Raw genomic sequence first — 56,904 nt, 5'->3', positions numbered from 1 at the left:
TGTCGAGCGCGCGCCGGAGGTCGCGGCGGTCCATGCCGACCGCACCGGTCTGCGCGGGTTCGATGCGCGCATCCCCTCGCGCCAAGCGCTGCGGCTTCCGCTGCAGCGCCCACACCAGCGTGGCCAGCCACAGCAGCGCGAAGCCGGCCGTCGCCCAGGCCCAGATCCGTGCATCGCCCTGCACGCTTGGCACGCGTGCCTCGCCGCCGTCCTGCAAGGCGTCGCTGCTGGCGATGCCAGGCGCTGCGGCAGGCGCGACGGTGCCCGGCGCGCCCGCTGCGACCTGCCACTGCAGGTCGGGCAGCGACGCCGTACGTGCAGTTGCCGCGCGCACGTCCCACCAGGCGATGCGCGGGCCGGGAATGCGCAGTGGTCCGGCGTGCGCGGGCACGATCGAGAACTTGCGCGTCACCGTGATTTTCGGCCGGCCGTCCTCGAAGGTTTCGTCGGTCTGCGCGGGCTCGGCGAACACCTGGGCGCCATCGATCGCAGGCAGCTCGATCTCCGGGAATTGCGCCGCCGTGGCGCCGTCGGCACGCGCCTCGATCGTCACCGTGGCCGCTTCACCGGCGCGCACGCGCTGCGGCGTGGCTACGTAGCGCAAACCCAGCCCGCGCAGCGGCAGCCAGGGCTGGGGCGCATTCGCGGGCACCGGACGCACGGTGACGAAACGCGGCGCACCGTTGGCGCTGAGCTCGCGCGAACCATCGCCGAACATGTCGTCGAAGAACCCGCCCGCGCCGCGTCCGATGAAGCGCGCGCCGGGGATCGTCAGCGGCCCGCTGCGCTCGGGGACCAGCAGGAAGCGGCGCTCCACGACCGTGTAGCGCTTGCCGCCCACCTCGCGCGTGTACTGCAGGTCGCTGCCGACGCGCTGCAGCGACGCGCCGTCGGGCGTGGCCTGGTCGAGCTGCCCGGAGACCAGCGGCGTGGCGTAGTACAGGCGCAGCGCGTAGCCCACCGATTGCTGCACGTACGGACTGTCATCGTCGATCTGGGCCTCGATGAAGGCCGCGCTGCCGGCGCGCGCGGGCGGCGCGGCTTCGGTCACGGTCAGCGGCAACGGCTGCGTCCGGTGCTTGCCGACGCGCAGCGCGGGCACCGTCAGTAGTCCTTCGCGCCGTGGCTGCAGGGCGACCGCGAACAGCATCCGGGTGCTCGCGTGGCCATCAATGATTTCGACCTGGCGGCTGCTGCTGTTGCCGCTGACCACGAAATCCTTGTCCAGCGGCGACCAGTCCGGCGCGCCGGCACTGGCGTCGTCGGTTTCGACGTTGAGGGTGAGGGTTTCGCCGAGCGCGACCTGGTCGCGGTCGATCCAGGCGCGCGTCTGCGCATGCGCGGCAAGGCTCGCGAACAGCAGCAGCAGGCAGGCCAGCGAGGTGTACCAGCGTGGCATCAGGGTTCTCCGGTCTTCTGGCGGCGCTCGTGTTCGAGCCGGAACTTGGCGCGCAGCAGGCCGCCCGGGTCGTCGGGCACGCGCCGCAGCCAGGCTTCGTTGGCGCGCTGCTTCTCGCGATCGGCCGGACTCGATGCCTTCGTGGGCGCGCCGGCTTGGGGCTTTCCGTCGTCGACGCGTCCGCCCTTCTCCGGCTCGCCCTGCAGGGCCTCCTGCATGCGTGCGCGCTGCTCCGCATCGGCCCTGCGCTGGGCCTCGGCATCGCCGGCCTTCGGCGGCGACTGCGTCGGCGACGGCTCCTGCTGGCCTTCGCCGCCGTCGCGCGGCTTTCCGTCATCGGACTTGTCCTGCGCGTCTCGCGGCCCCTCGCCCGAGTCCGGTGGCTGCTGGCCGGAATCCTCCTCCGGATTGGACTTGCCGTCGTTCGGCTTGCCGCTGTTTGGCGTCTTGTCCTGATCGCCGCGCCCCCCGGGCTGCTTCGAGGGCGGCGGCTTGCGTTGCATCGCAGCCTCGACCATCGCGCGATTGGCCTTGGCGTCGGCCATGCCCGGCTGCTGCCGCAGCGCTTCGTCGTAGGCCGCGATGGCATCCTCGTAGCGGCCGGCCTTCGCCAGGGCGTTGCCGCGGTTGTAGTCGGCGTCGGCTCCGGGCAGCGCGCGCCACGCATCGGCCGCGGCCTTGTAGTCGTCGCCGCGATAGGCCTCGGCCCCGGCCTGCATGCGCTCGTACCGGACCTGGTCGGCGCGGCGCCACAGCGTCCCCTCGTCCGCCGCCATCGCCACACGCCACGGCAGGCAGGCGCACAGCAGCAGCACCGCCACGCCCCCGCCGCGCCGGAACGCAAACAGCGCCAGCAGCATCAGCGGCAACAGCAGCCAGTAACCGTCATCGCGCCACGTCGCGGCCTTGCCGCCGAGCGCATCGCGCTCCGACGCCTGCACGTCGAGCACGCCGAGCGCATCCAGGTCTGCGGCGCCCGCCGTCAGCGTTTCGTAGCGGCCGCCGCCCGCGCTCGCCAATGCGCGCAGTGACGCGGCATCCAGTCGCGTGCGCGCGATCGCGCCCTGCGCGGTGCGATAGGCGGTGCCGGCCGACGAGCCGAGGCCGAGTGCCGACACGCGATAGCCGGCCCGCTTGGCATCCGCAGCGGCCGCGCGCGCGGCCGCGTCGGCATGGCTGCCGATCAGCAGGATCTCGCCGCCGGTAAAACCGGCCTGCCTGAGCAGCCGCATGGACTGCTCGATGCCGCGCGCGGCGTTGTCGCCATCCACCGGCATCACGTCCGGCGCCAGTGAATCGAGGAACAGCGCCACGTTGCCGGCGTCGCGGGTGAGCGGTGCCACGGTGTAGGCGTCGCCGGCGAACACCACCAGCCCCACCTGCCCGCCGCTGCGCTGGCTTAGCAGCGTCGCGAGCTTGGCACGCGCCTGCAGCAGCCGCGACGGCGGCAGGTCGCTGGCGAGCATGGCGCTGGACAGGTCGAGCGCGACCACCAGCGGCGCCTCGCCCTGCAGCAGTGGCTGGTCACCGTGACGCCAGCTCGGGCCGGCCAGCGCCAGCACGCCCAGGCCGAAACCGGAGAGCAGCATGCAAAGCGCGGCGATGCCGCGCCGGCTTTCGCCGCGGTCGAGCAGGTGCGGCAACAGGTGCGCATCCACCGCGCCGCGCCAGGCACTGTCACGCAGCCGGTGCCGGTGCCATGCCCAGGCGAGCAGCGGCAACGCCAGCAGCGCCCACAGCCACTGCGGACGCAGGAAGTGCAGCGCGTCGAACGCCTGTGCGATCGCCTGCGGGTTCATGCCGCGCCTCCCGGCTTCAGCCGCAGCCGCATGCCGCGTGGCAGGACGTAGCCAAGCAGCGCGCACATCAGCGCAGCGCCCAGCGGCCACGGATAACGTTCCAGGCGCGGTTGCACGCGTTCGCCGGGACGCTGCACGGGCTCGAGACGATTGATCTCGGCGTAGATGCCTGCCAGCTCGGCGGTGTCGCGGGCGCGGAATGCGCGGCCGCCGGTGATGTCGGCGATACGCTTGAGCGTGGCCTCGTCCATGCTGTCGTCACCGCCTGGCACCGGCAGGCGGAAGCCGAACACCGAGACGTCGCCGCCTTCGCCGCCGAAGGCGATGGTGTGCACGCGCACGCCGTTGTCGCGTGCCAGTTCGGCGGCCTTGACCGGTTCGAGCTGGCCGGCGTTGCTGACGCCGTCGGTCAGAAGGATCAGCACGCGTTGCCCGGCCGGCTGCGCGCGCAGGCGCTTGACCGCCAGTCCGATCGCGTCGCCGATCGCGGTCTCGCGCCCGGCCAGGCCGACCACGCTGTCGCGCAACTGCTGGCGCACGCTTTCGCGATCCAGTGTCAGCGGTGCCAGCGCGTACGCCTGCTGGCCGAAGACCAGCAGGCCGACGCGATCGCCCTGGCGGCGGTCGAGGAAGTCCGCGATCACCGCCTTCGCCGCGGTGAGGCGGTCGACGACGGTGTTGCCGAGCGTCATGTCTTCTTCGCCCATGCTGCCGGAGAGGTCGACGGCCAGCATCAGGTCGCGCCCGCTTTGCGGCGGCTGCACCGCTTCGCCCAGCTGCTGCGGCCGCGCCGCGGCCAGGCACAGCAGCAGCCACGCCAGCCACAGCCACCACGCCGCATGTCCGCCGCGCGCCAAGCCGCCGCGGCCCGCGATGGCATCGAGGCGCGCGCCGTAAGGCACCCTGAGCGCGGCGGACGCGCTGCGCGCGGCCGGCAGCAGGCGCCGCGCCAGCCACGGCAGCGGCAGGGCCAGCAGCAGCCAGGGCCAGGCGAAGCCCGCCAGCCAGTCGCCACCCAGGGCTGACCACCAGGCGCTCATCGCCGCAGCGCCATCAGTTCGAGATAGCGCCGGCGCGCGAGCGGCAGCAGCGCCGCCGCCGCGTCGTCGTCGATCTCGCGGCGAAATCCACCGTCGAGCAGTACGTGCCCGGCGCCAGCGGAAAACGGTGCCTTTGCGCTCGCGGCTTGCATGTCGCCGTCGAGGAACGCGAGCCACGCATCGCCCTGCAGGCGATCAGCCGCCGGGTCGCGCCGGCGCGCCGCGCGACGCAGCAGCTCGGACATCGCCGCGACGCGTTCGACCGGTGTCGCCGCCGCGTCCACGCGTTCGTCGAACAGGCGCACGATCGCAGCGCGCCGCCGCCGCGCGCGTAGCCACCACCACGCGGCGAACGCGAGCAGCACCAGCAGCACCGTCGCCAGCCACCACCAGCCCGGGGCCGGCGGCCACCAGGGCGGCGGCGGCGGCTGGTGGATGTCGCGCAGCGGCAGGTCCTGCATCGCCATCAGGCGGCCTGGGGACTGGCAGGCGACGACAGCCAGGATTCGCTGGGCGCGTCGCTGGACAGGAGCTGCACGCGAATGCCGCGCGCCGGCAGCGACGCCAGCGCGGCATCGATGGGCGCGACGAACTCATCGCGCCAGCGCTGTCGCGTCGCGGCGCTGCCGAGGTCGAGTTCCACCCTGTGCGCGGGCGTGGCGAATGGCAGCGGTGCGCGCGGCGGATCGCGCTCCAGCGGGTCGCCCAGCAGCAGCACGACAACCTCGCTGTGCATCGACAGCGCCGGCCAGCGCGAAGCCGGCACGTCGGCGATGCTGGCAGGGTCGGCCAGGACCACCATGCGTGAGCCCGGCCGCAGCAGTCGCGCGGCATGGTCGAGCGCGAGCGCCAGGCCGCCGTCTTCCCCGGGCGGCCCCGAATACCACCGTGCAAGCGCGTCGAGCACGCGCAGCGCGCCGCGCGGGCCCGCAGCAGGTGCCACCGGCGGTTCGGCCACGCTGCCGCGCAGCGCCGCGATCCGGTCGCCATCGCGCACCGCTGCCCATGCGGCCACCGCGCCGGCGCGCGCGGCCTGCACCGACTTGAAGCGCACCCGGGTGCCGAAATAGAGGGTCGGCGCGGTGTCGGCCACGATCAGCGTCAGCCGTTCGCGCTCGGCCTGGAACAGTTTGGTGTGCGGCTTGCCGCTGCGCGCGGTGAGCCGCCAGTCGATGTGGCGCGCGTCGTCCCCGATCGCGTATTCGCGCGATTCGGCGTACTCCATGCCGCGCCCGCGCAGCGGCGACGGCGCCTGCCCGCTCACTCCATGGCGGCCGCGCCGCGGCGGACGTCGACCCTGCGCGGCGGCGCGCAGCGCGACGAGCTCCGCGAGCGTGGGAACGATGCCGTCACTCATCGTGTGAACCGCGGTTCGCACGCGCCGGCAAACGTTCGAGTGACCACCAGCGTTTTGGCCAGGCATCGGCGGATGCCGCTACAGCCAGGAACCGCGATCGGTGCCAAGCAACAGTTCCCGGCCCGGACAGCAGCGAACGCAGCCGTTTCACGCTCGATTGGAGCCCATCGCGAGATCGCGCATGGCGCACGGCCCTCCGCGAAGCATCGCGGCCAGGACCGTTGCCACGGGACGTCCGGCGACCGGCCCCTGCGCTCACGGCAGCGGCACCTTGTCCAGCAGTCCGGCGACCAGCCGCTCGCCGTCCCAGCCTTCCGCCGTCGCCTCGTAGCTGGGCAGCACGCGATGGCGCAGCACGTCGGGTGCGATGGCGCGGATGTCGTCAGGGGTCACGAAATCGCGGCCCGCCAGCCAGGCGCGCGCACGTGCGCAGCGTTCGAGCGCGATCGAGCCGCGCGGACTTGCGCCCCAGCTGATGCGCCGCGCCAGTTCCGGGTCGTAGCGCGCGGCGTCGCGCGACGCGAGCACCAGTTCGATCAGGTAGCGCTCCAGCGGGGGAGCCACGTGCAGGTCGAGCACCGCGGCGCGCGCGGCGAACACGTCGGCCTGCGAAATCCGTTCGCACGCCACCGCTTCGACCTGCAGTCCCTGCCGGGCGCGCTCACGCGCCAGGCGCAGGATCTCGCCTTCGGCTTCGGCTTCCGGGTAGCCGATGCGCACGTACATCAGGAACCTGTCGAGCTGCGCCTCCGGCAGCGGGAACGTGCCTTCCTGCTCGATCGGATTCTGCGTCGCCATCACCAGGAACAGCGGCGGCAACGCGTAGGTCTGGCGGCCGACGGTCACCTGGCGCTCGCCCATCGCCTCGAGCAGCGCCGATTGCACCTTGGCCGGCGCGCGGTTGATCTCGTCGGCGAGCAGCACCGAATGGAAGATCGGGCCGGGCTGGAATTCGAACCGCCCGTCATGCGGCCGCCAGACCTCGGTGCCGGTCAGGTCGGCCGGCAGCAGGTCGGGCGTGAACTGGACGCGGGCGAAGTCGGCCTCCACGCGCGCGGCCAGCGACCGGATCGCGGTGGTCTTGGCCAGCCCGGGGGCGCCTTCAACCAGCAGGTGCCCGTCCGCAAGCAGCGCGATCAGCAGCCGCTCGACCAGTGCGGACTGGCCGACGATCTGCTTCGAAAGGTCATCGCGCAGGGCCGTGAACAGGCCATGCAGGCGCGGGATGTCTTGGCTGGATGTCTCCATGGATCGACCGTGCGGCGGCGCCCGGCTGGCGTCGGGCCCAGTTTGACCGAAGTGCGGCGCCATGGTTCCGGGCGGCGTTCAGCCAGGTGACAACTACACTGCCGGCTCGACGAATGGACAGACGATGCAAACCAGATCTGTCACCGCGTCGGGCGGAGCCAGCCGCCAGTTGCACGGGAGGTCGCACGAGCGCGAAGCTGCCGGCCGGAAATGCAAACGGGGCCCGAAGGCCCCGTCTGGTCCGCGTTGCGGCGCGCCTCAGTTGCGCTGCGCCACCCGCAGGATCTTCGGCGTGACGAACACCAGCAGTTCGGCCTTTTCCTTGCTGCGCGTCTTGCGCTTGAACAGGTTGCCCAGGAACGGGATATCGCCGAGGAACGGGATCTTGGACACGTCGTTCTGGTCCTTGAACTCGTACACGCCGCCAATCACCACCGTCTGGCCGTCGTCGACCAGCACCGCGGTGTTGACCTCACGGCGGGCGATGGTCGGCACGTAGCCGAAGTCGCCCAGGTCGATGCGGCCGTCCTGCTCGTTCTTGGTCACGAACATGTTCAGGAACACGCGGCCGTCGTTGGTGATGGTGGGCGTGACCTTGAGCTGCAGCAGCGCTTCCTTGAACTGCACGGTCGGCACGTTGTTGCTCTGGCCGCCGGTCACGGTGATGTAGCCGATCTCGCGGCCCTGGGTGATCACCGCTTCCTTCTGGTTGCTGGTGACCACGCGCGGGTTGGAGATGACCTCGCCGCGGCCTTCGGTCTGCAGTGCCGACAGTTCGACGTCGAGCAGGTAGCCGGCGTTGAGGATCGACAGCGCGAACGAACCGGCGCCGGCTAGCGTGGAGGGCAGGTTCACGCTCATGCCGCGCACGGCTTCAAAGGTGCTGTCGCCATTCATTACGGCGTCGCCACGCTCGACTGCGTTTTTGCCGGACACATCGGCGTTGCCACCAAAGCCAAGCGAACTGCGGTCGCCCGGCTTGCCGGTCGCGCCGTTGAAGCCGAACTTTGCTCCCAACTCACGGGCGAACGATTCGGTCGCGATGACGATGCGCGCTTCGATCACCACCTGGTCGACCGGGCGGTCGAGCTCGCTGACCAGGCTCTTGATGTTGCTGACGCGCTCCGGGATGTCGATCACCAGCAGCGTATTCGTGCGGCGGTCGAAGCTGATGCTGCCGCGCGAGGACAGGAAGCCGCGGCTCTGGTTGCCGTTGTTGCCACCCGAGCCGCCGCTGCCACCGCCGCCGGTCATGCTGTTCTTGCTCTCTTCGGTCAGCAGCTTGGCGATGTCCTCGGCACTGCCGTAGTTGACCGGGATGTACTCGGTCACCATCTCGGCGCGCTCCTCGATCGCGATGCGCGCGTCGGCCTTGTCCTGCTCGTACTTGGCGATTTCGACCTGCGGCGCCACCCAGATCACGTTGCCGCTGCGGCGCTTGTCCAGGCCCTTGGCCTGCAGGACGATGTCCAGCGCCTGGTCCCACGGCACGTTGTCCAGGCGCAGGGTCACGTCGCCCTGCACCGAGTCGGAGGCCACGATGTTCAGGTGCGACTCGTCGGCGATCAGCTTCAGCACCGTGCGCACGGCGATGTTCTGGAAGTCGAACGTCACCGGCTTGCCGGTGTACTTGCGCTCCAGCGGATCGGCGGCGCTGCTGCTGCGGGCGGCGGACTGCGGCGCGCCGACCGCACGTGCCGGCGCGCTGGCGCGCGGCACGATCTCGACGATGTAGTCGCGACCGGTCTGGTAGGCCATCGATTCGAACGGGCCGTTGGTGCTGAGCACGATCTGCGAACCGCTGCCCGCCTGGCTGGCGTCGATGCGCTGTACCGGGGTGGCGAAATCGGTGACGTTGAGCGGCCGCTGCAGCGCAGGCGACAGGCTCGCGTTGCCGACGTTGATGACCACGTCCGAACCCTGCTTGCGCAGGTCGGGCATCGCGCCATCGCCGCTGAACCGCATGATCAGCTTGCCCGAGCCGCCGTCGCCGCGCTTGAAGTCGATGCTGGAGACGGCGAGCCCACCAGCGACCTGCTTGGCCGGGTCGGCTGCCGCGGGAGCGGCGGCCTGCGCGACCGCGAGGTAGGACGCGCTCGTGGCGGGTTGCTCGGCGTGCACGGCGCCGAAGGCCGAGACCAGCCCCGCGACGAGACCGACCACGCTGGCTCGCAAGGGCATGGCGCGTCGGCTCTTCTGCAGGTGTTGCGCTTGGGTAACGGTCATCTGGCTTCCCCTATCAATTATCTTCGAGCGCAACCGACGCCGGCCTTTCCAGCCAGCCGCCCGCGCCATCCGGCACAAGTTCGACGAGTTCAATGCGATCTTCGCGAACGTCGGTCACGCGACCGTCGTTCTGCCCCATGTAGACGCCGGGCTGCACCCGGTACACGACCTTGTCGGGCGCAACCACCAGCCCGACCAGGCCGTTGCCGCGACCGATCGTACCGACCATGTCGAGGCTGTCGAGCGGGAACTGCTCGAGCGTCTGCTTGCGCCGGTGCGAATCCGGGCGCGGGCCGCTGCCACTGCCACTGTCCTGCGACGTGAACGCATCGCTGAACGGATCGCGCATGCCCTGCGCGGCGTATTCGAAGGTCTCGAACTGCTGCATCACCGGCAACGGGTCCAGCGGTGGGGCCGGCTTGGCCTTCACGTTGGCGACCCATTCCTCGAGGTTGGTCGCAGGTTCCGGACCGCTGGTGACGCTGCGGCCGCAGCCGCCAAGGACGAGTGCAAGCCCCAGGGCGAGCGCGCCGCGGATAACCACGTTCGACGTGCCCATGTCAGTGTCCTCCCTTCGCGCCCGCCGCAGCCGCATCGGCGGCTGCCGCGCTGGCCTGCTCGGCAGCCTCGTCTTCGTCGAGGTAGCGATAGGTCTTCACCGTGCCCGCGAGTTCGAGGCCGGAGTTGGGCCTGATCGAAGCCGCCGGATCCTTGTCGGCGTTCACCGGGCGCAGCGAGATATCGTGCATCGTCATGATCACCACGCGCGGCAGCGAGGCCACGCCGCTGACGAAGGCACCGAACTGGTGGTAGGTGCCCACCATCTTCAGCGCGATCGGCTTCTCGGCGTAGAACTCCTTCGGCGTTTCCGGGCCGGGCTGGAACAGCTCGTTCTGGATGCCGGTGGCCAGCGCGGTCTGGGAAATGTCGACGATCAGATCCGGCATCTCGGTCTTGCTCGGCAGCTGGCGCAGCATCTGCTGCAGCTGCTGCTCCATCTGCGCGAGCTGCTGCTTGAGCGGCTCCAGGTTGGCCGCGCGGCCCTGCTTGGTTTCGAACTCGACGCGCAATTCGGTCTCGCGCTGGTCGAGCTTCTCCAGCTGGTCGCCCTTGTCGCGGGTTACCACCCACCACAGCAGGCCGAAGATCAGCAGGCCGAGCAGCACGCAGAAGATGATCTTGTATTGCCGGGGCCAGCTGCCGGGGTTGTTGAGATCGAGCTCACTGATCTTCACTTTTCTCTGGCTCACGAGGCGGCTCCTTCTTGGGCAGGGGCAGCCGGCGTCACGCCCTCGGCCGGCGTCTCACCCACGGGTGGAACCGCATCGGGGACGCCATCGCCGTTCTCGTCCTTGGCCGCATTGGGGTTGGCCAGGGTGACGGTCAGCGTGAACGCATACGGGAGCCCCTTCACCATGCCCTTGGCCTCGATGATCGAGAGCTCGGGCTTGGTCATCCAGCCGGACCCTTCCAGGTTGCGCATGTAGGTGCTGACGCGCGCATTGGACTGCGAGCGACCTTCGAGCGTGAGCTTCTCGCCCTCCTGCTTGATGGAGGTCAGGACCACGCCGTCGGGGATGGTGCGCACCAGCGAATCGAACAGGTGCACCATCTGCGAGCGGTTGGCCTGCAGCTGCTCGATGACTTCCTTGCGCGCCAGCAGGCGGGCCTTCTGCTTGTCGAGCTCCTCGATTTCCTTGATCTTGCCGTTGACCTGCGTGATCTGTTCCTGCAGGTAGGCGTTACGGCCTTCCTGGCCCGAAATCTGGTTGTTGTAATAGGTGTTGACCAGGAACCACAGCACCAGGCCGGCCAGCGCGGCCAGGGCCAGCATCATGCCGAATTCCTTCTGGCGCACCTTGCGGCGTTCGGCACGCCACGGCAGCAGATTGATCCGGGCCATCAGTCGAAGCTCCTCAAGGCCAGGCCGCAGGCAATCATCAGCGCCGGGGCGTCCTGGGCCAGCGCATGCGCCTGTACGCGCGGGCCGAGGGTCATCTGCGCCAGCGGGTTGGCCACTACCGTCTGCACGCCCAGCTGCTCCTCGACCATCTCGGCCACGCCCGGGATCGAGGCGCAGCCGCCGGCCAGGACCACCTGGTCGACGCGGTTGAACTCGCTGCCGGCATAGAAGAACTGCAGCAGGCGGCTGATCTGCTGGACCAGCGCTTCCTTGAACGGCTCGAGCACTTCGATCTCGTAGCTTTCGGGCAGGCCGCCCTGTCGCTTGGCGAGGCCTGCCTCCTCGTAGCTCAGCCCGTAGCGGCGCATCACCTCGTCGGTGAGCTGCTTGCCGCCGAACACCTGTTCGCGCGAATACAGGCTGCGGCCGTTGCGCAGGATGTTGAGCGTGGTCATCGTCGCACCGACGTCGACCATCGCCACGATGCCGTCGTGCGGGATGTTGAGCGAATTGGCGAGCAGCGCGAAAGCGTTCTCGATGGCGAAGGCCTCGACGTCCATGATCCGTGCGGTCAGGCCGCCCAGTTCGAGCGCCGATGCACGCATCTCGACGTTTTCGGAGCGCGACGCAGCGAGCAGCACCTGCACCATCTCGGCGTTGCCCGGCATCATTCCCAGCACCTCGTAGTCGAGGTTCACTTCCTCGATCGGGTACGGGATGTAGTTGACCGCCTCGAGCTCGACCTGCGACTCCATGTCGTCGTCGTCCAGGTCCGCGGGCATGGGGATGATCTTGGTGATCACCGCCGAGCCGGCGACGGCCGCGGCGGCCTGCCTGGCGCGCGTGCCGGAGCGCGACACCGCGCGGCGGATGGCCTCGCCGACCGCCTCGACCTCGACGATGCTCTTTTCGACCACGGCATTGGGCGGCAGCGGCTCGACCGCGTAGTGCTCCACGCGGTACCGGTCACCCGACCGCGACAGCTGGAGCAGCTTGACGGCAGTCGAGCTGATGTCGACGCCGACGAGCGGTGCCTGACTTTTTGTGATGAGCCCCACGATTTCTCCCCTTGTCACGGGCGCTTACGCGCGCTTCGTGCCCCGTTGCATTAAATAACGGACTTTTCACCCCTTGGCAACTGCTCGATCTCAGGACCGTGCCCCTTGCCGCATTCCTGGCCCGCTTTCCAGACCGCCTTCCCCACCGCCGATCCGGGCAGGTCCCGAAGCCCGCTCCTCTATACTCCGCGCCTCCGAGTCCCGCAATGCGCGCCACAGGAAATTTCCACTGATGCCACGTTTTCGTCGTTTGCTGCGCTGGGCGCTGCTCGCTTCCCTCGCCGCGATCCTGTTGGGCGGCCTCGCCCTGGCGACACTGTACTTCGTCGTGTCCTCCAAGCTCCCCGACGTGCAGAGCCTGCGCCACATGGAAATGCAGGAGCCGATGTACGTCTATGCCAAGGACGGACGCCTGATGGCGCTGTTCGGCGAGACCCGGCGGTATCCCGTGGACATCGAACAGGTGCCCGAGCGCGTAAAACAGGCGTTCCTGGCGACCGAGGACGCGCGCTTCTACGAACACCACGGCGTCGACTACAAGGGCGTGGCCCGCGCGGTGTGGCTGCTCGCGACCACCAGCGACAAGCGCGTTCCGGGCGGATCGACGATCACCCAGCAGGTTGCGCGGCAGATCTTCCTGAGCTCGGAGTACAGCTACTCGCGGAAGCTGGCCGAGATGCTGCTGGCCATGAAGATGGAGCGCGAGCTGACCAAGGACGAGATCTTCGAGCTCTACCTCAACAAGTCGTTCTTCGGCAATCGCGCGTACGGCGTCGGCGCGGCGGCCGAGTTCTACTACGGCAAGACGCTCGACCAGCTGGACCTGGACGAAATGGCGTCGCTGGCGTCGATCCCGAAATTCCCGTCCAGCGGCAATCCATTGTCCAACCCCGAGCGCGCCCGCGAGCGGCGCGACAACTACGTGCTCAGCCGCATGGCCGAACTGGGGTTCATCTCCACGGCCGAAGCCGCGCAGGCCCGGGCGGTGCCGATGCACGCCAGCCCGCACGAGCGCCCGATCGAGGTGAACGCGCCCTACGTCGCGGAAATGGTCCGCCAGGAAATGGTGGCGCGCTACGGCGGCGACGTGCTGACCCGCGGCTACCACGTCACCACCACGATCGATCCGACCCTGCAGGCCGCTGCCGACCTCGCGATCCGCAACGGCCTGGAGATCTACGACCACCGGCATGGCTGGAACAAGATCGAACAGCATTTTGACCTCGCCGACGACGAGGACGCCGCGACCACGGCCGCGCGCCTGCGCCGCATTCCCGCGCAGGCAGGGCTGCTGCCGGCGGTGGTCACGCGCAGCGGGAACGGCAGCATCGACGTGGTGCTGGCCGACGAAACCACGCTGACGCTCGATGCCAGCACCAGCCGCTGGACCGGCCGTGCGCCGTCGGCGCTAGCCAAGCGCGGCGACATGGTCCGGGTACGCAGGATCGAGACGCCGGTGAAGAAGGCCGGCGACGAGAAGAAGGCAGGCAAGCCGGGCGAGGCTGCCGCGGCGACCGCCGATGCCGATGCCGAGACCGTCGCCGCGCCCGAGGTGAAGGTGTCCTGGCGCCTCGACCAGCTGCCGCGCGGGCAGTCGGCCCTGGTGTCGCTGAATCCCGAGAACGGCGCGCTGCTGGCCCTGTCCGGCGGTTTCAGCTTCGCCGGCAGCAAGTTCAACCGCGCCACCCAGGCGCGGCGCCAGCCCGGATCGAGCTTCAAGCCGTTCCTGTACGCCGCGGCGTTCGAGCGCGGCTACAACCCGGCCTCGATCGTGCTCGACGCGCCGGTGGTGTTCCGCATGCGCGGCGGCAAGGTGTGGCGGCCGCAGAACGACAGCGGCAACTTCGCCGGCCCGATGCGGCTGCGCGAAGCGCTGGTGCAATCGCGCAACCTGGTGTCGGTGCGCCTGCTCGACGCGATCGGGGTGGACTACGCGCGCCGCTACATCAGCCATTTCGGCATTGACGAAGCGCTGCTGCCGCCCAACCTGTCAATGTCGCTGGGCACCGCGTCGCTGCCGCCCATGGACATCGCGCGCGGCTATTCGGTGTTCGCCAATGGCGGCTTCCGGATCACGCCGTGGTTCATCGACGAGGTCCGCGACCGCGACAACAAGGTCATCTTCAAGGAAAAGCCGCCGACCGCGTGCCGCAGCTGCACCGCGACCGGCAGCACGCAGGCGGTCGTGGTCTCCAACGTCGTCGACGGGTTCAACCTCGGCCCGGCCAAGGACGCGTCGGCCAAGCCGGCCCAGGGTCCCGACGAGGCCACCAAGGCGCCGGAGCAGAAGCCGGCGCCCCCGCCCGCGGACACGGTGCTGGCACCGCGCGCGATTGATCCGCGCGTGGCCTACCAGATCGTGTCGATGATGCGCGACGTCGTGCAGCGCGGGACCGGGACCGCGGCGAAGGTCCTGGACCGCGAAGACGTGGCCGGCAAGACCGGTTCGACCAACGATTACCGCGACGCCTGGTTCTCCGGCCTTGGCGGCGACGTCGTCACCACCGTCTGGGTTGGCCGCGACGACTTCCGCTCGCTCGGCTACCGCGAGTACGGCGGCCGCGCGGCGCTGCCGATCTGGATCGAGTACATGCGTACCGCGCTGAAGGACCGGCCGATCATGCCCAACGACCCGCCCGAAGGCATGGTCAAGGTGTCGGTCGCGGCCAACGGCACGCTGATCCCCGGCGGCAGCGGCGGGATCACCGAATACGTGAAGGTAGAGGATCTCGAACGGATGCAGAACTACACCGACTACAGCAGCGACGAGACGCTGGACGAGGAAGCGTTCGACATTTTCTGACGCGCCCGCGCGCGGTCGCCAAGGCCGCGGGATCGGCTCGCGGTCCTGCCCGGTCGCGGGCCGTGGGGCGCCGGCGGCGGATCGACTTCCACGCGGCATCCTGTAAAGTCGAGGCGGATCTCCGGCTGGGAGGCAACATGCACCGCGCCCGTCAGCACGCCGAAACGCGCACGCGCGAACGCCGGCACCGCCTCGCCCACGAAGCCGCGAAGCTGATGGTCGAAGGCGGCATCCGCGATTTCCACCAGGCCAAGCTGAAAGCCGCCAGCCGGCTTGGCATCCACGACGACGCCTCGCTGCCGCGCAACCGCGAGATCGAGGACGCGCTGCGCGAGTACCAGCGCCTGTTCCTCGGCGACAGCCACCGCGCTGCCGTGCGCCTGCGCCGCGAGGCCGCGCTGCGCGCGCTGGAATTCTTCGCCGGCTTCGACGCTCGCCTGGTCGGGCCGGTGCTCGACGGCACCGCGGACGACAATTCTGCGGTCGCATTGCAGCTCTACGACGACGATCCGGACGCGGTGCCGCGCTTCCTCGAGGAGCACCGCATCCCCGCGGATGCCCGCAACCGCCACCTGCGCCTGGACCGCATGCGCGAGGGCGACTTCCCGGTCTGGATCTTCAGCGCCGAGGACCTGACGTTCGACCTGACCGTACTGCCGGCCGACGCCCTGCGCCAGGCACCGCTGTCAGGCATCGACGAGAAGCCGATGAGGCGCGCCTCTGCCGCGCAGCTGCGCGCCCTGCTGGCGCAGGACGAGATCGACGGTTACGAAGCCGGGAAGGATTGAACGACGCGCGCGCGGAATTTTTTGCAGCCGGAGAGCGCTGCGTCTGCGGATAGCGGTGGGCGGGATGCGAATGCCCTTGGAGGCGAAATCAAGGAGGAGGCGTTGGCCAAGGGCCGACGCCAGGGGACATTCGCCTCCAAGGGCATTCGCATCCCTGCATCCCGGTTTTTCGCGGTGGCAGTGGTTGCCGAGCAGATCTTGCCTTTCGGCAAGCCTGCAATCCGATAGCGCCGCCGCGTCCGGCGGGCGTTCGGGGCGAAATCAAGGGGGAGGCGTCGCCGCCAGGCGAACGCCGGAGGACATTCGCTCCGAAGGCCTGCCGGACGCGCGGGGCCCGTCAGGTAGCCGCGCGCAATCGAACACTTCCTACTCGACAATCGAACGAAAAACGCCCCGCAATGCGGGGCGTTTGCTTGTTGCGAGACGGGGCGCGGGAGATTCAGCGCTTGTCGACCGCCACGTAGTCGCGCACGTCGTGCCCGGTGTAGATCTGCCGCGGGCGGCCGATCTTGAATTCCGGATCCTCCTGCTGTTCCAGCCAGTGCGCGACCCAGCCCGCGGTGCGGGCGATGGCGAACATCACCGTGAACATCTCGGTCGGGATGCCCAGCGCCTTGTAGATGATGCCGGAGTAGAAGTCGACGTTCGGGTACAGCTTGCGCTGCACGAAGTAGTCGTCCTTGAGCGCGGCTTCCTCGAGCTTCATCGCCACTTCCAGCAGCGGATCGTCGACGCCCAGCTCCTCGAGCACCTGGTGGCACATCTCGCGGATGATCTTCGCGCGCGGGTCGAAGTTCTTGTAGACGCGGTGGCCGAAGCCCATCAGGCGGAAGCCCGACTCCTTGTCCTTGGCCTTGTCGACCGCCGACTGCACGTGCTTGGCGTTGCCGATCTCGGCCAGCATCTTGAGCACGGCCTCGTTGGCGCCGCCGTGCGCCGGGCCCCACAGCGCTGCCACGCCGGCGGCGATGCAGGCGTAGGGATTGGCGCCGGTGGAACCGACCAGGCGGACCGTGGAGGTGCTTGCGTTCTGCTCGTGGTCGGCGTGCAGGATGAACAGCAGGTCCAGCGCCTTGGCAGCGACCGGGTTCATCTCCAGCGGGCCGCTCGGCACTTCGAACATCATGTGCAGGAAGCGGTCGACGTACTCGAGGTTGTTGCGTGGATAGCGCAGCGGCCAGCCCACCGAGTGGCGGTGGCAGGCGGCGGCGATGGTCGGCAGCTTGGCGATCAGGCGGATCGCGGCCAGGCGGCGCTGCTGCGGATCGTCGTAGTCCAGGTCGTTGTGATAGAAGCTGGCCATCGAGCCGAGCATGCCGACCAGCATCGACATCGGATGCGCGTCGTGGCGGAAGCCACCGAGGAAGCCCTTGAAGGCTTCGTGCAGCATCGTGTGGTGGGTGACGTCGTGCTCGAAGCCGGTGAACGCCTGCTTGTCGGGCAGTTCGCCGTGCATCAGCAGGTAGGCGACCTCGAGGAAGCTCGAGTCTTTCGCCAGCTGTTCGATCGGATAGCCGCGGTACAGCAGCACGCCGGCGTCGCCGTCGATGTAGGTGATCGCCGAGCGGCACGAGGCCGTGGCGGTGAAGCCGGGATCGTAGGTGAAGCAGCCGGTTTCCTTCGGCAGCTTCGCGATTTCGATGCAGGGCGCCCCGAGCGTGCCGCGCGCCACGGGCAGCGTGACCGCCTTGTCGCCGGCGTTGAGCGTGACTTGGTCGATTGCAGTTGGTTCGGTCACTGGTGCACTCCTCGTGGCCCGCCCGGACACTGCTCGCTGGCCCTGGCAAGGGATGGATGGAAGCCGCGGCTTGCCGCGATGCAGCAATTATCGCACAGCACCGCGAAGCCCGAATCCGGCGAGGGAGACTTGCGGCCGGACGCAGTGTTCCGCGCTTTCGCGAGGCGCCACGCGCGACCGGAAACGACAACGGCCGCACTGTGGCGGCCGTCCGTGCGCGCAGGCGCGTTGTCCCGCGTGGTTACTTCGCGTAGCGCTTGCGGAACTTGTCCACGCGGCCGCTGGTATCCATGATCTTGTTCTGGCCCGTGTAGAACGGGTGGGTCGCCGACGAGATGTCGATCTTGACCAGCGGATACTCGTTGCCGTCGTCCCACTTGATCGTCTCCTTGCTGCCAAGGGTCGAGCGGGTGAGGAACTTGAAATCGGAAGTCACGTCCTGGAACACGACTTCGTTGTATTGGGGGTGGATGTCGGCCTTCATGGCGGCACCGGTTCTGCTGTGGACAAGAGCGGCATTTTAGCCCGGCTTTCCCGCCCGGCGCAAGCCACCTCAGGCGGCGCCCACCGCGCCCTGCACCAGGGCCTCGAAGCGCGCCTGGTCGTAGCGCAGCAGGATCCGCGCCCGGTCGGGCCGGCCGGTCTGGCGCTGCCAGTCGACGATCGTCGCCCCGCGGCTGTGGGGCCCGTCCAGGGCCACGTCCAGCGCGCGCTCGGCGGTTTCCAGCGCCCCGTCCGGCTGCAGCGCGTAGGCCATGGCCAACCCGTCGGCGGAATGCCAATGGTCTCCGCGGCGGTCCGCCGACCACTCGCGGGTCTTGCGCGAGATGCGTTCGTAGAAGGCCGCGACGTCACCGCCGCTGCGCAACCATTGCACCACCGAGTCGTGGTGCAGGCCGTGGGCGACGGTCGCCTCCCAGTCGGCGAGGTCGAAGCGGGGAAAAGCCTCGAAGACGATGTGCGCGGCCTCGGGGTCGAAATAGACGTTGAACTCGGCCGCCGGGGTGATGTTGCCGTGGCAGGTCACCGCGCCGCCCATCACCACCAGCCGCGCGATGCGCTCGGGCAGCGTGGGGTCGAGCTTCAGCGCCAGCGCGAGGTTGGTCAGCGGGCCCAGCGCGACCAGCAGCAGTTTCCCCGCGTGCTGGTGGGACAGACGCAGGATCGCGTGCGCGGCGTGTTCGGCTTCCGGCTGCCGGATCGCGGCCTCGTAGCCGACGTCGCCGAAGCCGTCCTGGCCGTGCACGTTGCCGGCGTCGGGAGAGGGATACAGCAGGGGCGCCTCGCAGCCGGCATACACGGGGATGTCGCTGCGACCGGCCACTTCGCATAGCTTCAGCGCATTGGCGACGGTATGGCGCAGGCCGACGTTGCCGGCGGCGATGGTGAGCCCGACCACGTCGTGGCGGGGGTCGGCGAAGGCCATCAAAAGCGCAAGCGCATCGTCGACGCCGGGATCGGTGTCGATCAACAGCGGAATCCGTTCGGTCATCTGATCGTTGCTCTGCTCGGCGGGTGAGTGTCGCACCCCCGGGCGCGGGGCGAAAGTTCGCCTGACCCGTTGATGGCAAGCATGGTGTTGGCAGGTCTAAGCCGAGGCGTAGCGCGCGGCGCCACCGATCCAGCGTTCGACCAGCCTGTCCGCGATTTCCGGCGCTTCGCGCTGCAGGCGTTCGCCGAATTCGTGCACCAACGGCAGCAGGTCGGCATCGCGGGCCAGGTCGGCGACGCGGAACGCGACGAGCCCGGTCTGCCGCGTGCCGAGGAGTTCGCCCGGGCCGCGCAGCTCCAGGTCCTTTTCGGCGATGACGAAGCCGTCACCGGTTTCGCGCATCGTCTCCAGTCGCTGCCGCGCCATCTGCGACAGCGGCGACTGGTACAGCAGCACGCAGCTCGATGCCGCGCTGCCACGGCCGACGCGGCCACGCAGCTGGTGCAACTGCGCCAGGCCGAGGCGCTCGGCATTTTCGACGATCATCAGCGAAGCGTTGGGAACGTCGACGCCGACCTCGATCACGGTCGTCGCCACCAGCAGGTCGAGCTCGCCGGCCTTGAACGCGCGCATCGCCGACTGCTTCTCGCCGGCCTTCATGCGTCCGTGCACGAAGCCGACCCGCAGTTCCGGCAGCGCCGCGGACAGCAGTTCGAACGTGCTTTGCGCCGCTTGGGCGACGATCTCGTCGGACTCGTCGATGAGCGTGCAGACCCAGTACGCCTGGCGGCCTTCCGCGCACGCGCCGCGAATGCGCTCGATCAGCTCCGGACGCCGCTGCGCGCCGAGCACCACGGTCTGCACCGGCGTGCGGCCCGGCGGCAGTTCGTCGATCGCCGAGACGTCCAGGTCGGCGTACGCGGCCATCGCCAGCGTGCGCGGGATCGGAGTGGCGGTCATCACCAGCTGGTGCGGCACGCGGCCGCCCTCGCCGCCCTTGTCGCGCAGGGCGAGGCGCTGGTGCACGCCGAAGCGGTGCTGCTCGTCGACGATCGCCAGCGCGAGGTCGCGGAACGCGACGCCCTCCTGCATCAGCGCGTGCGTGCCGACCACGACCTGCGCCCGGCCATCGGCAACCTCCGCCAGCGTCGTGGCGCGCGCGCGCCCGGTCACCTTGCCGGCGAGCCAGGCGATGCGCACGCCCAGCGGCTCGAGCCACGCGCGCAGGTTGGCCAGGTGCTGTTCGGCGAGCAGCTCGGTCGGCGCCATCAGCGCAACCTGGTGACCGCCTTCCACCGCGAGCATCGCAGCAAGCGCAGCGACTACGGTCTTGCCCGACCCCACGTCGCCCTGCACCAGGCGCAGCATCGGCACCGGCTTGCCCAGGTCGGCGCGGATCTGCGCGAACACCCTGTCCTGCGCGCCGGTCAGCGCGAAGGGCAACGTCGCCCGCAGGCGCTCTGGCAAGGCGCCGCCCTGGAGCACAGGCGCGGCATGCGCCTGCAGCGCGATGCGCTGGCGGCGCAGGCTCAGGTGGTGGGCAAGCAGCTCTTCCAGGGCCAGCCGGCGCTGTGCCGGATGGGTGCCGGCGATCAGCGCCGCGATGTCGGCGTCCTGCGGCGGGCGATGCATCGCCAGCAGCGCTTCGCGCAGCCCGGGCAAATCGCCTGCGGCGAGCCATTCGCGCGGCAGCAGTTCGAGCGTCGCCGCGTCGGGCAGGCGATCGAGCGCCTGCCCGATCAGCTTGCGCAGCGTGGCCGGCCCGACGCCTTCGATCGCCGGATAGACGGGGTCCAGGCGATCGCCGAGCGCGCCGGCTTCGTGATCGCCGACGACCCGGTAGCTGGGATGCACGATCTCCAGACCATGCTGTCCGAGCCGCGGCGTGCCATAGCAGCGCACGCGCGCACCGGGCTCGAACTGCGCGACCTGCGCCGCGCGGAAATGGAAGAAGCGCAGCACCAGGGTGGCGTTCGACTCGTCGCCGATCGCCACGCGCAGCATCGGCCGATAGCGGAAGCCGCGCTCGACCGCTTCGACCACGCCCTCGACCTGGGTCGCGATCCCCGCCTGCAGCGCGCGGATGGGACTCAGCCGGGTGCGGTCCTCGTATTGCCGCGGCAGTTGCAGCCACAGGTCCTGCAGCGTCGTCATCCCGCATGCGGCCAGCTTCTCCGCCACGCGCGGACCGACGCCCGGCAGGCAGGTCAGGGGGGCGTGGGCAGGATCAGGCGAGGCATCGGCAGCAGGAACCGGCATTGCACAAGGATGCCGGGATCGCATGCAAACAAAAACCCCGGCGATCCCCACCCGCGCGTGGGACTTGTCCGCAACGGCGCGTCGGGACTTGTCTCGCGTCGCGGCGCGTGGGCTTCGGCTGGCGGCCCACCACCGGATGGACGCCAGTTCGCGGCCGCCGCCGTATAGAATCGAATGCCAGCCAAGCCGCGTCGCACGATCCATCCACGCTCTCTGGCCGCCGATTTCCGCGCACGCAACAGCGCCTGCCGGGGCACGCCGGATCCTGCGGAGTCGCCACTGCGCTGGCGCTGCCGCTTTCCCATCCCGACCGCGGAGCCCCTGCCAACCGAGTCCTGTCCAAAGACCGCGATAACGAACGACGGCCCGCGCGACCGCGCGCGTGCCGGCCATCGCCGGTTGTCGCCCGTGATCCCCGTCCCTTCCAAGAGCCATGCCTGATGCCTGACCACGTCGTGCCAAGCGCCATCCTCTGGCTGCCCTTCGTGGCGAGCCTGGTGGTGTTCGCGTTGCGCGACCGCGGCCGCAACGTGGCGGCATGGCTGATGACCTCCACCGCCTTGGCCTGCCTGCTGCTCACCGCGCTGCTGTATCCGGCCATTGCCGGCGGCGACGCGCTGCGCCACGTGTTCGCATGGGCGCCTTCGCTGGGCCTGGATTTCACCCTGCGGGTGGACGGCTTCAGCTGGCTGTTCATGCTGCTGATCTGCGGCATCGGCATGCTGGTGGGCATCTACGCCCGTTACTACATGCCGGCGGACGATCCGCTGTCGCGGTTCTTCGCCCTGCTGCTGGTGTTCATGGGCGCGATGCTCGGCATCGTGATGTCGGGCAACGTGATCCAGCTGGTGTTCTTCTGGGAACTGACCAGCCTGCTGTCCTTCGTGCTGATCGGCTACTGGTACCACGGCGCCTCGGCACGCGATGGCGCGCGGATGGCGCTGATCGTCACCTCGGGCGGCGGGCTGTGCCTGCTGGCGGGCGTGCTGCTGCTCGGCCACATCGTCGGCAGCTACGACCTCGACGCGATCCTGGTGGCGGGCGACCTGGTGCGCGCGCACGCGCTGTACACGCCCGCGCTGGTGCTGGTGCTGCTGGGCGCACTGACCAAGAGCGCGCAGTTCCCGTTCCACTTCTGGCTGCCACATGCGATGTCGGCGCCGACGCCGGTGTCGGCCTACCTGCACTCGGCGACGATGGTGAAGGCAGGCGTGTTCCTGCTGGTGCGCTTCTGGCCGGTGCTGGCCGGCACCGATGAATGGTTCTGGATGGTGTCCTGTGCCGGTCTGGCTACCCTGGTGCTGGGTGCGTACGCCGCGATGTTCCAGCAGGACCTCAAGGCCGTGCTGGCGTATTCCACGATCAGCCACCTGGGCCTGATCACGATGCTGCTCGGCCTGGGCAGCACGCTGGGCGTGGTCGCGGCGATCTTCCACATCGTCAACCACGCCACCTTCAAGGCGTCGCTGTTCATGGCCGCCGGCGCGGTGGACCACGAGGCCGGGACGCGCGAGCTGCGCCGGCTGGGCGGCCTGCGGCGCTTCATGCCGATCACCGCGGCGCTGGCAGTCGTCGCGGGCGCGGCGATGGCGGGCGTGCCGCTGCTCAACGGCTTCCTGTCGAAGGAGATGTTCTTCGCCGAAACGCTGGCGGCGCAGCGCGGGGTGCTGGTCGACGTGGTGCCGCTGGTGCTGGCGATCGCGGCCAGCGCATTCGGCGTGACCTATTCGCTGCGCTTCGTGCGCGGCGTGTTCTTCGGTCCCGTGCCGCCACAGTTGCCGCGCCAGCCGCACGAGCCGCCGCGCTGGATGCGCGTGCCGATCGGGCTGCTGGCGCTGGCCTGCTTGCTGGTCGGGATCCTGCCGGCGCAGGTGATCGGCCCGTCGCTGGCAGCGGCCGCACAGTCGGTGCTGGGTGCGCAGACGCCGACCTACAGCCTGGCGATCTGGCACGGCTGGACGACGCCGCTGCAGATGAGCGTCGTCGCCTTCGTCGCCGGCTGCCTGCTGTACGCGGCGCTGCTGGGCTGCTTCAGGCGCGGCGGGGCCGCGCCTCTGGTCGGACGGATCAGCGGCAAACGGATCTTCGAACGCTTGCTGTCGGCCCTGACGGTGGACGTGCCGGGCTGGCTCGCGCGCTTCTTCCCCGGCAGGCGTCTGCAGCCGCAGTTGCTGCTGATCGTGCTGGCGGCGCTGCTGGCCGGCAGCCTGGCGGCGACCACCGCGCCGTTCGACGCGCCGTCGCCGCGCTGGGACAGCATCGATCCGGCATTCGCGCTGCTATGGCTGCTCGGCGTGGCGTGCGCGATCGGCGCCGCCACCCAGGCCAAGTTCCACCGTCTCGCGTCCCTGGTGCTCACCGGCGGCGCGGGGCTGGTGTCATGCATCAGTTTCGTGTGGTTGTCGGCGCCCGATCTGGCCGCCACCCAGCTGCTGGTGGAAGTGGTGACGACAATCCTGATCCTGCTTGGCCTGCGCTGGCTGCCCAAGCGCATCCAGGGGCTGTCACCCGATGGCCCGCTCACGCGCCTGAAACGCTGGCGCGACGCGCTGATCGCCCTGGTCGTGGGCGCCGGCGTGGCCAGCCTCGCGTACGCGGCGATGATGCACCCGGTCGAGGATTCGATTTCGCGGTTCTTCCTCGAGCGCGCCTATCTCGAAGGCGGCGGGCGCAACGTGGTCAACGTGATCCTGGTCGATTTCCGCGGCTTCGACACGCTGGGCGAGATCAGCGTGCTGGCGATCGTGGCGCTGACGGTGTTCGTGCTGCTGCGCCGTTTCCGTCCGGCGGCGGAAAGCATCAACTCGCTGCGCCGGCAGCGCCACAATTCGGTCTCTGACCTGGCCGGGTCCGACCGCGTCATCGACCAGTCGCTGGCCGACTACCTGATGATCCCGGGCTTGATCGTGCAACTGATGTTCCCGGTGATCCTGCTGTTCGGCCTTCACCTGTTCCTGCGCGGGCACGACCTGCCCGGCGGGGGCTTCGCCGCCGGCATCACGGTGTCGGTAGCGCTGATTCTGCTGTACATGGCGCGCGGTGCGCGCTGGGTCGAGACCCACCTGCGCGTGCGGCCGGTGCGCTGGATCGGCGCCGGCCTGCTGCTGGCGGTGGGGACCGGCCTGGGCTCGCTGCTGTTCGGGCATCCATTCCTGACCTCGCACTTCCAGTACGCCGAACTGCCGCTGTTCGGGCGCATCCCGCTCGCCACGGCGGTGCTGTTCGACCTGGGCGTGTTCTGCCTGGTGGTCGGCGCCACCACGCTGATGCTGGTGGCATTGGCGCACCAGTCGCTGCGGCGGCCGCGCGGCGGCACCATCGTGACCGCGGACGGCACGCTCGAAGCGGAGGGCCTCGGCTGATGGAACTGGTGCTGGCAATCGCCATCGGGGTGCTGGTCGCGTCCGGGACGTGGCTGCTGCTGCGTCCCCGCACCTTCCAGGTGATCATCGGGCTGACCCTGATCTCCTACGCGGTGAATCTTTTCATCTTCTCCATCGGCGGCCTGCGCACTGGCGCCGATCCGGTGTTGCGCGAGGTGGCGGGAAAGATCGAGCAGTACACCGATCCTCTGCCGCAGGCGCTGGTGCTGACTGCGATCGTGATCGGCTTCGCGACCACGGCGCTGTTCCTGGTGGTACTGCTGACCTCGCGAGGGTTGACCGGCAATGACCACGTCGACGGCGGGGACGGCACGCCGTGAGCCCGCACCTGGCCATCGCCCCGATCGTGCTGCCGCTGCTGGTGGCGGCGCTCCAGCTGATCGCCGGCGAACGCCGCCAGCGCACGGTGCTGGCATTGAGCCTGGCGTCGTGCCTGGGGCTGGTGGTGGTGGCGGCGATGCTGCTGCTGGCCGCGCAGCAGGGCGATGGCGCGATGGCCTCGGTCTACCGCATCGGCGACTGGCCGGCGCGCTTCGGCATCGTCCTGGTGGTCGATCGGCTGTCGGCGCTGATGGTGACGCTGACCGCGGTGGTCGCGCTCGCGGTGCTGCCGGCGGCGCTGGCGCGCTGGCAGCACCGCGGCAACTATTTCCAGCCGCTGTTCCAGTTCCTGCTGATGGGGCTCAACGGCGCGTTCCTGACCGGCGACCTGTTCAACCTGTTCGTGTTCTTCGAGGTGCTGCTGGCGGCGTCGTACGGACTTGCGCTGCACGGCTCGGGCGCGCGACGGGTCAGCGCCGGCCTGCATTACATCGTGGTCAACCTGACCGCATCGATGCTGTTCCTGCTCGGCGTGAGCCTGATCTTCGGCGTCACGGGCACCCTGAACATGGCGGCGCTGGCGGAAATGATCCCGACCGTGCCGGAGAACACGCGCTCGCTGCTGCATGCGGGCGCGGCGATCCTCGGCGTGGCCTTCCTGGTCAAGACCGCGATGTGGCCGCTGGGCTTCTGGCTGCCGCGCACCTACGCCGCGTCGGCGCCCGCGGTCGCCGCGATGTTCGCGCTGATGACCAAGGTCGGCATCTACGTGCTGCTGCGGCTGAGCCTGCTGCTGTTCGGCGACGGCGCGGGGCCGGCGTCCACCGGCTTCGGCAGCGGCTGGCTGCTGTGGGGCGGCGTGGCGACGATCGTCGCCGGCATCATCGGCATGCTCGGCGCGCGCGACCTGGGCAAGCTTGCCGGCTACAACGTGATCATTTCCTCGGGAACGCTGCTGGGCGCGATCGCGCTGCAGCAGCCTGCCGTCACCGCCGGCGCGCTGGCCTACCTCGTGGTCTCCACCCTGGGCATCGCCACGTTCTTCCTGGTCGCCGGCCTGGTCTCGCCGCAGGGCGAGGAAGAAGCCGATGACGCGCTGCAGCTGGAGCCTTACGAACCGGTGGACGCCGATGCGCGCAGCGCGACGCTGTATGCGGACGAGGACGAGAGCCGCGTGGTGATCCCGGCCCCGGTGGCGATGCTGGCGGTGAGCTTCCTGGCGTGCGCGCTGGTGCTGGCGGGCCTGCCGCCGCTGTCGGGCTTCCTCGCCAAGTTCGCCATGCTTTCGCCGATGCTCGGCACGCTCGCCCTGGACGCGGCGCCGCGGACCGTCACGCTGACGCTGTTCACGCTGGTGATCGTGGCCGGCTTCTGCACGGTGGTGGCGATGTGCCGCGCCGGCATCCACATCTTCTGGGCAGACCCGGACCGGCGCTTCCCGCAGGCGCGCGTCACCGAGGTCAGCGCGATCGTGCTGCTGCTGGGCCTGTGCCTGCTGCTGACCGTGCTGCCGCAGGCGCCGCTCGACTACCTGCACGATGCCGCGCGCCAGCTGCACGATCCGGCGCACTACATCCACGGCGTGCTGCCGGCGGGAGGCGCGCGCCCATGACCCGCTTCCGTCGCTGGCTGCCCTACCCGCTGCTGACCGCGCTGCTGGCGCTGATCTGGCTGGTGCTCAACCAGAGCCTGTCGCCGGGCATGGTCGTGCTCGGCATCGCACTGGGCATCGCGCTGGCCCGGGTGTTCGGCCTGTTGCGTCCGCCCAAGGCGCGCATCCGCCACTACCCGCTCGCGGCGCGGCTGCTGCTGCGGGTGGCGTTCGACATCGTGCGCTCGAATCTGGCCGTCGCCCGGCTGATCCTGCGCGGCGCCGGGGAAGTGCGTTCGGGCTTCGTCGCCATCCCGCTGACCCTCACCGACCACCACGGCCTGGCCGTGCTCGCCTGCATCATCACCTCCACGCCCGGCACGATCTGGGTCAGCTACGACGCCACCGCGAGCGTGCTGCTGATCCACGTCCTCGACCTGGTCGACGAAGGTGCCTGGGTCGGCATGATCCAGCAGCGCTACGAGCGTCCCCTGCTGGAGATCTTCCAATGAGCCACGCGCTGCTGTTCGTCGCGATCACGCTGGCCCAGGTCCTGCTGCTGCTGGCCATGGGCTTTTCGATCGTCCGCATGGTGCGCGGGCCGCGCGCGCAGGACCGCGTGGTGGCGCTCGACGCGCTGTACGTCAACGCGATGATCCTGCTGCTCACCATCGGCATCCGCACCGGCAGCATGCTCTACGTCGAGGCCGGGCTGGTCATCGCGCTGCTGGGATTCGCCAGCACCATGGCGCTGTCCAAGTTCCTGATGCGCGGCGAGGTGATCGAATGAGCCACCTCGATGCCCTGCCGCCGTGGGCGGCGATCGTGGTCGCGGTGCTGGTGCTGTCGGGTGCGCTGCTGGCCTTCGTCGGTTCGCTCGGCCTGCTGAGGCTGAAGAACTTCTACCAGCGCGTGCACGCGCCCACGCTCGGCACCACGCTTGGCACATTCTTCATGCTGGCCGGCTCGATCACCTGCTTCTCGGTGCTGCACGGGCGGCCGATCTACAACGAGATCCTGATCGGGGTGTTCCTCAGCGTGACCACCCCGATCACGCTGATGCTGCTGGTGCGTGCGGCGCTGTACCGCGACCGCGAGGAAGGCTCCGAGTACGTGCCGCAGGCGCCGGGCCGCGATTGAGTCGCGCGGGCGCCGCGATCCCGGTGCCACGCGGCACCGGGAAACCACGCAGCCCGGGATGTCAGAACTTCACCGCCACTTCGACGCCGTAGGTCCGTGGCTCGCTGACGCGCGCGCCGACGGTGCCGAGCACCGTCTTGCCGTAGGTGCCCAGCGAGTTGATGTACTGGTGGTCGAACAGGTTCCGGCCGTACACCGCCCAGGTCCAGTGGCCCCGCGGCGAGGTCCAGGCGAATCGCGCGTTGGTCAGCTGCTGCGATTCGCCCAGGTCGAGCGCCTCGCTGATGCCGCAAGTGCCCTGCGACTGCGACTCGTCGCTGCAGCGGGTCGCGCCGCGATAGGCGTGGCGCAGGGCGAAGCGCAGGTCGCCGGCGTCGTTCATCCGCCACAGGTAGTCCAGGCCCACCGCCGCCGACCACTTCGGGATTCCGGTGGCCTGGCCGCTGACGTCGATGCCTTCAGGCGTGATGTATTCCTTGTAGGTCGAATCGATGTACGACGCGTTGAAGTCCAGCGCCAGACCGTCGGTGACCTGCCAGCGGGTGTCGAAATCCAGGCCGTAGGCCTCCAGGTCCGAGGTGTCCACCACGTAGCGAGGGATCGACGTGGTCATGTCCAGCCGCACCGCCTGCCGGTTGTCGTAGACGTAGTAGAACGCCGACGCGTTGTACGACAGCCGCAGGTCCGGGAACGCCTGCTTGATGCCGGTCTCGAAGTTCCACACGTCCTCGTTGTCGAAATCGCTGCCGATCTGCAACGAGTTGAAGCCGCCGGCCTTGTAACCCTTGGCCAGCGAGGCGTAGGCCATGGTCTCGTCGTTGAAGTGGTAGTCGACGACGAAGCGCGGGCTCAGGTCGGTCCAGGAGTTGGAGGCCTTGTTGAGCACGCCCTTGTTGAGCATCGCCGGCGGATCGATGAAGGCGATGTCGAACATGAAGGTCTCGGGCGAGATCGGCAGCCCCATCTGGTTGAGCGCGGCAAACAGCCCGATCGCATCCAGCTGCGCCAGCGTCGCGTCGAGGGTCGGCGCCGAGCGCGGGTTGTTGAGCCAGCTGAAGTCCTTCTCATCGCGGGTCCAGCGCAGGCCGAAGGTCAGGTTGAGGCGGTCGGTGGCGTGCCAGATCACGTCGCCGAACACGGCGTAGGCCTTGGTCTCGCCGGTGTTGATGAACTTCTCGTTCCAGCGGTGTCCCATCAGGCTCAGCGGAATCCCGTTGGCCGCGGCCACGTCGCTGACGAAGCCGAACAGACGCCCCTGCGGATCGACGAACGGCGGCAGCCCCATGCCGAGGTTGCGCACGATCGTGTCGACCGCATCGGTATAGGTGTTGACCTCGCTGGTCTGGTCGGCGCTTTCCTGGAAGTAGCTCGCACCCGCCACCCAGTCGATGCGGTCGCTGCTGCCCCTGAACTTGAACTCCTGGTAGGCGCTGGTGTTGCTCTCGGTGTTGGTCGAGTCCACGTACAGGTCGCGGCGATTGGTGCCGTCCTCGTCGACCGCGGCGTTGGCCGAGTCGTAGTCGCGCCACGAGGTGGTGGACGTCAGCCCGCCCCATTCGAAGGCGTGGTCCACGATCAGGGTGACGCCGTCGAAGCGCCGGAACTCGCTGCTGCCGACGGCGTCGCTGACGGTCGGGATTTCGCGCGGGTCGAGATAGGCCGATTCGTCGACCGGCAGCCCCGGGATCCCGGGCGCCGGCGGCAGCGCGACGATGCCGGTGGTCGCCACCGCGCGCTGGTCGAGGCTTTCATGGTCCCAGCTGATCGTGGCGGTAGTGTTGTCGCCGAAGCGGGTGCGGAACGCCGCGCGCGTGGCCCAGTTGTTCTCCGGGTTGAGGTCCTCGCCGGTCACCGCGTCCTGGATCCAGCCGTCGCTGTGGTTGAACAGCCCGTTGATGCGGAACGCCGATTCCTCGCCCACCGGCTGGTTGAACATCGCCTCGAAGTACTGCTTGCCGTAATTGCCCAGGCGCAGTTTCGCCCGCGCCTCCTGCTCGTTGCCGGGCTTGCGGGTGATGATCGAGATCGCGCCGGCGGCGGTGTTGCGGCCGAACAGCGTGCCCTGCGGGCCCTTGAGCACCTCGATGCGCTCGACGTCGGTGAACGGCAGCAGCACGCCGCCACCGCGCCCGGCGTAGACGCCGTCGACGTAGATACCCACCGCGGGGTCGGTGCCGATGCCGAAGTCGTCGGTGCTGATGCCGCGCAGCTCGAAGCTCGGCTGCGTGGGCTGCTGGCTGTTGACCACCAGCCCGGGCACGAAGCTGTCGAGGTCGCCCAGGTCCTCGGCGGCGACGTCGTCGATGATCTGCGCATCGATCACCTGCAGCGCGATCGGCACATCCTGCAGTTCCTGTTCGCGACTCTGCGCGGTGACCACGATGCGGTCGAGGGTCAGGGCATCGTCGCGCGGCGCGGGATCGGTCGCCGATTGCGCCTGCGGCGCCGCGGCCGGTGCCGGCGAAGGCTGTTGCGCCAACGCCGCGAGGGGCAGGGCGCACGCGCCCAGCAGCGCGCGGCGCAGGCAGGTACAGAGGATTCCTTGCTTCGGCGACATCGTGTTCTCCCTTCCCCAGGTGTGTGCTGCAAGTGATGGTGTGTGTCGTTCGCGGGCGCGGCGTCCGCCGCGTCCGGCTCAGATCTGCCCGCAATCCCCTTCCATCGCCGCGATCCACGCGCGGATCAGCTCGACGCCTTCGCGGTGGACCGTATCGCGGCCCAGCTCCGGCATCCGCACCCCCGGATCGTCGCTGGCCATGCGGTAGACCAGGATCGACTCGTCCGGCTTGCCGGGGACGATGCCGAACCGATGGTCGCCGGTACCCTGCCCGGCCGCCACCGTTGGCTTGCACAGGCCAAGGTGGCGCGGCGGGTGGTCGCCGATGTCCAGCCACAGGCCCGACGTGTCCGCGGGCCCCTGTTCGTTGTGGCAGTGGCCGCAGTTGATGTCGAGGTAGGCGCGCGCGCGATCGTCGAGGCTCGCGTGCGCGGCGTCGCGCCAGTCGGCGTTGCGCGGCACGCCGCTGGCCGGGACCCCGCGCAGGTAGCCGATCTTCTGCAGGTGCGCGAGCTGGTTCTCGCGCCCATCGGCATAGGCGTAATCCTTGTTCAGGTGCCGCGCCTTCGGACCGAGCAGCTTGATCTCGCGCGTGGTGTTGTTGCTGGCATGGCAGCCGGCGCACTGGTTCTGGTCCGGCACTTCATAGACGAAGTCTTCGCGCTCCCCATCGGCCGCAACCAGCTGCAGCGGCACTTCGGCACCGGTGCGCGCGAGCGTCGCCTCGGTCTGCGCTTCGTTCCAGACGTACGGGATCGCCACCCAGCCCTGCTCCCGATGCACCATCAGCCGCGTCTCGATCATGCGCACGTTGCGCAGGTCGAGGCCTTCGCCGGCATGGTCGCGCGCGGTGTCGCCGGTGCGCGCGACCGCATCCGTGCCCTCGGCCAGGGGATAGAAGAATGTCTTGCTGATGATGGTGCCGACCGGAAAATCGAGCGCTTCGCGCGGCTGGTAGCGCGCGCTCGCGCCGTCTGGCATCCAGACGGTGCGCAGCTTGTGCGCGTAGTCGCTGAACAACGGCGTGTTGAGGTCGAACGGCACCACCCGGTCGTTCAGGGCCAGCGCGTCGCCGTCGCGATAGACGACGTTCCACGCGCTGAGCTTTTCCGGATAGCCATTGGCGTGGAAGGTGACCGGCGCGGGCGGCCGGGCGCAGGCCGCCAGAAGCAGGAACATCGCGAACAGCAGTCCCCTTGCGATCGTTCCCGCGAAGATCCCGCGGCATCGCCTTGCTCGCTTTGACCGGACGCAGCCACGCGCCGGCAAACGCAAGGTCACCGGCTTGCCGCCTTCCCGGGGGTGACGGCGGAAGAGGAGTTCGGCCATGCCCCTCAAGCCTGCTTCAGCTCCACCGCTGGCAGCGGATCGAGCCTGCAGTCGAACGGCTTGGCGTCCGAGGTCGGATTCTTGAACTTGTTGGGTGCGTCGGCGTTGAGCACGCCGGATGCGCCCTGAACGCAGATCTGCGGTCCGCCTTCGCGCTTGGCGTTGGCGTAGCCGTCCCAGAACACGTCGGGAAAATGGCCGTTGAGGCCGAACATCGCCATCTTCAACGCTTTCAGGTCCAGGCCGTCGGGCGAATCGCCGCCGCCGGAAAATCGGTTGTCGTGGATGAAGATCTGCTCCGGGTAGGGATCGAACTTCGCCGATGGCTTGTACTTGCTGTCGTAGCCGGCCGAGTAGTGGCTGGCGATCAGCACGTTGGCGGACTTGTTGTCGGCGATCTCGTTGTCGAAGATCTCGACCTGGTCGTTGGACATGATCACCACGCCCGAGCCGGCCGGCACCGCCGCCACCGCCGTGCCCTTGCGCCCGAAGTTGTCGGTGTTGTTCTTGAAGATGCGGTTCTTGAACACGCGCGCGGTGTGGCCGGGCTGCGGCAGGTCGGGCATGTTGAACACCAGGATCCCGCCGGTGTTCTCGGTTGCGACGTTGTCGTAGACGTCGGCATTGATGCAGTTCTCGATCTCGATACCGGCGACGTTGCGCTCGGCGCGGTTGCGGCGCACCACGACGTTCTGCGACTGACCCACGTAGATGCCGGCATCGGACGCGCCGATCACCACCGAATCCTCGATCAGCACGTTCCTGGTCTGCACCGGGTACAGGCCGTAGGCGCCGTTGTCGGTATCCGGCCCATTGGTCCACTCCACGCGCACCCCGCGGATGACGATGTCCTCGCCCTCGTTGACCTTCAGCCCGTCGCCCTTGCTGTCCTCGATCGCAAGGTTCTCCAGGGTGAAGCCGCTGGCGTTGACGATCAGGCCCTCGGCGCCGCTGCGCTGGTCCTTGAAGCTCAGCACGGTCTTGTCCATGCCGGCGCCGCGGATGGTCACCCCGTCCACGCGCAGGCTGAGGCTGCGGTCGAAGCTGAAGCGGCCGGCCGGGATCTCGATGACGTCGCCCGGTTTGGCATCCAGCAGCTGTTGCTGCAGGGTCTTCTGGTAGCCGGTGTCGGCGGACGCCGCCGGGGCGGCCGGGTCGGCGCCGCCACCCCCGCAAGCGGCCAGCAGCCCGCAGGCCGCCAGCGCGAACAGCATCGTCTTGCCCATCGATCCCTCCCCGGCCGCGCACGACGGCAGCCTTCCCCGCCACAGTCTCGACGCTCCCACCGGTGCCGGTGGAGGGCATTGGCGGCATACTGGGGGGGGTCAAAACGGACAAACTGGACGAACCGCATGCATCGCGACGCCGTCGACCCGCGTCTGACCGCCGCCAGCATCTCCACCAACATCCTCTCGGGACTGTGCCTGATGGCCGAGGACCGGGGCATCGGCTGCGAGCGGTGGTTCACCGGGCTGCGCCTGGCTCGCGCGCAGGTGGATGATGCATCGGTGCGTGTGTCCTATCGCCAGGCCAGCCGGGTGGTGCAGCGCGCGCTACACGATCTGTGCGAGCCCGACATCGGCCTGCGTCTGGGCCGGCAGCAGACCACCGGCAGCTTCGGCCTGCTCGGTCTGGCGATGATGACCGCGCGCACCTTCGGCGACGCGGTGGCGATCGGGCTGCAGTATTCGGCGGTTTCCGGCAGCCTGATGGACCTGGAGCTCGATGCGTCCGATCCGCGCGCCCTATGCTTCGTCGCCAGCCCGCGCGCGCCCGACGAGGCGATCCTGCCGTTCCTGTGCGAGGAACTGTTCGCCAGCACGCTGATGCTGTGCCGAGGCCTGGTCGGACCGTCGTTCCGGCCGCTGCGGCTGGAGCTGACCTATCCGGCGCCCGCCTACGCGCGCGAGTACGAAGCGCTGTTCGAATGCGAGGTGCGCTTCGGGATGCCGCGCAACCGCGAACTGGTGGACCCGGCGTGGATGTCACGGCGGCTGCCGGCGCACAATCCGGTCAGCGCCCAGCAAGCGCTCGCCCTGTGCCGGGCGCAAATGCCGCGCGGGCCGGCGAGCGGCGAAATCGTCGCCGCCGTGCGCCAGCTGCTGCGCGCGCGCCTGCACGAGGGCCCCGGGCTGGGCGACATCGCCGCCGAGCTGCACCTGACCGAACGCACCCTGCGCCGGCAGCTGGTCGCCGCCGGCAGCGGCTTTCGCGCGATCCACGACGAGGTGCGCAGCGAGCGCGCGCGTGAACTGCTGCGCCAGAGCGACCTGCCGATCGCCCAGGTCGGCGCCATCGTCGGATTCCGCGACGCGCGCGAGTTCCGGCGTGCCTTCAGGCGCTGGACCGGCGCAGCGCCCAGCGCGATGCGCACGATGCCCTGACGGCTTGCGGGAGCGGCTTCAGCCGCGAGCGCGGTGCTTCCGAGCCCAGTCCGGTCCGGCGATCCGGATGCAGGACTTGAAGCACTCCCGCGGACAAGACCTCAGCCGAGCACCATCACCGCATCGACCTCGAACGCCGAATCCTTGGGCAACGCCGCCACGCCGATGGTTGAACGCGCCGGATAGGGCTGCGCAAAGTATTCGGCCATCACCGCGTTCACCTCGGCGAACTGGCCCAGGTCGGTCAGGTACAGGCCGACGCGGACGATGTCGTCGAACGAGCCGCCGGCGGCTTCGCAGACCGCCTTGAGGTTGTCGAACGCGCGCCGCGCCTGCGCGCGGATGTCGCCCTCGACCAGCGCGCCGGTGGCCGGGTCGATCGGTGTCTGCCCCGACAGGTAAATGGTGTTGCCCGCGCGGACCGCCTGCGAGTACGGGCCGATGGCGGCGGGAGCTTGGTCGGAATGAATGGGCTGGCGAGACATCGCGGCTCCGGGATGGACAATGAACCGCGAAGCTTGAAGCCTCGGGTTTTGTTTGTCATCCCGCACAACGCGGACGGCCGTGCCTCATTCCACGAAGCAGCCTCCCCGCAAGACTGGCAAATGACGCGGGCATGCGGCCACGCCAGCCGTCCGCGCAACACGCATCGCGCCGCCTCAGAGCCTCTGTACGCCGTGCACCACCTGCAGGCGGCGGGTGCGGCGGATGACGTCGGCCAGGTGCTTGCGGCTCTTGACCTCGATCGAGAAGCGGATCGCGGCGATGTTGGTGTCGCGTTCGAGGTATTCGACGCCGTCGATGTTGGAGTGCGCCTCGGCGATCGCGGCGGCCACCTGCGCCAGCACGCCGGGGCTGTTCTCCACTTCCACCCGCAGCGCCGCGCTGAAATCACCGCTGACGTCGCGGTCCCAGCCAATGGCGACCCAGCGCTCCGGCGACTTGCGGTAGTCGGCGACGTTCGGGCATTCCATCCGGTGCACCATGATGCCGCGGCCGGTGGTGTGGTACCCCATGATCTCGTCGCCGGGGATTGGCATGCAGCACGAGGCGAAGGTGATGATGCCGCGCTCGTGGCCGGTGATCAGGATCCGGTCGCCGCTGCGGGGCATGGCGGCGGTGTCGAGCAGATCGAGCGTGCCGTCTTCGTCGCGGGTCAGCGACTGCGCCACCTGCGTCGGCATGCGGTTGCCCAGCGCGATGTCGGCCAGCAGTTCCTCCAGCCGCGGATAGCGCAGCTCGGCCAGGTAGGCCTCCAGCCGCGCGACCGGCAGGCGTTCGAGCGAGCTGCCCCTTTCCTCGAGCGCGCGGTCGAGCATCCGGTGGCCGAGCTGCACCGCATCCTCGTGTTCGAGGTGCTTGAGCTGGTGGCGGATCGCGGTGCGCGCCTTGCCGGTGACCACGAATTCCAGCCACTGCGGCTTGGGCATCGAGGATTTCGCGGTCACGATCTCCACCTTCTGCCCGCTCGCCAGCTTGGTGCGCAGCGGCACCAGCTTCTTGTCCACGCGCGCGGCCACGGCCTGGTTGCCCACGTCGGTATGTACCGCGTAGGCGAAATCGAGCGCGGTGGCGTTGCGCGGCAGCGCGAGGATGTCGCCGTTGGGCGTGAACAGGTAGACCTCGTCCGGGAACAGGTCGACCTTGACGTTTTCCAGGAACTCCAGCGACGAGCCGGTGCCGCGCTGCGACTCAAGCAGGCTGCTGATCCACGAATGCGCGCGCACCTGGGCGCTGTTGGGCGCTTCGCCGCCGTGCTTGTAGGTCCAGTGCGCGGCGATGCCGCGCTCGGCGATCAGGTCCATCTCCTGGGTGCGGATCTGCACCTCGATCGGCGAGCCGTAGGGGCCGAACAGCACCGTATGCAGCGACTGGTAGCCGTTGGCCTTGGGGATCGCGATGAAATCGCGGAAGCGTCCATCCAGCGGCTTGTAGACCGAATGCACCACGCCCAGCGCGTGGTAGCAGTCGGCGACCGTGCCGACGATCACGCGGAAGCCGAACACGTCCATCACCTGGGTGAAGGTCTTTCCCTCGGCCTGCATCTTGTTGTAGATGCTCCAGGGCGACTTCACCCGTCCTACCAGCCGATGCTGCAGGCCTTCGTTGGCGAGCTTCTGCGCCAGCTGCGCTTCGATCCTGGCCAGCGCCTCGCGCCGCAGCAGTGGCTGCGCGCGGATGCGCTTTTCCAGCACCGCGTGGCGGATCGGGTGCAGCGCGCGGAAGCCGAGGTCCTGCAGTTCGGCCTTGATCAGGTTCATGCCCAGGCGCTGGGCGATCGGGGCGTAGATCTCCAGCGTCTCGCGGGCGATGCGCTCGCGGGCTTCGGCCGTCTGCGCGCCCAGGGTGCGCATGTTGTGCAGGCGGTCGGCGAGCTTGATCAGGATCACGCGCAGGTCGCGCGCCATCGCCAGCAGCATCTTGCGGAAGCTTTCCGCAGCGGCTTCCTGGCGGTCCTGGAACTTGAGCTTGTCGAGCTTGGTGACGCCGTCGACCAGTTCGGCCACGGTCTCGCCGAACTCGGCCGCCAGCTGCGCGTGGTCGAGCGGCGTGTCCTCGATGGTGTCGTGCAGGATCGCCGCGACCAGGGTCTCGACGTCCACGTTCTGCTCGGCCAGCACCCGCGCCACCGCCACCGGGTGGGTGATGTAGGGTTCGCCGGACTTGCGCAGCTGCCCCGCATGCGCCGCCGCGCCCACCGCCCAGGCGCGGCGCAGCAGCGCCTTCTGCTCGGACGACAGGTAGCCGGTCGCGCTCTCCAGATCCAGGACGTAGTCGGGAACCGCGTCCTGGGCCGGCGCGGCATGCGCGAGTTGGGCGGGCTCGGCAGAGGTCATGGTGCGAGCCTAAGGCCAAACGGCGGGGATGGGGAATCGGGAGTCGGAAACCGGAACCGCAAGGCAGTGTCATCGCACCACGTCTGCGCCCGTTCAGGCGTCCAAACGGCAACGGCCCCGCTCTCGCGGGGCCGCCATGATCATGCGAGTCGGAGGGAGGGATGAATCGGTGGCATCGCCTCTGCGATCACCGGTTTCCGCTTCCCGATTCCGGTCTCTTACAGATCGTCGCCCTTGGACATGTCTTCGTCGGCGACCACTTCGGCGGCGGCCCATTCCAGCGCCTCGCGCTCCTTGCGCTCGCGCTCGGCCTTGTCGACGGCGTCGATGTACGGCTGGTCGATGCGGCGGGCAGCGATCTCGCGCAGGGCCAGCACGGTCGGCTTGTCGTCGTTCTCGGAATTGTCGATCTGAGCCTCGACGCCGTTGGCGAGTTGGCGCGCGCGCTTGGCGGCCATCATCACGAGCTCGAAACGGTTGTCGACCACTTCCAGGCAATCTTCCACGGTAATGCGGGCCATAACTCTCCCGGCGGCCGGTCGGGCCGTCGCTTCTCTAGACAGGGGGACGCGGAGTTTACGGGATGGTCCCGGTCGATACAAGCGTTGCTTCGGAAAATCAATCACTTGCAAGCACTTTCCGGGATGTGGAAAGGCTGCCGGCCCGCACGAGCGGCTTCAGCAGCGAGCCTTGCGGTCGCTCCCGCTGCAGAAGCCGCCGCCGAGGCGCCACTGCGGCACAAGCCAGCGACTATTCGCCCGCCAGCAGCGCGGCAATCAGCGCCGCGTGGCGCTTGGCCTGCGCTTCGCGCCGCAGCCGGCTGGCGGCGAAGATCGCGCACATCTCATCAACCGCGGTCTCGAAATGCTCGTTGACGATGACGTAGTCGAATTCCTCGAAATGCGACATCTCTTCGCGCGCGGCCGCCAGGCGCCGCGCCATGACCTCTTCGCTGTCCTGTCCGCGCTTGCGCATGCGGTGGTCGAGTGCCTCGCGCGACGGCGGCAGGATGAACACGCTGACCGCACCGGGCATCTGTTCGCGCACCTGGCGCGCGCCCTGCCAGTCGATTTCCAGCAGCACGTCGCGGCCTTCCGCCATGCGCGCCTCCACCGCCCGCTTCGCGGTGCCCTTCCAGTCGCCGTGCACCAGCGCGTACTCGAAGAAATCGCCGGCCTCGATCATGCGCTGGAATTCGTCGCGGCCGACGAAGTTGTAGTGCTCGGCGTGGTGCTCGCCCGGACGCGGAGCGCGCGAGGTGTAGGAAATCGACAGGCAGATGTTGGGGTCGCGCGCCAGGCAGGCGTTGACGATGCTGGATTTGCCGGCGCCCGACGGCGCCGCGACGATGAACAGGGTGCCGCGCATGGGCGCCGCGGCTGCGGGGTCGGGGATTCGGGAAGTCACGCGGCCGCCTCCGGATGACAGGACAGGCGCCCGGCGCCCGGCCAGCTTCCCCTGCCGATTGCGAAGCCCGGATCCCGGCTATTCAATGTTCTGCACCTGCTCGCGGATCTGGTCGATCAGCACCTTCAACTCCACCGCGATGTTGCTGGTGCGCGCGTCGACCGACTTGGAACCCAGGGTGTTGGCCTCGCGATTGAATTCCTGCAGCAGGAAATCGAGGCGGCGGCCGACCGGCTGGTCCTGGGTGAAGATGCGGCGGATTTCGACGACGTGGCTGTCGAGCCGATCGAGCTCCTCGTCGACGTCGAGCTTCTGCAGCCACATCACCAACTCCTGCTCGACGCGCCCCGGGTCCGCGGGCTGTGCGAGGTCGGCGATGCGTGCGTCAAGCTTGGCGCGCTGGCCGGCACGGATCAGCGGGATCAATTCGCGCACCTGCGCGGCCTGGGCGGCGATGCCGTCGACCCGTTCGAGGATCGCGGCGACAAGCTTGCCGCCCTCGCGCGCGCGCGCGGCGATGAACTCGTCGAGCACCTCGTCCAGCAACGCCATCGCTTCGGCGTGCAGCGCGGCGGGGTCTCCAGCCTTCGACTGCAGCACGCCGGGGAACTGCAGCAGGTCGGTGAACTGGGTGCGCAGCGCCGGGAAGCGTGCGTCGAGGCCATGGGCCAAGTCGCCCAGTTGCTGCAGCAGCGCATCGTTGACCTGCAGCGTGCCGCCGCCTTCGCCCGCGCGCAGGCGCAGCGTGAGATCGACCTTGCCGCGCGACACCCGCGCCGAAACGCGTTCGCGCAGGGCAGGCTCGAGCAGACGCAGCTCGTCGGGCAGGCGCACGCCCAGTTCGAGGAAGCGATGGTTGACCGCGCGCATCTCGCAGCCCAGCGTGCCCCATTCGGTGCTGCGTTCGCCGGCGGCGAAGGCGGTCATGCTGCGGATCATGCGGATTGCGGCTCGCGGCTTGGTACGGGCGGGAAGTATGCCATTGCGACAGCGCGGGCCGCCCGGACGGCCCCGATTCCGGCTCCGATTCCGACCGCGCCTGTTAGACTCACGCGCCCCGTTTCGGCGCTTCCGATGACCTCCATGACCCGTCCCAGCGGCCGCGCGCCCGACCAGCTGCGCGAGGTGCGCATCGAACGCGCGTTCACCCGCCACGCCGAAGGCTCGGTACTGGTGAGCTTCGGCGACACCCGCGTGCTGTGCACGGCCAGCGTCGAAAATCGCGTCCCGGGCTTCCTGCGCGGCAAGGGCGAAGGCTGGGTCACGGCCGAGTACGGCATGCTGCCGCGCTCGACCAACACCCGCAACGACCGCGAAGCCGCGCGCGGCAAGCAGGGCGGCCGCACGCTGGAAATCCAGCGCCTGATCGGCCGCACGCTGCGCGCCTGCGTCGACCGCCGCGCGCTGGGCGAACGCACCATCACCCTGGACTGCGACGTGCTGCAGGCCGACGGCGGCACCCGCACCGCGGCGATCACCGGCGCCTACGTGGCGCTGGTCGACGCCGTGCGCTGGCTGCAGTCGCGCAAGGACATCGCGCGCGATCCGATCTTCGGCGCCGTGGCCGCGGTGTCGGTCGGCGTCTATCGCGGCGTGCCGGTGCTCGACCTCGACTACGCCGAGGACAGCGACTGCGATACCGACATGAACGTGGTGATGAACGACGGTGGTGGCTTCATCGAACTGCAGGGCACCGCCGAAGGCCACGCTTTCCGCCGCGACGAGCTCGACGCCCTGCTCGGCCTGGCCGAACGCGGCATCGGCGAGCTGCTCGCCGCGCAGCGCGAGGCGCTCGCGCGCTAGCCGCATCGCGTCCCGCACATGACGCAGTCCATCGCCACCGTCGCGCTCGTCGTCGCCGACTACGACGAGGCCATCGCCTGGTTCACCGGCACGCTCGGCTTCAAGCTGCTGGAGGACGCGCCGCGCGGCGGCGGCAAGCGCTGGGTGCGGGTCGCGCCGCGCGGCGCAGGCGCGGCGCTGCTGCTCGCGCGCGCCGGCGACGACCACCAGCGCACGCGCGTCGGCGACCAGACCGGCGGCCGGGTCGGCTTCTTCCTCGAGACCGATGACTTCGCGCGCGACCACGCGGCAATGCGCGCGCGCGGCGTGCGCTTCGTCGAGTCGCCCAGGCACGAGGATTACGGAACCGTCGCCGTGTTCGAGGACCTGTACGGCAACCGCTGGGACCTGCTGGAAATGCGCCGGTGAGGCTGGTCGTCGCCAGCGGCAACCGCGGCAAGCTGGCGGAATTCACCGACCTGCTCGGCGACAGCGGGATCGAGGGCATCGCGCAGGGCGAACTCGGGGTCGAGGACATCGAGGAAACCGGCCTGACTTTCGTCGAGAACGCGCTGCTCAAGGCGCGCCACGCCGCGCGCCTCACCGGACTGCCGGCGCTGGCCGACGACTCGGGACTGTGCGTCGACGCGCTTGGCGGCGCGCCCGGCCTGTATTCGGCGCGCTATGCCGGCGGCCACGGCGACGCACAGGCCAACATCGACAAGCTGCTCGATGCGCTGCACGGGGTTCCCGACGAACTGCGCAGCGCACATTTCCACGCCACCATCGTGCTGCTGCGTCATGCCGAAGATCCCGAACCGCTGATCGCCCAGGGCAGCTGGCACGGCCGCATCCTGCGGGCGCGGCGCGGCACGGGGGGGTTCGGCTACGACCCGGTGTTCCTCGACCCCGAGCGCGGGCGGTCGGCGGCAGAAATCGATTCGGCGCTGAAGAACCGCCTCAGCCACCGCGGCCTCGCGCTGGCGGCGCTGCGCGACATGCTGCCGCGCTTGTAGGAGTGGCTTCGGTCCGAGCTTCGCCCACGCCCGGGGCGTCCGGCCTTCCAGGATGCTCGCGCCGCGCTTGCAACGACGCCCCGGTGAACCTCCCCTCGATCGCAGGAGAGGGAGCTGGACGGCAGCGGCGGAACTGCTTCGCCGAAGCGTTCCGCCGGCCGTCCCCACGTCGAACCTACAATGCCTGCCATGCTCACCCCGCCGCCGCTGTCGCTGTACGTCCACCTGCCCTGGTGCGTGCGCAAATGCCCGTACTGCGACTTCAACTCGCACGAATTCCGCGGCGCCGGCGGCACGCCGCCGTTCACGCAATACGTCGAGGCGCTGCTGGCGGACCTGGACTTCGACCTGCCGCTGGCCTGGGGCCGTACCGTGCACAGCGTGTTCTTCGGCGGCGGGACGCCAAGCCTGTTCCCGCCCGCAGCGATCGACGCGTTCCTGCAGGGCGCCAGCGCGCGCCTGCGCTTCGCGCCCGGGCTGGAGATCACGCTGGAAACCAATCCCGGCACGGCCGAACACGGCCGTTTCGAGCACTACCGCGCCACCGGCGTGAACCGGCTGAGCTTTGGCGTGCAGACCTTCGACGACGCGGTGCTCCAGCGCCTGGGCCGGATCCACGACAGCGCCGAGGCCGAGGCCGCGGTGCGGCTGGCCCGCGACGCGGGCTTCGACAATTTCAACCTCGACCTGATGTATGCGCTGCCCGGCCAGACCCTGGCGATGGCCGAGCACGACATCGAACGCGCCCTGGCGCTGCAGCCGGCGCATGTCTCCCACTACCAGCTCACGCTGGAACCGAACACGGTGTTCGCCGCCCGGCCGCCGCGCGACGTTCCCGACGAGGACAGCGCGTGGGACATGCAGGAACGCTGCCAGCAGATGCTCGCCGACGCCGGCTACGCGCAGTACGAAGTCAGCGCCTATTCCCGTCCCGATCGGCAATGCGCGCACAACCTCAACTACTGGCGCTTCGGTGACTACCTCGGCATCGGCGCCGGCGCCCACGGCAAGCTCACCCTGGGTTCGGAACAGGCGATCCGGCGGCGCTGGAAACACAAGCATCCGACGGCCTATCTCGCCACCGCGGGCACGGCGCAGGCGATCGGCGGCGACGAGGACATCGCGCCGGCGCGCCGGCCGTTCGAGTACATGCTCAATGCGCTGCGCCTGGTGGAGGGGTTCGGCCTGTCGCAGTTCGAGGCCCGCACCGGCCTGCCCCGCGCGGCGATCGCGGCCCCGCTGGCGCAAGCCCGGGCCCGCGACTGGCTGCACGTCGACGGCGACCGCGTGTTGCCGACGCCGCTCGGCCGCCGCTTCGGCAACGACGTGATCGCGCTGTTCCTGGACGGGTGAACGCCATACCCGGTCGTACAGGCCTTCGGCGCGGACGTTGGCCGAAGGGGCGTACGCCATCCGTACGCTGGCCCTCTCCACCTCCGGCGTGATAAGAAGCGCAACGGGGAGCACAATCGGATCCATGCCCATTTCGACGCCATCGAACGATGCCACGCCGCGCACGCTGGCAGCCGCCGGCTTGCCGCGTCGCGTGCGCAAGGCCCTGGAACACGCGCTTGGGCTGGTCTCGGTCGAACTGGACACCAGCCTGGGCACGATGCTCAAGGAATTCGAGCAGGAGCTGTTCCGCCTCGCCGACCTGGCGCGCAGCCCCGGCGTCGAGTCGGGCTACATGCAGACCCTGCGCACCCTGCGCATGAATCGCGCAGACCTCATCCCGCGTTTCATGCTCGAGCTGGAAGCCGGGGTCGCGGGCATACGCAGCGCGCGTTCGACCGATGACAGCCCGGCGGCGAGTACGCCGGTGCAGTTCCACAACCTCAGCCTGGTCGAGGATGAGGTCATGGACGAAGGCGCGGTGCTGCGCGAAGTCGCCACCCGCCAGGAATCGCGCGCCGCGCTGCCGCTGCACCTGCTGGGCCAGCGTTTCGGCGTGCTCGCCGGCAGCCCGGCCTTCGACGCCGAGCGCATCCCGCTGGGACCGCGCGCGCTGTGTCGCGCGATGCGCGACGCCAGCCAGACGCTCCAGGTGCCCTACGAGGCGCGCCTGCTGCTGTACCGGATTTTCGACCGCCAGGTGATGTCGGGCTACGCGCGCATCCTCGAGAAGCTCGACGATGCGATGGACGCGGAGGGCGTGCTGCCCGGCCTGACGTTCGTGCCGGTGCGCGCACGGGCCACGCCGCAGGGAGAACAGGCGGCAGCGGCTGCGGGCGCCCCCGGCTCCGCAGCCCGGGTCGAAGCTGGCCACGGAGGCGCGACGCCAGCCGGCGCCGAAGCGTCGCGCGATGGCGGCGATGCCGCTGCCGACGCGCCCTCGGACGCATCCGCCAACGGGCAAGCCGGCGCGGGCGCGCGGCCGGCGCCCGCTCCCGCCGCCGGCCGCCCGGGCAAGCGCTCGCCGTCCAGCCAGTCGCGTCCGCACACGGCCTGGATGGGCGAAGCCTGGGACGGCCCGGACGACGGCGCCGACGAACAGGCGTCGCTGGCCACGCTGCAGAAGCTCATGGCCGGGCGGCGCGCCCTCATCGGCAAGCTGCGCCCGCGCCAATCGGGCGGTCCGCGCGACGAATTGAGCACGCGCGACGTGTTCAGCGCGCTGGGCGCCCTGCAGGCGCAACCGCCCGCGGCCGCCGGCAACTCGCGCAGCCTGCAGGACGTCAAGCAGACCTTGCTGGCACAGGCACGGCAGCAGCACGGCAAGGGCGCGACGCTGTCGCAGCGCGACAACGACACCTTCGAACTGCTGTCGATGCTGTACGGGCAGATCGAGGAGGAGGTGCGCGCCGACGCGCCGGCCGCCGCGCTGATCCGCCGACTGCAGCTGCCGTTGCTGCGCGTCGCCCTGCAGGACCGCGCGTTCTTCGTGCGCGGCCAGCATCCGGCGCGGCGGCTGCTCAACACCGTCGCCGAATCCGCGGCCCGATGGCTGGACAAGGACGACTACGACCCGCAGATGCTGCTGCCGCTGCAGCAGGCCGTGACCCACGTCGTCGAGAATTACGACGGCGACGACGCCGTCTTCGACGCCAGCAACACCAAGCTCGAAACGCACCTGCAGGAGCAGGTGCGCAAGGCCGAGTTGCTCGAGCGCCGCCACGTCGAGGCAGCGCGCGGCAAGGAGAAGCTCGAGGTCGCCAAGGTGCGGGCAACCGAGACACTCGACGCGATCGTGGGTGACCGCCGCCTGGCCAAGTTCGTCCGCGCCCTGCTCCACCAGGCCTGGGCGGACGTGCTCACGCTGACATTGCTGCGCCAGGGCGAAGGTTCGGACGAGTGGCGCCGGCAGATGGAGGCCACCCAGAAGATCGTCCTCGCCTGCTGCAGCGACGATGCCGTCGTCGATCCCGCGCTGACCGCGCACGTCGCCAAGGCGCTCGGCCAGGTCGGCTACCACGCCGACGAGGCCGGGGTGATCGCGCAGCGCCTGACCCAGCGCGTGCCGGAAGGACAGGACGACCCTGCTTCGCGCACCGAGCTTGCCGTCAAGCTCAAGGCGCGCGCGCGGCTGGGCGAGGACCCGGCGAAGGCCAGGCGCCCCAAGCTGCCGCCGCGCACCCCGGAGGAGCAGGCCCGCTACGAACAGCTGCGGGTGATGCCGTTCGGCACCTGGATCGAGTTCGTGGTCAACCAGCAGGGCGACTTCGTGCGCCGGCGCCTGTCGTGGTTCAGCCCGGTCACCGACAACGCGCTGTTCGTCAACCAGCGCGGCCAGCGCATCGGCGAACATTCGCTCGACAGCCTGGGGCGCATGATCGCCGCCGGGCAGGCGCGGATCGTCACCGCCGAACGCGGACGCCTGGTCGACCGCGCCTGGCAGGCAGCGGTCAGCGCGCTGCGCAGCTTCGCCGGCCGTGGCGAAGAACCCGCGCTGCTGGAGCCGAAATGATCAACGAATTCCGCCGCGCGCGCCGCCGCAAGGCCGCCGACACGATTCTGGTCACCGACGCGATGACCGAACGCGTGGTCGGCCACATCGGCAACCTGTCCGAAAGCGGCCTGCTGCTGATCGCGAGCGAATCCCTGGTCGACGATGCGCTCTACCAGCTGCAGTTCGCGCTTCCCGGTGGCAAGGGCTCGCCGGCGACTGTGGAAGTGGGTGCGCACCTGCTGTGGATGGACCGTGCGAGCGCGCCAGGCCAGGCCTGGATCGGCTTCCGCTTCATCGCGGTGGCGCCGGCGCACCGAACGCTCCTGCAGAAGTGGATCGAAGCGCCCGGCAGCCACTACGAGTAGGGGTGCTCCTCGCCAGGCCGCGTGCTGGGGGCGATTACGGCGGAACCGATCGATCGATGCGCTGCGTAGCCGTAGCGAACTTTTCTTCGCGTCCGGAAGGAGTCCGATCCGTCAGCCGCGCTGATAGAGCACGCGCTCGGGCCGGTGCAGCGCGAAACCCTGCGCGTAATCGACGCCCAGTTCACGCAGCAGTTCGACCATCGCGGTGTCGGCCACCCATTCGGCCACGACATCGAGCCCGCGCTGGTGGCCGATCTCGGTGATGACGTCGACGATCGAACGGCTCATCGGATCGCTTCCGAGTTCGCGGATGAAGCTGCCGTCGATCTTGATCACGTCAACCGGCAGGTTCTTGAGATAGCCGAACGAGGACATGCCGGCGCCGAAGTCGTCGAGCGCAACCTGGCAACCGACCGCGCGCAGGCGTTCCATCACCCGCACCGCACGCAGCAGGTTGCGCACCGCCTCGGTTTCGGTGATCTCGAAGCACAGCCGTGACGGCGCCACGCCATGCCGGGCGATCAGGTCGATCACGTAATCGGCCAGGCCTTCGTCCTCGAGCGTGGACGCGGCCAGGTTGAGCGCGCAGCGTCCCGGCGCCCGCCCGCTGGCATGGAGGCGGTCGAAGTTCGCGATCGCCTCGCCGATCACCCAGCGATCCAGCGAGGGCATCATCCCGTAGCGCTCCGCTGCCGGCAGGAAAGCCCCCGGCGGCACGACCCGGCCCTCCTCGTCGCGCAGACGGACCAGCAGCTCGATGTAGGGGCCCTCCGCCGGCTGGCCCTGCAGCGGCAGGATCTCCTGGTAGTCGAGCAGCAGCCGGCCCTCGTCCACCACCCAGCGCAGGCGATTGGCCCACTCCATCTCGCCGCGGCGCTGCACCGCTTCGTCGTCGTGCGCGGAATACAGGTGGATCCGGTTGCGGCCATGGTCCTTGGCCATGTAGCAGGCCGCATCGGCGTGCGCGAAAACGTCCTCGAGACTCATGCCGGCGCGGTCGATCATGACCATGCCGATGCTCGCGCTGATCGTGTACGAGCGCTGCTCCCAGACGAAGACCAGTCCCTCGACGCGCGTGCGCAGGCGCTCGGCCAACGCCTGCGCCTGTTCGACGGAAACGCCCTGGGCGAGCACGCCGAACTCGTCCCCACCCAGTCGCGCCAGGAGGTCCTCGCTGCGCAGGTGCTCGGCCATCGTCAGCGCCAGTTGCCCCAGCAGCTGGTCGCCGGCGAGATGGCCGGACGTGTCGTTGATGAGCTTGAACTGGTCGAGGTCGATGTACAGCAGCGCAGCCGGCGCGTCGCCGCGGGCGACCGCCTGCAGCGTCCGGCGCACGCTGCGCTCGAACTCGCGGCGGTTGCACAGGCCCGTCAGCGCGTCATGCGTGGCCTGGTAGCTCAGCAATTCGGTGAGCTGCCGCTGCTCCGAGGTATCGCTGGCCACCACCAGCAGCCTGTCGAGTCCGCCGAGCTGCACCTGGCTGATCGAGGTCGAGGCCCAGAACCGGTCGCCGCCCAGGGTATTGAGCGTCGCGTCGACGTTGTTCCACTGCACGCCGCCTGCGGAGGCGGACAGCGCGTCCTTCAGCGCCGGATCCTCGAACAGCGCCATCAGCGTGGTCTCGCCTGCGGCCACGTCCTCGCCCAGACGCACCGATGCCGCCTCGTTGGCGTACACGATGCAGCCGTCGTCGGCCCGCGCCATCAGCACCAGCGCCGGCAGCAGGTCATTGAGGGTCCGGAAGCGCTCCTCGCTTTCGCGATAGCGCTCGGCGAGCTGGCGCCCCAGGGTCACCGCGCGCCTGCGCATGGTGGCGACCGACCACAGCAACAGCGCCAGCAGCATGCTGGCGATCGTCCCGGTCACGCCCATCAACCACAGCAGATCCGCATCGTAGCCGCGTCCGAGCGGCTGCAGCAGGACCTGCCAGTGGCGTTCTCCGAACGCGACGTCGCCGCCGAAGCTGCGAGCGTCGGGCACAGCGCCCGTGCCCGAATCGAACAGCGTCGCATTCGCGCCATCGGTGGTATCGAGCACGCGCACGCGATAGCGCCGCAGGGCTTCGCCAGGCAACGCCGCCAGCAGCATCGGGCGGACCCGCATGCTGATGCCCAGCGCCCCCAGCTCGCGCTCGCGCCGCTGCGCCACGTCCAGCGGACGCGGCCCGGCCCGATACGCCGGCAGCCGGACGACCACGCCCAGCGCATCGCGCGGGTCGCGGACCGGCTGGTGCAGCGGGAACGCCCCGGACATCACCGGCTGGTCGCTGTCGCGGGCGCGCAGCAGGGCGCGCAGGTTCGCCGGCTGCGCGGCCATGTCGAAACCCACCAGGCTGCGATTGCCGGCCAGCGGAACCACGCTTTCGTAGCGATAGCGCGGGCGGCCGCCGGGCTGCCCGGGATCCTCGCGACGCGCGAACACCGTGGCAACCAGGCTCGGCAGCACCTGCTGCGCGCGCAGGTTGTCGTGGATGTCGGCGAACTGCCGCGGGTCGATCTGGTCGTCGACCATGAACGCGGATTGCAGCGAGCGCAGCAGCAGTCCGCTGGTTTCCAGCTGGCGCTCCACCTGCGCCACGCTGCGCCGGGCAACCTGCGAATCCTGCAGCCGCGCCTCCGCCTGCAGGTTGCCGCGCTGGAGCAGCACGACGGCGCCGGTCACCAGCAAGCCGGCCAACAGCCCGAGCAGCGCGAAGGACCACGCGGGCATGCCGAGGAGGAGCGACTTCGCCGCCGCTTCCTCGGCCTGCAGCGGTGTCGCGGTTGGGGCAGAATGCCCGGACCCTTCCATCGTGCCCCGCCGATGAATGCAGAAGCTGCAATCCTATATGCCGAGCATCTGAATGTAATGAAATCCCGCGCCGACGCCGCCCTCGAGCGCGCCGGGCTGGAGCACCTGGTCGTCCCCAGCGGCACCCTGCACTACCAGCTGTTCGACGATCGCGACTATCCCTACGCCGTCAACCCGCAGTTCAAGGCCTGGCTGCCGCTGACCCGCAACCCCGGCAGCTGGCTGGTGCACACGCCCGGCGAAAGGCCGCGCCTGGTCTACCTGCAGCCGCACGACTACTGGCACGTGGTGCCCGAAGCCCCGAACGGATACTGGCTCGAACACTTCGACGTGGTGGTGATCCGCGAGCCCGTCGAGGCGCAGCAGCACCTGCCGAAAAACGCCGCCCGCTGCGCGATCCTCGGCGAGGCGCAGAGCGCGCTGGGCAAGTACGGCGCGTTCGCCCCCAACAATCCGCCGGCGGTCGTGGACTACCTCGAGTACCACCGCGCGTTCAAGACACCGTACGAAATCGCGATGATGCGCGAGGCCACCCGCCGCGGCGTGCGTGGCCACCTCGCCGCCGAGCGCGCCTTCCGCGCCGGCGCCAGCGAGTTCGGCATCCACCTGGCCTATTGCCAGGCCGCCGGACAGGAGGCCAGCGAGCTTCCGTACGGCAACATCGTGGCCCTCAACGAGCATGGCGCGGTGCTGCACTACACCGACTTCGGGCGATTGCCGCCCAAGCCGCTGCGCAGTTTCCTGATCGACGCCGGCGCCAGCCACGGCGGCTATGCCTGCGACATCACCCGGACCTACTCGGCGGACAAGGGCGATGAATTCCAATCGCTGGTCGACGCCGTCGACGCCGCGCAGCAGAACATGGGCGCGCAGGTCCGTGCCGGCGCGGACTACAAGCAGCTGCACCTGGATGCGCACCTCGCCCTGTCCGCGATCCTCAAGGATTTCGGCGTGATCCGGGTGTCGCCCGAGGAAGCCCTGGCCAGCGGCGTGAGCTCGGCGTTCTTCCCGCACGGGCTTGGCCATGGCATCGGCCTGCAGGTGCACGAGGTGGCGGGCTTCGCCGCGTCCGACGCCGGCGGCACCATTGCCAAGCCCGAGGGCCATCCCTACCTGCGCCTGACCCGCGTGCTCGAACCGGGCATGGTGGTGACCATCGAGCCGGGGATCTACTTCATCGACATGCTGCTGGAAAAGCTGAAGCAGGATGGGCACGCGGACGCCGTCGACTGGGCGCGCGTGGACGCGTTCCGTCCCTGCGGCGGCATCCGCATCGAGGACGACGTGGTCTGCACCGAGGGCGAGCCGATGAACCTGACGCGCGAGGAGTTCGCCATCGCCGGTTGAGTGTCTCGCCTCCTCTCGAGCGCGGCGCCATCGCGCATGGCTGCACTACCGGCAGCACCGAGTTCTCGATCGAAGAATCGTTGTAGCGCCCGCGTCGGCGCCGGGCGCAGCCACCGCTGGTTGTGGGAGCGGCTTCAGCCGCGAGCTCGTCGCAGGCTCGCCTTCGCAAGAGCCCTCGCGGCTGAAAAAACGGCTCCCGACGCATCAGGACCGCGACTCACCGCGCCGCCATGAACGCCTCGATCTCGTCGGCGCTGCGCGCCAGCCCGTCTGTCAGCACCTCGTGGCCGTCGGCGGTGACGAGCACGTCGTCCTCCGTGCGGATCCCGATACCGCGCCATTTCGCCGGGACCGACGTGTCGCCTGGCGACACGTAAAGACCCGGCTCGATCGTAAACACCATGCCCGGCTCGAGCAGGCGCGATTCGCCATCGATGCGGTAGTCACCGACATCGTGCACGTCCAGGCCCAGCCAGTGTCCGGTCTTGTGTGGAAAGAAGCGCCTGAGGCTGCCGTCGGCGATGGTCCTTGCCCGCTTGCCCTTGAGCAACCCGAGGCCGAGCAGTCCATCGGTCAGCACCTCGACCGCCGCAAGGTGGCCGGCTTCGTAGGCAACGCCCGGCCGTGCCTGGGCCAGCGCCGCGGCCTGCGCCGCGCCGACCAGGTCGTGCAGCGCGCGCTGTTCCCTGGTGAACCGACCGTTGACGGGGAAGGTGCGGGTGATGTCAGCCGCGTAGCCGCGGATTTCCGCGCCCGCGTCGATCAGCACCAGGTCGCCGTCCCTTGCCTGGGCGTTGTTGGCGATGTAGTGCAGCACGCAGCCGTTGGCGCCGGCGCCAACGATGGTGCCGTACGCCGGATGGCCGTCGTGGGCGCGGAACACGCGCTCGATCTCGGCCTGCAGTTCGTACTCGCGCACGCCCGGACGCGCCGCGCGCATCGCCGCCTCGTGGGCCAAGACGCTGACCGCCGCGGCACGCCGCATCAGCTTGAGCTCGTCGGGCGACTTGAACAGGCGCATCTCGTCGAGCAGGTGGCCCAGCTCGAGGAACTCGTGCGGCGACTGCGCGCCGCGCCGCGACTGCGCGCGCACGCGGTTGAGCCAGCCGATCAGCTTGAGGTCGAAATCGGTGTCGCGCCCGAAGTGGTAGTACACCCGCGTGCGGCCTTCGAGCAGGCCGGGCAGGATGTCGTCGATATCGTCGATCGGGTACGCGTCGTCCATGCCGAAGGCTTCGACCGCGCCCTCTGGCCCGGTGCGCGGGCCGTCCCAGGCCTCGCGCTCGGGATTGCGCTCGCGGCAGAACAGCAGGTTCTCGCCGTGCTTGCGTCCCGGAACCAGCACCAGCACCGCCTCCGGCTCGGGGAAGCCCGTCAGGTACAGCAAGTCGGAGTCCTGGCGGTAGGGATAGTGCGTATCCCGGCTGCGCACGCGTTCGGGCGCGGCGGGCAGCACCAGGATCGCGTCGTTGCCCGCCATGCGCATCAGCTGCTTGCGGCGCCGCGTATAGCTGGTGCGGGGAATCACGGGATTGCTGGCCATGGTGTTCCGGGAAAGTCGGGGCGCACCGGTCCGGGCGATTCGTCTGGCCAGCGCATCGGCCTGCCGTTCGCCTTTCAGTGCCCGCCGGTCAGTTGAGGTTCCTGCGATGCCGCGGACCGAGCGCACAGTCGCCGTGCAGCAGCAGCGTCGCCACGCGAACGAACTCTTCGATCTCGGCGAGCGCGGCCTCGTCCTCTTCATCGCCATCGTCCTGCGGCCGCGCGGCGGCGAGCCGGGCGATGTCGGCCAGCGCTTCCTGGCCTTCGTCGGACAACGGCGGTTCCTTGCCGGCCGCGAGGCCAAACGCGCCCAGGAAGCCGCGGCACCAGTCGAACAGCGCGCCGCTGCGTTCGGCCAGCCCGGCGTCATCGTCGGGCAGCAACAGTGCGAAACCGAAACTGCGGTCGTCGAGCTGTTCGGCGCTGGCCTGGGCCATCCGGTCCAAGGCGCTGCCTTCGACGACCGCGGGGAGCGTATCGTCGACCAGCAACCTGCCCAGCCATTCCGGACCCTCGCCACCGCCGCCAGCCAGCCAGCCGCACAGCGCGCCGTGCAGCTCGGACGCGCCGACGCCAAGGCCCAGGCTGCGGCTCGCGTCGTCGATTTCTTGCAGGGAAGGCAGGACCACGGACAAGGCAGGCGACCGGAAACCGGGGCCGCTAGTGTAGCAACGCCACTGGTGCAGCCGCGTCCGCTTGGCGTGCAGGCAACTGGATTACACTGCCGCAAGCCGCGTGGCGGCGGAGGGGCCCACCTTGATCGATCGCGCCGACCTGCTGATGCTGGGGATCCTGCTGCTGGTCCTTGGGCTGGGCGCGGCCCTGATCATCGTGATGGCGCTGCGACGGCGCAGCGAACGAGCCTATGTCGGTGCACTGCGGGAGCGCGAGGAGCGGCTGAAGCTCGCGCTCTGGGCCACCGGCGAGCATTACTGGGACTACGACCTGGTCGCCGACAAGCTGCACCGTTCGCAGCCCGACGAGACGGTGTCCGCGGACGGACTGCCGCGCTTGCCCCAGCGGGTCGACCTCGCGCAGGTGATCCACCCCGACGACCTGCCGCTGGCGCGCGAGCGCCTGCGCAAATACCTCGAAGGCGCGACCCCGATGTTCCGCTCCGAACATCGCGTGCTCGATGTCCACGGCGACTGGGTCTGGATCCGGGCGCGCGGCCGCGTCGTGGCGCGCGATGCCGACGGCGGCGTGCGGCGCGTAGCGGGAACCGCGCTCAACATCACCAACGACCGCCACGTCGAACGTGAGCGACGCATCGCCAGCGCCGTGCTGCGCCACATGAACGAAGCGGTGACGGTGCTCGACAGCGACTTCCGGTTCGTGTCCGTCAACCCGGCATTCACCCGCATGACCGGCTACGAGGACGAGCAGATCGCCGGCCGCGGCGCGGACCTGCTCGACAGCCCCCAGCACGACCAGGCGTTCTATCGCCACGTGCGCGACATCGCGACGCGGCAGGGGCGCTTCTCCGGGGAAATGTGGCAGCGGCGCAAGGACGGCGAGGAGTTCCTCTGCGCGATCGAGACCAGCGTCGTGCAGGAAGCCGAGGGCGAACCGCCGCTGTACGTCGCGGTGCTGAGCGACATCACCCAGCAGAAGCGCACCGAGCAGGAACTGCGCTACCTGGCCAACTTCGACACCCTGACCAACCTGCCCAACCGGACCCTGCTGTCGGAACGGCTGTCGCGGGCGATCGTGCGTGCACGGCGCGAGAACAACCGGGTCGCGGTCCTGTTCCTGGACCTGGACCGGTTCAAGGACATCAACGACTCGCTCGGCCACGCCGCCGGCGACCGCATCCTCCGATCCGCCGCCGTGCGCCTGCAGCAGACCGTGGGCCAGCACCACACCGTGGCGCGCCTGAGTGGCGACGAGTTCACCGTCGTGCTTGAAAACCTCGACAGCCTCGCTGACGCGGACCGGACCGCGCGCGAGATCATCATGGCGTTCGAGGCGCCGCTGATCATCGACGAGCGCCAGGAAATCTCGATCTCGCCGTCGATCGGCATCAGCGTGTACCCGGACCACGGCCAGGTTCCGACCGAGCTGCTCAAGCAGGCCGACACCGCGATGTACCAGGCCAAGGCCGCGGGTCGACGCACCTTCATCCGCTACGACGACGCGATGGACGTGTCGATCCGCCAGCGCGCCACCACCGCCGGCGCGCTGCGCAAGGTCATCGACCGCGGCGAGCTGCACCTGGTCTATCAGCCGCGGCTCGCGCTGGCGACGTCGCGCATCACTGGCGTCGAGGCGCTGTTGCGCTGGACCAGCCTCGAGCATGGCGAGATCCCGCCCAGCGTGTTCATCCCGCTCGCAGAGGAAAGCGGGCTGATCCTCGAAATCGGCGAATGGGTGCTGCGCGAAGCCTGCCTGACCCTGCAGCGCTGGCGCCAGCACGGTCTTGCCGACCTCAGCATCGCGGTCAACATGTCGGTGCTGCAGCTGCTGCGCGGCAATTTCCCCGACGTGGTCCGCCGGGTCCTGGCAGACACCGGGATCCCGCCCAGCGCGCTGGAACTGGAGCTCACCGAGAGCGTGCTCATGGCGAATGCGGTGCAGACGGCGAACAAGCTGCAGGCATTCCGCGAAATCGGCGTGTCCCTGGCGATCGACGACTTCGGGACCGGCTATTCCTCGCTGGCCTACCTCAAGCGGTTGCCGATCACGACCATCAAGATCGACAAGGAGTTCATCGGCGACCTGTCCCGCGACCCGGACGATGCCGCGATCACCAGCACGGTGATCACCATGGCCCATTCCCTGGGACTGAATGTCGTCGCCGAAGGCGTGGAGACGGAGGCGCAGTTCGACTTCCTGCGGGCCAAGGGCTGCGACGAGGTCCAGGGATTCTGGGTTTCCGCGCCGCGCGACGCGCACGAGTGCATGTCGTTCATCCAGCACTGGGGCCGGGCCCGCACTGTCGCGGTAGGGGCGCCGCCTTGACCGCCTCCCGCCGCGTGCCTATCGTGCCGGCATGGACAGCCCCGACGTGATCGAACAGCTGCGCGCCCTGGGCGAACGCTTCGACGCGCTCGCCGATCGCACCCGTCGGCTGGCCGAGGAAAACCGGAGCCTGCGCCAGCAGCAGGAGCAGCTGGCCGGGGAACGTTCCCAGCTGCTGGCGAAGAACGAACAGGCGCGTTCGCGCGTCGAGGCGATGATCGCGCGGCTCAAGTCGCTGGAGCAACACACGTGAGCGCGAGCGAGCCGACCAGCATCCGGGTGCTCGACCGCGAATACACGGTCGGGGTCGAGCCCGGCGAGCGCGACAGCCTGGTGGCGGCGGCCAAGCTCCTCGACACCCGGATGCGCGAAGTCCGCGGCGCCAACCGAATGGCCGCGGTCGATCGCGTCGCGGTCTTGGCCGCCCTCAATTTTGCGCACGAACTGCAGCAGTTGCGCGAGCAATCGGGTCATCGCGACCGCGAGATCGCGCGTACGCTGGCCGAACTCCAGCGCAAGCTGGACGCAGTGCTCGATGCCTGAGGCATCGGCGGCAACGCGCAGTCCGGCGCTGCTCCCCGTGATGAACGCCGGCCGACAAGCGGATCCGGTCGGACCGCTCAGCACGCTATACTTCGAGCGCGTCCTCTGCCGTGATCGACGGCGTGCACAAACATACGCCTTGTCCCTTAATGACGACCACGGGGGCGCAGCGGAAACCGGGTGTGCAAGCCCGCCTCGTAGCGGTAAGCCCGATGGAATCCCGGCGCTCCCACTTGAACCCCGGGTTCAAGGTCGTTTGGCATGCATCGACATGGCGGAGGACGTATTTTCCAGCGCCACCACACCCGTGAATGGATGGGTGGCGCCCGGCGCGGAACCGCCGTTGGCGGTGACCCCGTGAGCCGCGACGCCCGCGCATTGCGCCAGGCCCTCCGGCAACAACGCCGCGACACGCCGGCCAGCGAACGCATCGCTGCGGCGGAAGCCATCGCGCAGCGCCTGCTCGCACTGCCATTCACCCCCGAGCACGGCCATGTGGCCGGCTATTGGTCGATGGACGGCGAGATCAGCTTGCACGCCTGGCAGTTGCGCCTGCCCTCGAGCCTCATTTATTGCCTGCCGGTCCTGCACGGCGACCGCCTGCGCTTTGCGCCGTGGCGTCCCGGCGGCGCACTGGTTTCGAATCGTTACGGGATTCCGGAACCCGACGTATCGTCGGCCGACCTGATCGACGGGAATGACATGGCCCTGGTCATTGCGCCGCTGGTCGCGTTCGACGCCGGCTGCCGCCGCCTGGGAATGGGTGCCGGCTGGTACGATCGTGGCTTCGCATTCCGGCGCGATCGCGCCGCGCCGCCATGGCTGGTGGGCGCAGCGTTCGCCAGCCAGCAGGTCGAGGCGATCGCGGCCGAACCCTGGGACGTCCCCATGGACGCGGTCTGCACCGAGCGCGACACTTTCCTTGCCACGCCAGACGTCGAATGAGTCCACGCAAGCGCTATTGGCTGATGAAATCCGAACCGACGGATTTTTCGATCGACGACCTGCAACGCGTTGGCACCGAGCCGTGGACCGGGGTGCGCAACTACCAGGCGCGCAACTTCATGCGCGATGGCATGAAGGTCGGCGACGGCGTGCTGCTCTACCACTCCAATTGCGATGTCCCTGGCATCTACGGGGTCGCCGAAGTCGTCAGCACTGCCTATCCGGATCCGTCCCAGTTCGACAAGAAGTCCAAATACCACGACGCCAAGGCGACACGCGAACAGCCGCGCTGGTTCCTGGTCGATGTCGGATTCGTGCGCAAGCTCGCTACGCCGATCCCGCTGGACACCATCCGCGCCCATGCCGATGCGCTGGGGGAGGATTTCGCGCTGATCCGCAAAGGCACGCGCCTGTCGGTGCTGCCGGTCAGCGCCGCGCAGTGGAAGACGCTGCTCGCCCTGCCGTGAGGCGGATCCAGCGCAGCCGATCCTCAGGCCGCCCCCACGCTTTCGAAATCCAGCCCGGAACGTTCCCAACATGAGCGACGCAAAGCGATACGCCGCCGAAAAAGCCATCGACTACGTCGAGGACGGCATGCTCGTCGGAGTCGGCACCGGCTCGACCGTGGCGTACTTCATCGACGCCCTGGCCGGGATCAAGCACCGGATCCAGGGTGCCGTTTCCAGTTCCGAACAGAGCACCGCCCGGCTGCGCGGGCACGGCATCGAGGTCCTCGACCTCAACCACGCGGGCCAACTCGCGCTCTACGTCGACGGCGCCGATGAGTGCGACCCCCGTAGGTGCCTGATCAAGGGCGGCGGCGCCGCGCTGACCCGCGAGAAGATCATTGCCGAGGCGAGCGAGAAGTTCGTGTGCATCGTCGATCCTTCCAAGCAGGTTGCCGTCCTCGGCAAGTTTCCGCTACCGATCGAGGTGATTCCCATGGCCCGCAGCCTGGTGGCACGCGCGATCGTCGCGGCGACCGGCGCGCAGCCGGTCTGGCGCGAAGGCGTGGTGACCGACAACGGCAACTGGATCCTCGACATCCACGGCCTGGCCATCACCGAACCGCTGGTGCTCGAACGCGAACTCAACCAGATTCCCGGCGTGGTGAGCGTCGGCCTGTTCGCGCGGCGCCCAGCTGACGTGGTGATCGTGGGAACCGAGCCGCCAACCGTCTTCTAGCTGGCCCCCAGCCGACAGTTCGCGGTTTCGACGCGCCATGTGGACGGCGCGATGGCCCGTTGATCTCGCCGGGCAGAGCAAGCCGGGACCTTTTCCGCCGGTCAAGTGATCGAGGCTTCCGCCCGCGCGAAATTCCGTGGTGATGGCAACGAGCAATGCGACCTTGATTGCCCATTGCACCTGGCCGATCACCCTGTCACGCCGGCGACGCTGACGGTTCCGTTTCCAGATACCGGCATTACGGCGTCGGTCGCTCCCATAGTGGTCATCATTACTCCGGTTCGTGCCCGGACCATCGATCGATATCGTTTTCCCGACGCCTTGCACGGCCCCCATCCATATAGAACAGGGCTTGAGCCGCCGAGACGCCATCTCAACGCCATGCACCGCTCTCCGTCAGGAACCGAGCCCGGCGGCCGCATCATCGTTATGGCTGTCGCTTTCGCCACCGCTCCAAACTGTCCACGCGCTGCAGATGTGACCTGCCCCCGGTAGCCGTACCAACCATTACTGGGAGAGCCCGGGGTTGAAGGGTACTGCGGT

General features: G+C 69.3%; 48 protein-coding genes and 1 other RNA gene (1 of these 49 only partly in view). 23 read left to right on the top strand and 26 right to left on the bottom strand.

Annotation, left to right across the window (positions count from 1 at the left end):
• The 11 genes from ACFOM9_RS05925 to ACFOM9_RS05875 all read right to left on the bottom strand — a co-directional run.
• Nucleotides 1-1,399, bottom strand: the 5' portion of a protein-coding gene (locus ACFOM9_RS05925) for a BatD family protein (RefSeq protein ID WP_386707546.1). 278 nt of this gene lie to the left of the window's left edge; the window shows 1,399 of its 1,677 coding nt (coding positions 1-1,399); the start codon lies at nt 1,397-1,399; its stop codon lies off the left edge, out of view.
• Nucleotides 1,399-3,198: a VWA domain-containing protein gene (locus ACFOM9_RS05920; RefSeq protein ID WP_386707543.1), complete on the bottom strand. Its 1,800-nt coding sequence runs from the start codon at nt 3,196-3,198 to the stop codon at nt 1,399-1,401. The genes ACFOM9_RS05925 and ACFOM9_RS05920 overlap by 1 nt, the downstream gene beginning before the upstream one ends.
• Nucleotides 3,195-4,238, bottom strand: coding sequence for a vWA domain-containing protein (locus ACFOM9_RS05915; RefSeq protein ID WP_386707540.1), 1,044 nt, complete (start codon nt 4,236-4,238; stop codon nt 3,195-3,197). The genes ACFOM9_RS05920 and ACFOM9_RS05915 overlap by 4 nt, the downstream gene beginning before the upstream one ends.
• Complete coding sequence (locus tag ACFOM9_RS05910) at nt 4,235-4,705, bottom strand: DUF4381 family protein (protein ID WP_386707538.1); 471 nt, start codon at nt 4,703-4,705, stop codon at nt 4,235-4,237. Before ACFOM9_RS05910 ends, ACFOM9_RS05915 begins: the two co-directional genes overlap by 4 nt.
• Nucleotides 4,705-5,595: a DUF58 domain-containing protein gene (locus tag ACFOM9_RS05905; RefSeq protein ID WP_386707535.1), complete on the bottom strand. Its 891-nt coding sequence runs from the start codon at nt 5,593-5,595 to the stop codon at nt 4,705-4,707. The genes ACFOM9_RS05910 and ACFOM9_RS05905 overlap by 1 nt, the downstream gene beginning before the upstream one ends.
• A gap of 255 nt (nt 5,596-5,850) precedes the next feature.
• Entirely contained in the window at nt 5,851-6,843 is a 993-nt protein-coding gene (locus ACFOM9_RS05900; protein WP_386707532.1) for an AAA family ATPase, read from the bottom strand.
• A gap of 258 nt (nt 6,844-7,101) precedes the next feature.
• The gene (locus ACFOM9_RS05895; protein ID WP_386707529.1) at nt 7,102-9,069 is read right to left on the bottom strand and encodes a type IV pilus secretin PilQ; all 1,968 of its coding nucleotides are present in this window, start codon (nt 9,067-9,069) and stop codon (nt 7,102-7,104) included.
• Between the two features lie 13 nt (nt 9,070-9,082).
• Nucleotides 9,083-9,628: a pilus assembly protein PilP gene (locus ACFOM9_RS05890; RefSeq protein WP_386707526.1), complete on the bottom strand. Its 546-nt coding sequence runs from the start codon at nt 9,626-9,628 to the stop codon at nt 9,083-9,085.
• A 1-nt stretch (nt 9,629) separates the two neighbouring features.
• On the bottom strand, nt 9,630-10,319 hold the full coding sequence (pilO, locus tag ACFOM9_RS05885) for a type IV pilus inner membrane component PilO (RefSeq protein ID WP_386707523.1): 690 nt from the start codon (nt 10,317-10,319) through the stop codon (nt 9,630-9,632).
• Nucleotides 10,316-10,972 (bottom strand): PilN domain-containing protein, encoded by a 657-nt coding sequence (locus tag ACFOM9_RS05880; protein ID WP_386707521.1) that lies wholly within the window; start codon nt 10,970-10,972, stop codon nt 10,316-10,318. Before ACFOM9_RS05880 ends, pilO begins: the two co-directional genes overlap by 4 nt.
• On the bottom strand, nt 10,972-12,030 hold the full coding sequence (locus ACFOM9_RS05875; RefSeq protein WP_386707518.1) for a pilus assembly protein PilM: 1,059 nt from the start codon (nt 12,028-12,030) through the stop codon (nt 10,972-10,974). The genes ACFOM9_RS05880 and ACFOM9_RS05875 overlap by 1 nt, the downstream gene beginning before the upstream one ends.
• A gap of 232 nt (nt 12,031-12,262) precedes the next feature.
• Here ACFOM9_RS05875 and ACFOM9_RS05870 point away from each other — a divergent pair, with 232 nt between their 5' ends.
• Both ACFOM9_RS05870 and ACFOM9_RS05865 read left to right on the top strand, forming a co-directional pair.
• The gene (locus ACFOM9_RS05870; protein ID WP_386707515.1) at nt 12,263-14,833 is read left to right on the top strand and encodes a penicillin-binding protein 1A; all 2,571 of its coding nucleotides are present in this window, start codon (nt 12,263-12,265) and stop codon (nt 14,831-14,833) included.
• 137 nt (nt 14,834-14,970) lie between these two features.
• Nucleotides 14,971-15,621, top strand: a complete 651-nt coding sequence (locus ACFOM9_RS05865; RefSeq protein WP_386707512.1) for a hypothetical protein — start codon at nt 14,971-14,973, stop codon at nt 15,619-15,621.
• Nucleotides 15,622-16,060: 439 nt separating this feature from the next.
• Here ACFOM9_RS05865 and ACFOM9_RS05860 read toward each other — a convergent pair whose 3' ends face one another.
• The 4 genes from ACFOM9_RS05860 to recG all read right to left on the bottom strand — a co-directional run bounded on the left by ACFOM9_RS05860 (nt 16,061) and on the right by recG (nt 21,050).
• On the bottom strand, nt 16,061-17,359 hold the full coding sequence (locus ACFOM9_RS05860; RefSeq protein WP_386707508.1) for a citrate synthase: 1,299 nt from the start codon (nt 17,357-17,359) through the stop codon (nt 16,061-16,063).
• Between the two features lie 241 nt (nt 17,360-17,600).
• On the bottom strand, nt 17,601-17,843 hold the full coding sequence (locus ACFOM9_RS05855) for a type B 50S ribosomal protein L31 (RefSeq protein ID WP_386707505.1): 243 nt from the start codon (nt 17,841-17,843) through the stop codon (nt 17,601-17,603).
• A 69-nt stretch (nt 17,844-17,912) separates the two neighbouring features.
• Nucleotides 17,913-18,851, bottom strand: a complete 939-nt coding sequence (locus tag ACFOM9_RS05850) for a nucleoside hydrolase (protein ID WP_386707502.1) — start codon at nt 18,849-18,851, stop codon at nt 17,913-17,915.
• A 96-nt stretch (nt 18,852-18,947) separates the two neighbouring features.
• Nucleotides 18,948-21,050 (bottom strand): ATP-dependent DNA helicase RecG, encoded by a 2,103-nt coding sequence (gene recG, locus ACFOM9_RS05845; protein ID WP_386707499.1) that lies wholly within the window; start codon nt 21,048-21,050, stop codon nt 18,948-18,950.
• 440 nt (nt 21,051-21,490) lie between these two features.
• On the opposite strand from recG, the gene ACFOM9_RS05840 reads away from it, so the two are divergent.
• The 6 genes from ACFOM9_RS05840 to mnhG are packed head-to-tail and all read left to right on the top strand — an operon-like array spanning nt 21,491 to nt 27,485.
• Nucleotides 21,491-24,412, top strand: coding sequence for a monovalent cation/H+ antiporter subunit A (locus ACFOM9_RS05840; protein WP_386707496.1), 2,922 nt, complete (start codon nt 21,491-21,493; stop codon nt 24,410-24,412).
• A complete protein-coding gene (locus ACFOM9_RS05835; protein ID WP_386707493.1) occupies nt 24,412-24,753 on the top strand; it encodes a Na+/H+ antiporter subunit C in 342 nt (113 codons plus the stop codon). The genes ACFOM9_RS05840 and ACFOM9_RS05835 overlap by 1 nt, the downstream gene beginning before the upstream one ends.
• On the top strand, nt 24,750-26,366 hold the full coding sequence (locus ACFOM9_RS05830; RefSeq protein ID WP_386707491.1) for a monovalent cation/H+ antiporter subunit D: 1,617 nt from the start codon (nt 24,750-24,752) through the stop codon (nt 26,364-26,366). Before ACFOM9_RS05835 ends, ACFOM9_RS05830 begins: the two co-directional genes overlap by 4 nt.
• Nucleotides 26,363-26,857, top strand: a complete 495-nt coding sequence (locus ACFOM9_RS05825; RefSeq protein WP_386707488.1) for a Na+/H+ antiporter subunit E — start codon at nt 26,363-26,365, stop codon at nt 26,855-26,857. Before ACFOM9_RS05830 ends, ACFOM9_RS05825 begins: the two co-directional genes overlap by 4 nt.
• Nucleotides 26,854-27,135, top strand: coding sequence for a K+/H+ antiporter subunit F (locus ACFOM9_RS05820; RefSeq protein ID WP_386707486.1), 282 nt, complete (start codon nt 26,854-26,856; stop codon nt 27,133-27,135). Before ACFOM9_RS05825 ends, ACFOM9_RS05820 begins: the two co-directional genes overlap by 4 nt.
• Complete coding sequence (mnhG, locus tag ACFOM9_RS05815; protein ID WP_386707483.1) at nt 27,132-27,485, top strand: monovalent cation/H(+) antiporter subunit G; 354 nt, start codon at nt 27,132-27,134, stop codon at nt 27,483-27,485. The genes ACFOM9_RS05820 and mnhG overlap by 4 nt, the downstream gene beginning before the upstream one ends.
• Before the next feature lie 61 nt (nt 27,486-27,546).
• Here mnhG and ACFOM9_RS05810 read toward each other — a convergent pair whose 3' ends face one another.
• From ACFOM9_RS05810 to ACFOM9_RS05800, 3 genes are all read right to left on the bottom strand, one after another.
• Complete coding sequence (locus ACFOM9_RS05810) at nt 27,547-30,042, bottom strand: TonB-dependent receptor (RefSeq protein ID WP_386707480.1); 2,496 nt, start codon at nt 30,040-30,042, stop codon at nt 27,547-27,549.
• 78 nt (nt 30,043-30,120) lie between these two features.
• The gene (locus tag ACFOM9_RS05805; RefSeq protein ID WP_386707477.1) at nt 30,121-31,221 is read right to left on the bottom strand and encodes an SO2930 family diheme c-type cytochrome; all 1,101 of its coding nucleotides are present in this window, start codon (nt 31,219-31,221) and stop codon (nt 30,121-30,123) included.
• Between the two features lie 155 nt (nt 31,222-31,376).
• Nucleotides 31,377-32,597: a parallel beta-helix domain-containing protein gene (locus ACFOM9_RS05800; RefSeq protein WP_386707474.1), complete on the bottom strand. Its 1,221-nt coding sequence runs from the start codon at nt 32,595-32,597 to the stop codon at nt 31,377-31,379.
• Nucleotides 32,598-32,723: 126 nt separating this feature from the next.
• Between ACFOM9_RS05800 and ACFOM9_RS05795 the strand changes: the two genes are divergently transcribed.
• Complete coding sequence (locus ACFOM9_RS05795; RefSeq protein WP_386707471.1) at nt 32,724-33,755, top strand: AraC family transcriptional regulator; 1,032 nt, start codon at nt 32,724-32,726, stop codon at nt 33,753-33,755.
• A 101-nt stretch (nt 33,756-33,856) separates the two neighbouring features.
• Here ACFOM9_RS05795 and ACFOM9_RS05790 read toward each other — a convergent pair whose 3' ends face one another.
• The 5 genes from ACFOM9_RS05790 to ACFOM9_RS05770 form a co-directional block, all read right to left on the bottom strand.
• Nucleotides 33,857-34,240 carry a RidA family protein gene (locus ACFOM9_RS05790; RefSeq protein ID WP_386707468.1) on the bottom strand — a complete coding sequence of 128 codons (384 nt, stop codon included), beginning with the start codon at nt 34,238-34,240 and terminating at the stop codon, nt 33,857-33,859.
• A 174-nt stretch (nt 34,241-34,414) separates the two neighbouring features.
• Complete coding sequence (locus ACFOM9_RS05785; protein WP_386707465.1) at nt 34,415-36,592, bottom strand: RelA/SpoT family protein; 2,178 nt, start codon at nt 36,590-36,592, stop codon at nt 34,415-34,417.
• 218 nt (nt 36,593-36,810) lie between these two features.
• Complete coding sequence (gene rpoZ, locus ACFOM9_RS05780; protein ID WP_386707462.1) at nt 36,811-37,113, bottom strand: DNA-directed RNA polymerase subunit omega; 303 nt, start codon at nt 37,111-37,113, stop codon at nt 36,811-36,813.
• A gap of 229 nt (nt 37,114-37,342) precedes the next feature.
• Nucleotides 37,343-37,960 (bottom strand): guanylate kinase, encoded by a 618-nt coding sequence (gene gmk, locus ACFOM9_RS05775; protein ID WP_386708130.1) that lies wholly within the window; start codon nt 37,958-37,960, stop codon nt 37,343-37,345.
• 117 nt (nt 37,961-38,077) lie between these two features.
• Nucleotides 38,078-38,938 (bottom strand): YicC/YloC family endoribonuclease, encoded by an 861-nt coding sequence (locus ACFOM9_RS05770; RefSeq protein ID WP_386707459.1) that lies wholly within the window; start codon nt 38,936-38,938, stop codon nt 38,078-38,080.
• 135 nt (nt 38,939-39,073) lie between these two features.
• Here ACFOM9_RS05770 and rph point away from each other — a divergent pair, with 135 nt between their 5' ends.
• The 6 genes from rph to ACFOM9_RS05740 all read left to right on the top strand — a co-directional run bounded on the left by rph (nt 39,074) and on the right by ACFOM9_RS05740 (nt 45,048).
• Nucleotides 39,074-39,802, top strand: coding sequence for a ribonuclease PH (rph, locus tag ACFOM9_RS05765; RefSeq protein ID WP_386707456.1), 729 nt, complete (start codon nt 39,074-39,076; stop codon nt 39,800-39,802).
• Between the two features lie 18 nt (nt 39,803-39,820).
• Complete coding sequence (locus ACFOM9_RS05760; protein WP_386707453.1) at nt 39,821-40,210, top strand: VOC family protein; 390 nt, start codon at nt 39,821-39,823, stop codon at nt 40,208-40,210.
• Nucleotides 40,207-40,797: an RdgB/HAM1 family non-canonical purine NTP pyrophosphatase gene (gene rdgB, locus ACFOM9_RS05755; RefSeq protein ID WP_386707450.1), complete on the top strand. Its 591-nt coding sequence runs from the start codon at nt 40,207-40,209 to the stop codon at nt 40,795-40,797. Before ACFOM9_RS05760 ends, rdgB begins: the two co-directional genes overlap by 4 nt.
• 189 nt (nt 40,798-40,986) lie before the next feature.
• The gene (gene hemW, locus ACFOM9_RS05750; protein ID WP_386707447.1) at nt 40,987-42,150 is read left to right on the top strand and encodes a radical SAM family heme chaperone HemW; all 1,164 of its coding nucleotides are present in this window, start codon (nt 40,987-40,989) and stop codon (nt 42,148-42,150) included.
• A 124-nt stretch (nt 42,151-42,274) separates the two neighbouring features.
• Nucleotides 42,275-44,701, top strand: a complete 2,427-nt coding sequence (locus ACFOM9_RS05745; protein WP_386707445.1) for a DUF1631 domain-containing protein — start codon at nt 42,275-42,277, stop codon at nt 44,699-44,701.
• The gene (locus ACFOM9_RS05740; protein ID WP_386707442.1) at nt 44,698-45,048 is read left to right on the top strand and encodes a PilZ domain-containing protein; all 351 of its coding nucleotides are present in this window, start codon (nt 44,698-44,700) and stop codon (nt 45,046-45,048) included. Before ACFOM9_RS05745 ends, ACFOM9_RS05740 begins: the two co-directional genes overlap by 4 nt.
• Before the next feature lie 111 nt (nt 45,049-45,159).
• Here the strand turns inward: ACFOM9_RS05740 and ACFOM9_RS05735 are convergent, their stop codons facing one another.
• On the bottom strand, nt 45,160-47,757 hold the full coding sequence (locus ACFOM9_RS05735; protein WP_386707439.1) for a bifunctional diguanylate cyclase/phosphodiesterase: 2,598 nt from the start codon (nt 47,755-47,757) through the stop codon (nt 45,160-45,162).
• 93 nt (nt 47,758-47,850) lie between these two features.
• Between ACFOM9_RS05735 and pepQ the strand changes: the two genes are divergently transcribed.
• Nucleotides 47,851-49,185 carry a Xaa-Pro dipeptidase gene (gene pepQ, locus ACFOM9_RS05730; protein WP_386707436.1) on the top strand — a complete coding sequence of 445 codons (1,335 nt, stop codon included), beginning with the start codon at nt 47,851-47,853 and terminating at the stop codon, nt 49,183-49,185.
• Nucleotides 49,186-49,402: 217 nt separating this feature from the next.
• On the opposite strand, the gene ACFOM9_RS05725 is transcribed toward pepQ, so the two are convergent.
• Together ACFOM9_RS05725 and ACFOM9_RS05720 are read right to left on the bottom strand one after the other, a co-directional pair.
• Nucleotides 49,403-50,728, bottom strand: a complete 1,326-nt coding sequence (locus ACFOM9_RS05725; protein ID WP_386707433.1) for an aminopeptidase P N-terminal domain-containing protein — start codon at nt 50,726-50,728, stop codon at nt 49,403-49,405.
• Nucleotides 50,729-50,816: 88 nt separating this feature from the next.
• A complete protein-coding gene (locus ACFOM9_RS05720) occupies nt 50,817-51,356 on the bottom strand; it encodes a UPF0149 family protein (protein WP_386707430.1) in 540 nt (179 codons plus the stop codon).
• Nucleotides 51,357-51,483: 127 nt separating this feature from the next.
• Here ACFOM9_RS05720 and ACFOM9_RS05715 point away from each other — a divergent pair, with 127 nt between their 5' ends.
• From ACFOM9_RS05715 to rpiA, 7 genes are all read left to right on the top strand, one after another.
• The gene (locus tag ACFOM9_RS05715; RefSeq protein ID WP_386707427.1) at nt 51,484-53,688 is read left to right on the top strand and encodes a putative bifunctional diguanylate cyclase/phosphodiesterase; all 2,205 of its coding nucleotides are present in this window, start codon (nt 51,484-51,486) and stop codon (nt 53,686-53,688) included.
• Between the two features lie 31 nt (nt 53,689-53,719).
• Entirely contained in the window at nt 53,720-53,941 is a 222-nt protein-coding gene (locus ACFOM9_RS05710) for a TIGR02449 family protein (protein WP_386707424.1), read from the top strand.
• Nucleotides 53,938-54,231: a cell division protein ZapA gene (locus ACFOM9_RS05705; protein ID WP_386707421.1), complete on the top strand. Its 294-nt coding sequence runs from the start codon at nt 53,938-53,940 to the stop codon at nt 54,229-54,231. Before ACFOM9_RS05710 ends, ACFOM9_RS05705 begins: the two co-directional genes overlap by 4 nt.
• Before the next feature lie 99 nt (nt 54,232-54,330).
• A non-coding RNA gene (gene ssrS, locus ACFOM9_RS05700) (6S RNA) lies at nt 54,331-54,516 on the top strand.
• Nucleotides 54,517-54,546: 30 nt separating this feature from the next.
• Nucleotides 54,547-55,176, top strand: a complete 630-nt coding sequence (locus ACFOM9_RS05695) for a 5-formyltetrahydrofolate cyclo-ligase (RefSeq protein ID WP_386707418.1) — start codon at nt 54,547-54,549, stop codon at nt 55,174-55,176.
• Nucleotides 55,173-55,643, top strand: a complete 471-nt coding sequence (locus ACFOM9_RS05690) for an EVE domain-containing protein (protein WP_386707415.1) — start codon at nt 55,173-55,175, stop codon at nt 55,641-55,643. Before ACFOM9_RS05695 ends, ACFOM9_RS05690 begins: the two co-directional genes overlap by 4 nt.
• Nucleotides 55,644-55,713: 70 nt before the next feature.
• Nucleotides 55,714-56,361: a ribose-5-phosphate isomerase RpiA gene (rpiA, locus tag ACFOM9_RS05685; RefSeq protein WP_386707412.1), complete on the top strand. Its 648-nt coding sequence runs from the start codon at nt 55,714-55,716 to the stop codon at nt 56,359-56,361.
• Nucleotides 56,362-56,904 lie beyond the last annotated feature (543 nt).

Origin of the sequence: Luteimonas notoginsengisoli (assembly GCF_042648885.1) — a bacterium.
GTDB classification, from domain to species: Bacteria; Pseudomonadota; Gammaproteobacteria; order Xanthomonadales; family Xanthomonadaceae; genus Luteimonas; species Luteimonas notoginsengisoli.
Note: the sequence above shows the minus strand (reverse complement) of the source record. Positions and strands in the feature narration are given on the sequence as shown.

Bases quoted from the DNA above. Each gene is read 5' to 3' on its own strand.
- ACFOM9_RS05920 (WP_386707543.1), bottom strand. From the start codon at position 3,198: ATGAACCCGCAGGCGATCGCACAGGCGTTCGACGCGCTGCACTTCCTG.
- ACFOM9_RS05915 (WP_386707540.1), bottom strand. From the start codon at position 4,238: ATGAGCGCCTGGTGGTCAGCCCTGGGTGGCGACTGGCTGGCGGGCTTC.
- ACFOM9_RS05910 (WP_386707538.1), bottom strand. From the start codon at position 4,705: ATGGCGATGCAGGACCTGCCGCTGCGCGACATCCACCAGCCGCCGCCG.
- ACFOM9_RS05905 (WP_386707535.1), bottom strand. From the start codon at position 5,595: ATGAGTGACGGCATCGTTCCCACGCTCGCGGAGCTCGTCGCGCTGCGC.
- ACFOM9_RS05900 (WP_386707532.1), bottom strand. From the start codon at position 6,843: ATGGAGACATCCAGCCAAGACATCCCGCGCCTGCATGGCCTGTTCACG.
- ACFOM9_RS05895 (WP_386707529.1), bottom strand. From the start codon at position 9,069: ATGACCGTTACCCAAGCGCAACACCTGCAGAAGAGCCGACGCGCCATG.
- ACFOM9_RS05890 (WP_386707526.1), bottom strand. From the start codon at position 9,628: ATGGGCACGTCGAACGTGGTTATCCGCGGCGCGCTCGCCCTGGGGCTT.
- ACFOM9_RS05880 (WP_386707521.1), bottom strand. From the start codon at position 10,972: ATGGCCCGGATCAATCTGCTGCCGTGGCGTGCCGAACGCCGCAAGGTG.
- ACFOM9_RS05870 (WP_386707515.1), top strand. From the start codon at position 12,263: ATGCCACGTTTTCGTCGTTTGCTGCGCTGGGCGCTGCTCGCTTCCCTC.
- ACFOM9_RS05865 (WP_386707512.1), top strand. From the start codon at position 14,971: ATGCACCGCGCCCGTCAGCACGCCGAAACGCGCACGCGCGAACGCCGG.
- ACFOM9_RS05855 (WP_386707505.1), bottom strand. From the start codon at position 17,843: ATGAAGGCCGACATCCACCCCCAATACAACGAAGTCGTGTTCCAGGAC.
- ACFOM9_RS05850 (WP_386707502.1), bottom strand. From the start codon at position 18,851: ATGACCGAACGGATTCCGCTGTTGATCGACACCGATCCCGGCGTCGAC.
- recG (WP_386707499.1), bottom strand. From the start codon at position 21,050: ATGCCGGTTCCTGCTGCCGATGCCTCGCCTGATCCTGCCCACGCCCCC.
- ACFOM9_RS05840 (WP_386707496.1), top strand. From the start codon at position 21,491: ATGCCTGACCACGTCGTGCCAAGCGCCATCCTCTGGCTGCCCTTCGTG.
- ACFOM9_RS05835 (WP_386707493.1), top strand. From the start codon at position 24,412: ATGGAACTGGTGCTGGCAATCGCCATCGGGGTGCTGGTCGCGTCCGGG.
- ACFOM9_RS05825 (WP_386707488.1), top strand. From the start codon at position 26,363: ATGACCCGCTTCCGTCGCTGGCTGCCCTACCCGCTGCTGACCGCGCTG.
- ACFOM9_RS05820 (WP_386707486.1), top strand. From the start codon at position 26,854: ATGAGCCACGCGCTGCTGTTCGTCGCGATCACGCTGGCCCAGGTCCTG.
- mnhG (WP_386707483.1), top strand. From the start codon at position 27,132: ATGAGCCACCTCGATGCCCTGCCGCCGTGGGCGGCGATCGTGGTCGCG.
- ACFOM9_RS05810 (WP_386707480.1), bottom strand. From the start codon at position 30,042: ATGTCGCCGAAGCAAGGAATCCTCTGTACCTGCCTGCGCCGCGCGCTG.
- ACFOM9_RS05805 (WP_386707477.1), bottom strand. From the start codon at position 31,221: ATGTTCCTGCTTCTGGCGGCCTGCGCCCGGCCGCCCGCGCCGGTCACC.
- ACFOM9_RS05800 (WP_386707474.1), bottom strand. From the start codon at position 32,597: ATGGGCAAGACGATGCTGTTCGCGCTGGCGGCCTGCGGGCTGCTGGCC.
- ACFOM9_RS05795 (WP_386707471.1), top strand. From the start codon at position 32,724: ATGCATCGCGACGCCGTCGACCCGCGTCTGACCGCCGCCAGCATCTCC.
- ACFOM9_RS05790 (WP_386707468.1), bottom strand. From the start codon at position 34,240: ATGTCTCGCCAGCCCATTCATTCCGACCAAGCTCCCGCCGCCATCGGC.
- ACFOM9_RS05785 (WP_386707465.1), bottom strand. From the start codon at position 36,592: ATGACCTCTGCCGAGCCCGCCCAACTCGCGCATGCCGCGCCGGCCCAG.
- rpoZ (WP_386707462.1), bottom strand. From the start codon at position 37,113: ATGGCCCGCATTACCGTGGAAGATTGCCTGGAAGTGGTCGACAACCGT.
- gmk (WP_386708130.1), bottom strand. From the start codon at position 37,960: ATGCGCGGCACCCTGTTCATCGTCGCGGCGCCGTCGGGCGCCGGCAAA.
- ACFOM9_RS05770 (WP_386707459.1), bottom strand. From the start codon at position 38,938: ATGATCCGCAGCATGACCGCCTTCGCCGCCGGCGAACGCAGCACCGAA.
- rph (WP_386707456.1), top strand. From the start codon at position 39,074: ATGACCTCCATGACCCGTCCCAGCGGCCGCGCGCCCGACCAGCTGCGC.
- ACFOM9_RS05760 (WP_386707453.1), top strand. From the start codon at position 39,821: ATGACGCAGTCCATCGCCACCGTCGCGCTCGTCGTCGCCGACTACGAC.
- hemW (WP_386707447.1), top strand. From the start codon at position 40,987: ATGCTCACCCCGCCGCCGCTGTCGCTGTACGTCCACCTGCCCTGGTGC.
- ACFOM9_RS05745 (WP_386707445.1), top strand. From the start codon at position 42,275: ATGCCCATTTCGACGCCATCGAACGATGCCACGCCGCGCACGCTGGCA.
- ACFOM9_RS05740 (WP_386707442.1), top strand. From the start codon at position 44,698: ATGATCAACGAATTCCGCCGCGCGCGCCGCCGCAAGGCCGCCGACACG.
- ACFOM9_RS05735 (WP_386707439.1), bottom strand. From the start codon at position 47,757: ATGCCCGCGTGGTCCTTCGCGCTGCTCGGGCTGTTGGCCGGCTTGCTG.
- pepQ (WP_386707436.1), top strand. From the start codon at position 47,851: ATGAATGCAGAAGCTGCAATCCTATATGCCGAGCATCTGAATGTAATG.
- ACFOM9_RS05725 (WP_386707433.1), bottom strand. From the start codon at position 50,728: ATGGCCAGCAATCCCGTGATTCCCCGCACCAGCTATACGCGGCGCCGC.
- ACFOM9_RS05710 (WP_386707424.1), top strand. From the start codon at position 53,720: ATGGACAGCCCCGACGTGATCGAACAGCTGCGCGCCCTGGGCGAACGC.
- ACFOM9_RS05695 (WP_386707418.1), top strand. From the start codon at position 54,547: ATGGGTGGCGCCCGGCGCGGAACCGCCGTTGGCGGTGACCCCGTGAGC.
- ACFOM9_RS05690 (WP_386707415.1), top strand. From the start codon at position 55,173: ATGAGTCCACGCAAGCGCTATTGGCTGATGAAATCCGAACCGACGGAT.
- rpiA (WP_386707412.1), top strand. From the start codon at position 55,714: ATGAGCGACGCAAAGCGATACGCCGCCGAAAAAGCCATCGACTACGTC.